The sequence below is a fragment of the Bacillus sp. GW823-FHT06A11 genome (assembly GCF_058795355.1).
Genome location: NZ_JBXAHS010000004.1, coordinates 266381 through 324051, shown reverse-complemented (window position 1 = coordinate 324051; position 57671 = coordinate 266381). Strand labels below are relative to the sequence as shown.

General features: G+C 36.7%; 50 protein-coding genes, 1 pseudogene and 2 riboswitches (2 of these 53 running past the window's edge). Of the genes and pseudogenes, 25 read left to right on the top strand and 26 right to left on the bottom strand.

The features are described from left to right. The 4 genes from comFA to AC1Q8L_RS20810 form a co-directional block, all read right to left on the bottom strand. On the bottom strand, window positions 1-551 hold the 5' end (the start) of the coding sequence (comFA, locus tag AC1Q8L_RS20825; protein ID WP_098311964.1) for an ATP-dependent helicase ComFA. It extends 799 nt beyond the left edge of the window; only the first 551 of its 1350 coding nucleotides appear in the window; the start codon lies at window positions 549-551; its stop codon lies beyond the left edge, outside the window. 127 nt (window positions 552-678) lie between these two features. Then, window positions 679-2106: a C40 family peptidase gene (locus AC1Q8L_RS20820; RefSeq protein ID WP_000499491.1), complete on the bottom strand. Its 1428-nt coding sequence runs from the start codon at window positions 2104-2106 to the stop codon at window positions 679-681. Between the two features lie 148 nt (window positions 2107-2254). Beyond that, a complete protein-coding gene (locus tag AC1Q8L_RS20815; protein ID WP_000400857.1) occupies window positions 2255-2569 on the bottom strand; it encodes a winged helix-turn-helix transcriptional regulator in 315 nt (104 codons plus the stop codon). 172 nt (window positions 2570-2741) lie between these two features. After that, complete coding sequence (locus AC1Q8L_RS20810; RefSeq protein ID WP_000684727.1) at window positions 2742-3584, bottom strand: DegV family protein; 843 nt, start codon at window positions 3582-3584, stop codon at window positions 2742-2744. 236 nt (window positions 3585-3820) lie between these two features. On the opposite strand from AC1Q8L_RS20810, the gene AC1Q8L_RS20805 reads away from it, so the two are divergent. Beyond that, window positions 3821-4456 carry a YigZ family protein gene (locus AC1Q8L_RS20805; protein WP_000926671.1) on the top strand — a complete coding sequence of 212 codons (636 nt, stop codon included), beginning with the start codon at window positions 3821-3823 and terminating at the stop codon, window positions 4454-4456. A gap of 74 nt (window positions 4457-4530) precedes the next feature. After that, window positions 4531-5661 (top strand): LCP family protein, encoded by a 1131-nt coding sequence (locus tag AC1Q8L_RS20800; RefSeq protein WP_000392782.1) that lies wholly within the window; start codon window positions 4531-4533, stop codon window positions 5659-5661. Between the two features lie 37 nt (window positions 5662-5698). Here AC1Q8L_RS20800 and wecB read toward each other — a convergent pair whose 3' ends face one another. Both wecB and AC1Q8L_RS20790 read right to left on the bottom strand, forming a co-directional pair. After that, window positions 5699-6814 carry a non-hydrolyzing UDP-N-acetylglucosamine 2-epimerase gene (gene wecB, locus AC1Q8L_RS20795; protein ID WP_000140121.1) on the bottom strand — a complete coding sequence of 372 codons (1116 nt, stop codon included), beginning with the start codon at window positions 6812-6814 and terminating at the stop codon, window positions 5699-5701. A gap of 74 nt (window positions 6815-6888) precedes the next feature. Next, a complete protein-coding gene (locus AC1Q8L_RS20790; protein WP_000704754.1) occupies window positions 6889-8214 on the bottom strand; it encodes a UDP-glucose dehydrogenase family protein in 1326 nt (441 codons plus the stop codon). A 647-nt stretch (window positions 8215-8861) separates the two neighbouring features. Here AC1Q8L_RS20790 and tagO point away from each other — a divergent pair. From tagO to AC1Q8L_RS20775, 3 genes are all read left to right on the top strand, one after another. Beyond that, window positions 8862-9935 (top strand): UDP-N-acetylglucosamine--undecaprenyl-phosphate N-acetylglucosaminephosphotransferase TagO, encoded by a 1074-nt coding sequence (gene tagO, locus AC1Q8L_RS20785; protein WP_000378306.1) that lies wholly within the window; start codon window positions 8862-8864, stop codon window positions 9933-9935. A gap of 186 nt (window positions 9936-10121) precedes the next feature. Continuing rightward, on the top strand, window positions 10122-10859 hold the full coding sequence (locus AC1Q8L_RS20780; protein WP_000595799.1) for a polysaccharide deacetylase family protein: 738 nt from the start codon (window positions 10122-10124) through the stop codon (window positions 10857-10859). Window positions 10860-10963: 104 nt separating this feature from the next. Then, window positions 10964-13639 (top strand): sigma-54-dependent transcriptional regulator, encoded by a 2676-nt coding sequence (locus AC1Q8L_RS20775; RefSeq protein ID WP_000820950.1) that lies wholly within the window; start codon window positions 10964-10966, stop codon window positions 13637-13639. A 304-nt stretch (window positions 13640-13943) separates the two neighbouring features. Here the strand turns inward: AC1Q8L_RS20775 and exsM are convergent, their stop codons facing one another. Beyond that, window positions 13944-14357, bottom strand: coding sequence for an exosporium regulatory protein ExsM (exsM, locus tag AC1Q8L_RS20770; protein WP_000207046.1), 414 nt, complete (start codon window positions 14355-14357; stop codon window positions 13944-13946). 187 nt (window positions 14358-14544) lie between these two features. Between exsM and AC1Q8L_RS20765 the strand changes: the two genes are divergently transcribed. Beyond that, window positions 14545-15726, top strand: coding sequence for a chromate transporter (locus AC1Q8L_RS20765; protein ID WP_000739649.1), 1182 nt, complete (start codon window positions 14545-14547; stop codon window positions 15724-15726). Between the two features lie 38 nt (window positions 15727-15764). Here the strand turns inward: AC1Q8L_RS20765 and chbG are convergent, their stop codons facing one another. The 8 genes from chbG to AC1Q8L_RS20725 all read right to left on the bottom strand — a co-directional run bounded on the left by chbG (window position 15765) and on the right by AC1Q8L_RS20725 (window position 22271). Further along, window positions 15765-16469 (bottom strand): chitin disaccharide deacetylase, encoded by a 705-nt coding sequence (gene chbG, locus AC1Q8L_RS20760; protein WP_000593488.1) that lies wholly within the window; start codon window positions 16467-16469, stop codon window positions 15765-15767. A 49-nt stretch (window positions 16470-16518) separates the two neighbouring features. After that, on the bottom strand, window positions 16519-17844 hold the full coding sequence (gene celF / locus AC1Q8L_RS20755; RefSeq protein ID WP_000145762.1) for a 6-phospho-beta-glucosidase: 1326 nt from the start codon (window positions 17842-17844) through the stop codon (window positions 16519-16521). 3 nt (window positions 17845-17847) lie between these two features. Continuing rightward, window positions 17848-18171 carry a PTS lactose/cellobiose transporter subunit IIA gene (locus AC1Q8L_RS20750; protein WP_000989059.1) on the bottom strand — a complete coding sequence of 108 codons (324 nt, stop codon included), beginning with the start codon at window positions 18169-18171 and terminating at the stop codon, window positions 17848-17850. Window positions 18172-18352: 181 nt separating this feature from the next. Continuing rightward, window positions 18353-19660, bottom strand: a complete 1308-nt coding sequence (celB, locus tag AC1Q8L_RS20745) for a PTS cellobiose transporter subunit IIC (protein ID WP_001168846.1) — start codon at window positions 19658-19660, stop codon at window positions 18353-18355. Between the two features lie 16 nt (window positions 19661-19676). Next, entirely contained in the window at window positions 19677-19979 is a 303-nt protein-coding gene (locus AC1Q8L_RS20740) for a PTS sugar transporter subunit IIB (protein WP_001023563.1), read from the bottom strand. Between the two features lie 346 nt (window positions 19980-20325). Beyond that, window positions 20326-20643, bottom strand: a complete 318-nt coding sequence (locus AC1Q8L_RS20735) for a PTS sugar transporter subunit IIA (protein ID WP_000379645.1) — start codon at window positions 20641-20643, stop codon at window positions 20326-20328. 9 nt (window positions 20644-20652) lie between these two features. Continuing rightward, on the bottom strand, window positions 20653-21954 hold the full coding sequence (gene celB / locus AC1Q8L_RS20730; RefSeq protein ID WP_000617789.1) for a PTS cellobiose transporter subunit IIC: 1302 nt from the start codon (window positions 21952-21954) through the stop codon (window positions 20653-20655). Window positions 21955-21968: 14 nt separating this feature from the next. After that, window positions 21969-22271 (bottom strand): PTS sugar transporter subunit IIB, encoded by a 303-nt coding sequence (locus AC1Q8L_RS20725; RefSeq protein ID WP_001023543.1) that lies wholly within the window; start codon window positions 22269-22271, stop codon window positions 21969-21971. A 223-nt stretch (window positions 22272-22494) separates the two neighbouring features. Between AC1Q8L_RS20725 and AC1Q8L_RS20720 the strand changes: the two genes are divergently transcribed. From AC1Q8L_RS20720 to AC1Q8L_RS20710, 3 genes are all read left to right on the top strand, one after another. Continuing rightward, window positions 22495-23712, top strand: a complete 1218-nt coding sequence (locus AC1Q8L_RS20720) for a dicarboxylate/amino acid:cation symporter (RefSeq protein ID WP_000649376.1) — start codon at window positions 22495-22497, stop codon at window positions 23710-23712. A gap of 164 nt (window positions 23713-23876) precedes the next feature. After that, a complete protein-coding gene (locus AC1Q8L_RS20715) occupies window positions 23877-25034 on the top strand; it encodes an acyltransferase (RefSeq protein WP_000194330.1) in 1158 nt (385 codons plus the stop codon). 39 nt (window positions 25035-25073) lie between these two features. Next, window positions 25074-25454, top strand: a complete 381-nt coding sequence (locus tag AC1Q8L_RS20710; protein WP_000610162.1) for a VOC family protein — start codon at window positions 25074-25076, stop codon at window positions 25452-25454. Between the two features lie 40 nt (window positions 25455-25494). Here the strand turns inward: AC1Q8L_RS20710 and AC1Q8L_RS20705 are convergent, their stop codons facing one another. After that, window positions 25495-27495, bottom strand: coding sequence for a YhgE/Pip domain-containing protein (locus AC1Q8L_RS20705; protein WP_000676210.1), 2001 nt, complete (start codon window positions 27493-27495; stop codon window positions 25495-25497). A gap of 134 nt (window positions 27496-27629) precedes the next feature. Here AC1Q8L_RS20705 and AC1Q8L_RS20700 point away from each other — a divergent pair, with 134 nt between their 5' ends. Then, entirely contained in the window at window positions 27630-28514 is an 885-nt protein-coding gene (locus AC1Q8L_RS20700) for a LysR family transcriptional regulator (RefSeq protein WP_000421929.1), read from the top strand. A gap of 47 nt (window positions 28515-28561) precedes the next feature. On the opposite strand, the gene AC1Q8L_RS20695 is transcribed toward AC1Q8L_RS20700, so the two are convergent. Further along, window positions 28562-29647 (bottom strand): hypothetical protein, encoded by a 1086-nt coding sequence (locus AC1Q8L_RS20695; protein ID WP_001231669.1) that lies wholly within the window; start codon window positions 29645-29647, stop codon window positions 28562-28564. Between the two features lie 91 nt (window positions 29648-29738). Further along, window positions 29739-29888, bottom strand: coding sequence for a hypothetical protein (locus tag AC1Q8L_RS20690; protein ID WP_000283179.1), 150 nt, complete (start codon window positions 29886-29888; stop codon window positions 29739-29741). Window positions 29889-30145: 257 nt separating this feature from the next. On the opposite strand from AC1Q8L_RS20690, the gene cydA reads away from it, so the two are divergent. The 3 genes from cydA to AC1Q8L_RS20675 all read left to right on the top strand — a co-directional run bounded on the left by cydA (window position 30146) and on the right by AC1Q8L_RS20675 (window position 34209). Then, entirely contained in the window at window positions 30146-31501 is a 1356-nt protein-coding gene (gene cydA / locus AC1Q8L_RS20685; protein WP_000381975.1) for a cytochrome ubiquinol oxidase subunit I, read from the top strand. Beyond that, on the top strand, window positions 31494-32519 hold the full coding sequence (locus tag AC1Q8L_RS20680; protein WP_000544183.1) for a cytochrome d ubiquinol oxidase subunit II: 1026 nt from the start codon (window positions 31494-31496) through the stop codon (window positions 32517-32519). The genes cydA and AC1Q8L_RS20680 overlap by 8 nt, the downstream gene beginning before the upstream one ends. Before the next feature lie 331 nt (window positions 32520-32850). After that, a complete protein-coding gene (locus AC1Q8L_RS20675; protein ID WP_000021123.1) occupies window positions 32851-34209 on the top strand; it encodes an arsenic transporter in 1359 nt (452 codons plus the stop codon). Window positions 34210-34310: 101 nt separating this feature from the next. Here the strand turns inward: AC1Q8L_RS20675 and thiC are convergent, their stop codons facing one another. Further along, window positions 34311-36071 (bottom strand): phosphomethylpyrimidine synthase ThiC, encoded by a 1761-nt coding sequence (gene thiC / locus AC1Q8L_RS20670; protein WP_000814452.1) that lies wholly within the window; start codon window positions 36069-36071, stop codon window positions 34311-34313. A gap of 114 nt (window positions 36072-36185) precedes the next feature. After that, window positions 36186-36301, bottom strand: a riboswitch (TPP riboswitch). A gap of 71 nt (window positions 36302-36372) precedes the next feature. Further along, window positions 36373-36444 (bottom strand): annotated as a pseudogene (locus AC1Q8L_RS20665) (L-lactate permease); the annotation flags it as partial. A 3-nt stretch (window positions 36445-36447) separates the two neighbouring features. Between AC1Q8L_RS20665 and AC1Q8L_RS20660 the strand changes: the two are divergent. Then, on the top strand, window positions 36448-36759 hold the full coding sequence (locus AC1Q8L_RS20660; protein ID WP_098949064.1) for a transposase: 312 nt from the start codon (window positions 36448-36450) through the stop codon (window positions 36757-36759). A 481-nt stretch (window positions 36760-37240) separates the two neighbouring features. Here AC1Q8L_RS20660 and AC1Q8L_RS20655 read toward each other — a convergent pair whose 3' ends face one another. Then, complete coding sequence (locus AC1Q8L_RS20655) at window positions 37241-37543, bottom strand: hypothetical protein (RefSeq protein ID WP_000717619.1); 303 nt, start codon at window positions 37541-37543, stop codon at window positions 37241-37243. A gap of 413 nt (window positions 37544-37956) precedes the next feature. On the opposite strand from AC1Q8L_RS20655, the gene AC1Q8L_RS20650 reads away from it, so the two are divergent. Both AC1Q8L_RS20650 and AC1Q8L_RS20645 read left to right on the top strand, forming a co-directional pair. Continuing rightward, window positions 37957-38778, top strand: a complete 822-nt coding sequence (locus tag AC1Q8L_RS20650; protein ID WP_001236333.1) for an IS110 family transposase — start codon at window positions 37957-37959, stop codon at window positions 38776-38778. 3 nt (window positions 38779-38781) lie between these two features. Then, entirely contained in the window at window positions 38782-39105 is a 324-nt protein-coding gene (locus AC1Q8L_RS20645) for a transposase (RefSeq protein ID WP_372587752.1), read from the top strand. Window positions 39106-39274: 169 nt separating this feature from the next. Further along, window positions 39275-39390, bottom strand: a riboswitch (TPP riboswitch). Window positions 39391-39461: 71 nt separating this feature from the next. Here AC1Q8L_RS20645 and lldP read toward each other — a convergent pair. Continuing rightward, window positions 39462-41123, bottom strand: coding sequence for an L-lactate permease (gene lldP, locus AC1Q8L_RS20640; protein WP_001099307.1), 1662 nt, complete (start codon window positions 41121-41123; stop codon window positions 39462-39464). A 297-nt stretch (window positions 41124-41420) separates the two neighbouring features. On the opposite strand from lldP, the gene AC1Q8L_RS20635 reads away from it, so the two are divergent. After that, the gene (locus AC1Q8L_RS20635; RefSeq protein WP_001014092.1) at window positions 41421-41738 is read left to right on the top strand and encodes a magnetosome magnetite crystal formation protein family; all 318 of its coding nucleotides are present in this window, start codon (window positions 41421-41423) and stop codon (window positions 41736-41738) included. A gap of 64 nt (window positions 41739-41802) precedes the next feature. Here the strand turns inward: AC1Q8L_RS20635 and AC1Q8L_RS20630 are convergent, their stop codons facing one another. Next, window positions 41803-42294 carry a metal-binding protein gene (locus AC1Q8L_RS20630; protein ID WP_001139059.1) on the bottom strand — a complete coding sequence of 164 codons (492 nt, stop codon included), beginning with the start codon at window positions 42292-42294 and terminating at the stop codon, window positions 41803-41805. Between the two features lie 50 nt (window positions 42295-42344). Next, window positions 42345-42710, bottom strand: coding sequence for a YkvA family protein (locus tag AC1Q8L_RS20625; RefSeq protein WP_098311965.1), 366 nt, complete (start codon window positions 42708-42710; stop codon window positions 42345-42347). 545 nt (window positions 42711-43255) lie between these two features. On the opposite strand from AC1Q8L_RS20625, the gene AC1Q8L_RS20620 reads away from it, so the two are divergent. The 6 genes from AC1Q8L_RS20620 (at window position 43256) to AC1Q8L_RS20595 (ending at window position 52418) form a co-directional block, all read left to right on the top strand. After that, a complete protein-coding gene (locus AC1Q8L_RS20620; RefSeq protein ID WP_000665343.1) occupies window positions 43256-45184 on the top strand; it encodes an LTA synthase family protein in 1929 nt (642 codons plus the stop codon). A gap of 511 nt (window positions 45185-45695) precedes the next feature. Next, on the top strand, window positions 45696-46580 hold the full coding sequence (locus AC1Q8L_RS20615) for a D-amino-acid transaminase (RefSeq protein WP_075717958.1): 885 nt from the start codon (window positions 45696-45698) through the stop codon (window positions 46578-46580). A 209-nt stretch (window positions 46581-46789) separates the two neighbouring features. Next, the gene (locus AC1Q8L_RS20610; RefSeq protein WP_025118412.1) at window positions 46790-48526 is read left to right on the top strand and encodes a C40 family peptidase; all 1737 of its coding nucleotides are present in this window, start codon (window positions 46790-46792) and stop codon (window positions 48524-48526) included. A gap of 365 nt (window positions 48527-48891) precedes the next feature. Then, complete coding sequence (locus AC1Q8L_RS20605; RefSeq protein ID WP_001051020.1) at window positions 48892-50103, top strand: NupC/NupG family nucleoside CNT transporter; 1212 nt, start codon at window positions 48892-48894, stop codon at window positions 50101-50103. Window positions 50104-50364: 261 nt separating this feature from the next. After that, entirely contained in the window at window positions 50365-51120 is a 756-nt protein-coding gene (locus tag AC1Q8L_RS20600; RefSeq protein WP_492339486.1) for a dGTP triphosphohydrolase, read from the top strand. Beyond that, on the top strand, window positions 51117-52418 hold the full coding sequence (locus AC1Q8L_RS20595) for a glycosyltransferase family 2 protein (RefSeq protein WP_000988748.1): 1302 nt from the start codon (window positions 51117-51119) through the stop codon (window positions 52416-52418). The genes AC1Q8L_RS20600 and AC1Q8L_RS20595 overlap by 4 nt, the downstream gene beginning before the upstream one ends. A gap of 674 nt (window positions 52419-53092) precedes the next feature. Here the strand turns inward: AC1Q8L_RS20595 and opuD are convergent. Continuing rightward, the gene (gene opuD / locus AC1Q8L_RS20590) at window positions 53093-54607 is read right to left on the bottom strand and encodes a glycine betaine transporter OpuD (RefSeq protein WP_001229103.1); all 1515 of its coding nucleotides are present in this window, start codon (window positions 54605-54607) and stop codon (window positions 53093-53095) included. Between the two features lie 664 nt (window positions 54608-55271). Here opuD and AC1Q8L_RS20585 point away from each other — a divergent pair. Together AC1Q8L_RS20585 and AC1Q8L_RS20580 are read left to right on the top strand one after the other, a co-directional pair. Continuing rightward, window positions 55272-56159 (top strand): cell wall-binding protein EntA, encoded by an 888-nt coding sequence (locus AC1Q8L_RS20585; RefSeq protein ID WP_000733342.1) that lies wholly within the window; start codon window positions 55272-55274, stop codon window positions 56157-56159. An 85-nt stretch (window positions 56160-56244) separates the two neighbouring features. Further along, the gene (locus AC1Q8L_RS20580; protein ID WP_001102539.1) at window positions 56245-56547 is read left to right on the top strand and encodes a DUF3910 family protein; all 303 of its coding nucleotides are present in this window, start codon (window positions 56245-56247) and stop codon (window positions 56545-56547) included. 245 nt (window positions 56548-56792) lie between these two features. On the opposite strand, the gene AC1Q8L_RS20575 is transcribed toward AC1Q8L_RS20580, so the two are convergent. Beyond that, window positions 56793-57671 carry the 3' portion of a zinc ribbon domain-containing protein gene (locus AC1Q8L_RS20575; protein ID WP_098311966.1) on the bottom strand. 501 nt of this gene lie beyond the right edge of the window, so the window shows 879 of its 1380 coding nt (coding positions 502-1380); the start codon falls outside the window, past its right edge; its stop codon occupies window positions 56793-56795.

The window sequence follows — 57671 nt, the reverse complement described above, 5'->3', positions numbered from 1 at the left end:
GCCGCTACCTTTATATATGGAAATACTTCTTGTAATCTCGGTGCTAATTCCAGAACAACATCCGTTCTCGGCGTTGCGATACAAACTCTTTCTCCTTTTTGAAGCGCTTCGTTAATACCGTAAAACAACATCTCTGTTTTCCCAGCCCCGCATACAGCCCAAATAAAAAATGATTCTTTTCGCTTAATAGCCTCTATAACTCCTTGCGCCGCCAAATTCTGACCAGTAGACAACGTTCCGCTCCACTGTAACAAATTTAAATTCTTTTCTCTCTTTCTTTCAGCAATCCCGCGAACAAGTACAACACATTCACTTACCTTCCCCATCGTTATACACTTCCGGCAATATGTGCACACTTTACTGCACCTTTTACATAAAAACGACGCAAATAGCCGCTGTTCTATATTTCCACAGCGCTGACATACATATTTAGAAGCCTTCTTTTTTACACCTTGTACACACACGACCTCTCCCTTCTTTTTCAAATCATTTAATTCCCTCTGTAAATCTGAAGAAAGTTCGTCTAATAGCAACTGTTTCCCCGATAGCATCGACAATCACCTCCAGCACTACTATAAACCCTTCTTCAAATCCCGTAAAAACTCAAAAAAGCCGATAACCTACTTATAAAATAGTAAGCTATCGACTTTATACACGTTTTTTATTCTTTTATAAATCCTAGAATCGACCATAACCTAAGAAATGTTTTTGGTTATATGAGCTGTTGATATCACCGTACGCAATTCCTTTATCACTAGCATGAATCATTTGGCCATTACCAACGTAAATACCGATGTGAGATGGACCTGCTTTATAAGTACCTTGGAAGAATACTAAGTCTCCTGGTTGTGGGCTACCTACTTTAGAAACTGAGTTCCAGTAACCTGCAACGTCTTGACGACCTACACCAAAAATGTAAGAAATGAATCCACTACAATCAAAACCACCGTTTGATGGAGATGCACTTCCCCAAACATATGGTAAACCTAAGTAGCTTTGCGCTTTACCAATTACGCCACCCACATTTGGAGCTGGCTTTTTCTCTTCTTGTTTAGGTGCTTCTTTCTTAGGCTCTTCTTTTTTCGGTTCCTCTTTTTTCGGTTCTTCTTTTTTAGGCTCTTCTTTTTGAGCTTGTCCACCATTGTTTGCTGGTGCAGCTTGCTCTGCAGGTGCTTGTGCTGGCTGAGCTTGCGCAGCTTTAGCAGCTTGCTCTGCTTGTTTTTGAGCAGCAGCTTCTTGTGCAGCTTTTGCTTGTGCTTCTTCTTCTGCAATACGTTGTAATTGTAACGCTTGTTTTTCAAGCTCTTTCAATTGACCTTCTGTACTTGTCATTGTAGTTACAACTGTATCCATTTTACCGCTTAAATCGTTTACCGCTGTTGCTTTTTTCTCTTTTTCAGCGTCAAGTTCTTTCTTAGCAGTTTCAATTTGAGTTTGTGCTTCTTTTAATTCTTTTTGTTTCTCTTTTACCGTTGCAACATCTTTTTTCACACTAGCTTGGTCTTCTTGCTGTGTTTTCATGATATCTTCATCAGACTCAAGAATTTTAGAAACAGAAGTTAAACGATCAACTAAATCTGCAACGTTTTTAGAGTTTACAAGAACTTCTGTTACAACGTTCGTATTTGGTTGTTCTTGAAGTGCAACTAAACGCTTTCTTAATAACTCTTCACGTTTTGCAATCTTCGTTTGTAATTCTGCAATATCTTTATTTTTCTTTTCAATTAATTGCTCAGTATCAGAAACTTTTTTCGTTGTTTCATCAAGCTTTGCAGCATTCTCTTGAACAGACTTATCTAAACCTTGAATTGTTTTGTTTAATTCATTCATTTGTTTTTGTAATTCATCACGTTCTTGTTGTTGTTTATGTAAAGTGTCATTTTGTGTATTAATTTGTGATTTCACGTCAGAAATTTTATCTTCTGCAAATACATTTGGTGTTAGCCCTGAAAACATTAACCCTGCAACTAATGCGCAAGATGCCATTTTTAGCTTTTTCATTTTATTTTTTACACCGCTTTCTTTTTTCTTTTTCCGTATATAACCTATAAAATTTATACCATAATTCGGGATTTTTTTTGCTAATGTTACGTTTTTGTAAAACAAATGTAATATTATATGTAGCTCTAGCGCAAAATTCGTATATTTTTGTATGTGTGTGTAGAAATTTGCATACTTTTCTTACTTCTATAAACAAAGAAAAAACGTAAGGAATCCCTTACGTTTTATTAAATATACGAATACAAATGAAATGCTACTTCATCCATTTCTCAGCCCAATTTTGGACCTCATCCATAACACTTTCTAACGCTTTTCCCTTGTCAGTTAAGCCATACTCGATTCGAACTGGTACTTCTGGATAGACATTACGAACTACAATGCCCTCGCTTTCCAATTCCTTCAAACGCTCTGACAACATACGATCGCTCATATTTGGGATAATATCTGCGATTTCTCTAAAACGTTTCGACTCTTCAAGCAAAGATTTAATAATTAAGCCAGTCCACTTCTTACTAAGCAGAGTAAAAGCTGACTCAAACTTTGGACATAAACAAGAATTATGCTCCATATGTTTCACCTCTCTTCTATTATAATATAGTTTCTTGTAAAAAGTAAGTTATAAAACTTTCCTCATTATTTTATTTTACGTACATTTTACCATTTCCAAATATTAACTTGTCAACTAAACGTAACATACCCGTAAAAAAACCCTCTTAAAAAGAGAGCTTTTTATATCTTTATTACTTCGTATACCATCCAAGACCTAATGCACCTTCACCTAAGTGCGTACCAATTACAGCTCCAAAATAACCTGTACGAATTGTGACGTGAGGATATTTTGCTTCTAATTCTTTCTTCCATTCATTCGCTTCCTCTTCACGTTGCGCATGAATGATAACTGCTTCCATAGGTACACCTTTACTTGCTTGCTCATCAAAAATTTCAATGATACGTTTTAATGCTTTTTTACGTGTACGAATCTTTTCAAACGGAATAATGATTTTATCTCTAAAATATAAAACTGGCTTCACTTGTAACAGACTGCCGATGAAAGCTTGCGCGCTATTTAATCGACCACCACGTTGTAAATGATGTAAATCATCAACTACAAAATAGGCGTCCATCGTTTTCTTCATTTCATCAAAACGAGCAATAATCTCTTTTGGACTCTTTCCTTCACTTGCTAACCTTGCACCTTCACGCACATAAAATCCTTGTACTTCACAACTAATTTCAGAGTCATACGTGTATACATCAATACCCTCTACCATCTGTCCAGCTGTCGTTGAAGTTTGATATGTACCACTAATTCCACTTGATAGGTGAATACTAATAACTGCATCATAATCTTTAGCTAGTTCTTCATATAGCTCAACAAACTTTCCGATTGCTGGTTGAGAAGTTTTTGGAAGTTCCTCTTGTTCACGTACTTTCACATAAAAATCATCTGCTGAAATTTCAGCTTCTTCTTGATAAGATTCTGTTCCAAACACAACGTTTAATGGAATCATATATATATTGAGTTCATCACGGATTTGCTTCGGTATATATGCTGTACTATCAGTAACAATAGCTATTTTCATTTTCGTACCTGCCTTATAAAAAGTTTTATTTCCTAATTTTACACGAAAACTACAAATGGTGCATCCATACAGGGAAATGCCGGTTGAAATTATACTCACCATCTCGACAAATTACAACAAAAAGATAAAATACTCACCAAAAACTTCAGCCTATTTAGAAAAAATGTTTGAATATAAAAAGGCTCGCTTTTAAAATGGAAAGTACTAGTCATTTTGATAGATAGGGGCGTATACAAGTGCTATTACAATATTTAACAATCAAAGACTACGGCGAACACGAAATCGTCATTCAAAAATCAAGATTTATTTGTTATATTAGCCGAGCAACGACTGAGGAAGAGGCTCAAGAATTTATACAAAAAATAAAAAAACAGCATTGGAACGCAACACATAATTGTTCCGCTTATTTAATTGGCGAACAAGATCATATTCAAAAAGCAAATGATGACGGCGAGCCTAGCGGTACAGCTGGCGTACCAATGCTAGAAGTACTAAAAAAACGTGGGCTAAAAGATACCGTCGTTGTCGTAACACGCTATTTTGGTGGCATTAAACTTGGCGCAGGTGGATTAATTCGTGCATATGGAAAGTGTACAAGCGAAGGCATTAATCATGTCGGTGTTGTCCAGCGAAAACTAATGCGTGTGATGCAAACCGAGATTGATTACACATTACTTGGCAAAGTAGAAAATGAATTACGTAATTCAAAATATGCCATTAAAGATATACATTATCTAGAAAATGTCACATTTGATACTTATGTAGAAGAAGACGGCAAACAATCATTTACAAATTGGATGATTGAATTAACAAACGGGAAATGTACAATTACAGAAGGAGATATGTTGTACTTAGAACAAGATGTTATCTAAGCATAACTCTTTTATCACCTTCAAAGATTAATGTAGTGAATTACTTCCCTACAAATGAACTAAGGAGATTATATATGGAAGAACGTTATTATCATCTCCAAAATAGCAGAATAAAAAAGAAGCGAAGAAGGAAACTTTTCTTCTTCCTTATTTTCGCATTTTTATTTGGCAGTATAGGAGTTTATGTGTTTAATTCTTACTCTTCTCTTATGGGGATGTATAGTGGTTTTACTCGTGAAAAATCGGATTTAAGAAACCAAGATGTAGAAATTACAAAGGAACCTTTTACAATTCTCATTATGGGTATAGAAGATTATGCGACAGACGGTCAAAATGGTCGTACAGACTCATTAATGTTTGCAACAGTCAATCCGAAAACTCAAAAGATTTCACTTATGAGTATTCCTCGTGATTCTCGAGTTAAAATTGTTGGTAAAAATAAGGAAGACAAAATTAACGCTGCCCATGCTTACGGCGGTGAAGAAATGGCAATCAAAACTGTCGAAGGCTTTCTAAAAGTTCCTGTAGACCATTATCTTAAAATTGATTTCCAAGGCTTTAAAGGTATCGTTGATGCTGTCGGCGGCGTTACGGTTGACGTACCCTTCGATTTCTGGGAGCGCTCTGACGTAGATTACTACAAAAAAATTCAATTTAAGCAAGGACAGCAAAACTTAAACGGTGAAGAAGCACTTGCTTACGTCCGTATGCGCAAGCAAGATCCAAATGGCGATTATGGTCGAGCTGCTAGACAAAGACAATTACTGGCCGCTGTTGCTCATAAACTAAACTCCACCTCTACTGTATTTAAAATTAAAGATTTAACAGCTGTCGTTGGAAAATATATAAAAACCGACATTCCTATTTCAGACGGACTTGCTCTTTACAATAAACTTTCTGGATTTGATCCTTCTACAATGCAAACGTTAAAGCTTGAAGGCGAAGACAAAAAGATAGGCGGTATTTATTACTTCCTTCCAGATCCAATCAGTGTAGAAACGGTGCGTAACGAAATTGAAAAAGAATTAGGGGAAAAAGCAAAAAATCCAACTACAAAAAACAACTCAAATCCTGATTCAAATTCAAGTTCTAATTCTAATTCTAACGAACAAGCAAAAAAAGAAACAAACCAAAATAAAACACCAACTGATCCGCCACCTTCTACAAATGCTCATGCAGAGTGGATTATGCGCAATCAGCCGTAACAAAAAGGCCCAATCTATCCGATTGGGCCTTTTTTATTTACTTATTAAAGTGTTGTAAAATCGCTTCTACAATGCGCTCTGATGCACGACCATCACCGTAAGGGTTAGATGCTTTCGCCATCTTATCATGAGCTTCTTTATCTGATAACAACTCATCTGCAAGACCAAAGATTGTCTCTTCGTCTGTTCCTGCTAATTTCAGCGTACCCGCTTCAATACCTTCAGGGCGCTCTGTTGTATCACGAAGAACAAGAACTGGTACCCCAAGTGATGGAGCTTCTTCTTGTACACCGCCAGAATCCGTTAACATTAAGTATGAACGAGCTGCAACATTGTGGAAATCAATTACATCTAGCGGCTCAATTAAATGAATACGATTATGTTCACCTAAAATTTCATTTGCTATTTCACGAACAACAGGGTTCATATGAACAGGGTACACAACTTGTACATCTTCATGCTTATCAACAAGACGCTTAATTGCACGGAACATATTACGCATAGGTTCACCTAAGTTTTCACGACGGTGAGCTGTCATAAGTACAAGACGATCATTTCCAAGTTTCTCTAGTACAGGATGACTATATGTTTCTTTAACAGTCGTTTGCAACGCGTCAATCGCTGTATTTCCTGTGATGAAAATACGTGACTCATCTTTATTTTCCTTCTGTAAGTTCGTTGCTGATTTTGCTGTTGGTGAGAAATGAAGATCCGCCATTACGCCTGTTAATTGACGATTCATCTCTTCTGGGTATGGAGAATACTTATCCCACGTACGAAGGCCCGCCTCAACATGACCTACTGGAATTTGATTATAAAAAGCAGCTAAGCTTGCAATAAATGTTGTTGTTGTATCACCATGTACAAGTACAATATCCGGCTTCGCTTCTTTCATTACTTTATCCAAACCTTCTAAACCGCGTGTTGTAACATCAATTAAAGTTTGGCGGTCTTTCATGATATTTAAATCGAAATCTGGCGTAATTCCAAAGATATTTAATACTTGATCTAACATTTGGCGATGCTGTGCTGTTACAGTCACAATCGATTCAATTTTTTCTGGGTGTTTTTGCAACTCTAATACAAGAGGTGCCATTTTAATTGCTTCTGGACGTGTCCCGAAAATTGTCATTACTTTTAAACGTTCAGTCATGTGATTGCCTCTTTTCTTTCACTAATTACAGCTTCTATTATGACATATAAAAATATGCATGAGTACATCCCTTTTTAACGCATAACAGAAACTTTTCTATTACAAATACTTTTTCTGCCCACCGAGTAATAATCTATCTTTTGTTTCTTAACATCTTCATCAGTATAACAATTTCTCCCATCGAATAAAATAGGCTCTCTCATAAGTTGTACGTACTTTTCTAATGGGTACACTCGAATAGCTTCCCATTCTGTTACGATAAAAACCGCACTCGCATCTCTAATCGATTCATCTATACATCTACTATATTGTATAGCATCTCCAAATATATTTTTCACATATTGAATTGCTTTTGGATCGTACAGAACAATTTCTGCACCTATATTAAGTAATGCTTCTATTATAATAAGAGATGATGCCTCTCTAATATCATCCGTATTCGGTTTAAATGACGCGCCAAGAACTGCAATCCGCTTTTTATTCATGTTCATAACTTTTTTCGCTTTTTCAATCAATAGCAGCTGTTGCTTATTATTTACTTCAATAACCGCTTTTAACAAACGAAAATCATGAGCAACATTTCCCGCAATTTGCACCAGTGCTTTCGTATCTTTCGGGAAACACGATCCCCCGTATCCAATGCCCGCATTTAAAAAAGATGCACCAATTCTCTTATCCATTCCCATCCCTTTGGCAACATCCAATACATTTGCGCCTACCTTCTCACATATATTTGAAATTTCATTAATGAAACTAATCTTTGTAGCTAAAAAGGCATTCGATGCGTATTTAATCATCTCTGCACTTTTAATATCTGTAACATACGTTTCTAAGCATAATTGGCTATACAAACTCTCTACTCTTCTTGCTACTTCCTCACTATCCGCTCCAATTACAATACGATCTCCATGAAAGAAATCATAAATACCTGAACCTTCACGCAAAAACTCTGGATTCGATACGATATGTACTGTATGCCTCCCTTTTAAATTCCCCTCAATCCATCCCTTCATTACATCATTTGTACCTACTGGAACTGTACTTTTCGTAACAACAATAATATCGTTTGTCGCATATAATCCAATATCTTTACAAGCACTCTGAATATACGTTAAATCCGCCGTCCCATCTAATAAAGATGGTGTTCCAACTGCAATAAATATAAACTCTACATCATCAAATGCCTCTTCTTTATTTGATGTAAAAGTTAAAGCGTTATTCTCATATGCATAATTTATTAATTCATGTAATCTAACCTCATAAATAGGTAAATCCCCTTGTTTTATCCGTTCAATTTTTTCATCATCTATATCAAAACATGTAACTGAATGCCCCAACTTTGCCAATCCTACTCCTGTAATCAATCCAACATATCCAGTACCTATTATCGTAATTTTCATTTCCTTTTCGCACAGGAATTTACAATGGAAAAGATATGAAATACAGAATTCTCCCTGTGCTTCCCCCTCTCACATTAAAAATGAGAAAACCCTTTTCCTTCTTCATTATATGAATTACTTCCCTCATTCTTTTTAAAGTTTTTGTAAAATTAAATGCACTATAATATAAAGTGAAACTTTAATCAGTGGGGCTTTTACGGGCAGTTGGTCCCCACCTAACTTCTTTGCTTCGCTGAATTTTGAGGTGGGGGTCTTACTGTCCATTAATGCGGGATAAAGTAAAACTTTAATTAGTAGGAACGGGGCTACTAGTTGACGCGAGATAAATTCCCACATTTTAACATGAAACTTACTCATTTCTACGTGTAACACTTATAATACTGAACTAAAAGTATTCACTATCGAAGAAAAAAAGGAAATGTCATATTCCAAAGTCCAGTACGATTAACCTTCTCATATGAAGCAACATTCTATATACAATTGTCATATATTCTATCCGCTTCCATTAACCGTAAAGAGAAAAAAAGATTGAATTCTAATCTTTTTGTGATACCATATGTTATGAGCCTGCAAATAAACATCATAATTTTCAGATAAATATATCTTCAAAAAAAAAATTACGTTAGAATATAAAGGGTGGGGTATTAATGGACTCACAAGTGATTTATGCCATTTTGGCATCTTTCATCACTGTACTCGTCGTTACTCCTTTAGTTATTAAATTAGCTTTTAAAATAGGAGCGACAGATAAGCCAAACGCACGTAAAGTGCACCAAAAGATTATGCCACGTCTTGGCGGGTTAGCAATATTTATTGGTGTAGCTGTAGGATTTGTTGTCGGCGGCTTATATGAGCAAAGAATGTTATCGATAACACTAGGTGCGATTATCATTGTAATCATCGGAATTTTAGATGATATGTACGAGTTATCTGCGAAAGTAAAATTCGGTGGACAACTGTTAGTTGCCATTATGATTGTAAAAAGTGGATTATTAGTGCAAGTATTATATATCCCATTCCTTGGGGATACTGAACTTGGATGGCTTGCTTATCCAATTACAGTATTTTGGCTTGTAGGTATTACGAATGCAATCAACTTAATTGACGGCTTAGATGGATTATCTGCTGGTATTTCATCTATCGTACTTGCAACGCTAGCATATATGGCCTTCACTAGCCCATGGGGTACTGGAACAGCTATTATCTTGCCACTCGCATTAATTATATTAGCAAGTACAATTGGATTTTTATTCTTCAACTTCCATCCAGCAAAAATTTTCATGGGAGATACAGGAGCACTATTTTTAGGATACTGTATTTCTGTTATATCGTTACTTGGATTATACAAAAGTGTAACGTTATTCAGTTTTATCGTTCCAATTATCATTTTAGGTGTACCTATATTTGATACGATATTTGCAATCATCCGTCGTATCGTAAATAAAAAACCTATTTCAGCACCAGATAAATCGCATTTACATCACCGCTTACTTGCAATGGGATTCTCTCATCGTAAAACGGTACTAATTATATACGCATTCGGTATTTTCTTTAGTGTAAATGCCATTATTTTCACTAGTGCAACGTTATGGTTATCCATTATTCTTCTTTTCGCTTTGATTTTCTTCACAGAAATCATTGCTGAAATAATCGGTCTTGTACATGAACGTTACAAACCACTTATTTCCTTTTATAAAAAAGTGAAAAAACGCGAAGACTAATTGTAGTATAGCCTTTACCATTATGAAATATTCAAATAGCATCCTTTAGGATGCTATTTTTTATTCCTTATTTTATATTTCCAAAATATAGATTGTTTGAGAGTTCCTCTATTGGAGAAAGATATACATAATAAGAAAAGTATCAAGTTTTTTTACATCTTGATTGTCAAACTGAGGGTGAATGTTATGATCAAGCGAATATTTCAATGTATTATTTTATTCTTAACAATTACTATGTACGCATCATCTAATACTGAAGCAACAACCGTTATTCCTGCTGAACATCATCCAAATACTGAAACGACCTCTCCTACACAAAAAATTGCGTACTTAACATTTGATGACGGGCCAAACAAATACACTACACAAATTTTAAACATCTTAAAAGAAAAGAACGGAAAAGCAACTTTCTTTGTTATTGGCGGAAAAGTGCCGCATTACAGAAAAACGATGCAACGATTAATTAAAGAAGGACATTATATCGGGCTCCATAGCATGTCACATGATGTAAAACGCCTTTACACTGGTGACCCTTCCACTTTAATTGCAGAAATGGAACAAACACAAAGCATTGTCCAGCAAGTTACGAAATTAAATACACATCTCGTTCGCGTTCCATATGGTAGTATGCCTTACTTAAAAAAGAATTACCGTGACGCACTTGTATCAGCCCAGTATAAAATGTGGGATTGGACGATCGATACTTATGACTGGAAAAGCTATGATAATCCTTCTGCCATACTCGAAAGAGTGCGTAATCAAAGTGATGAACAAGTCGAAGTTATTTTAATGCATGATTCGAGTGTGACCGTACAAATACTGCCAAAAGTAATTGATTATTTACAGTCACAAGGATACAAACTTCTTCCCTATAATCCATCTTCTCATCTCGAGGTAAATTTTTGGAAAGACACAAGATTGTAACAGCTTTAGTACTTCTAGACTAAAGCTGTTTTATTTTTCTCTTCCCACCCTTCCCATTTTTGTGTAAACTTTTAAATAGTGATGAAGTTTCGAGGTGAATGGAAATGAAACGAATAGATCTCATTTTTAATGCAATACAAGAAGGAAATTATACAGAAGGTGTAACCGCATCAGAACTCGCTACATTTCTACAACTAGATCGCGCCAATGTAAGTAGCGACTTAAACAAACTTGTAAAAGATAAACGGTTATTAAAAACAAATACGCGACCTGTTCGTTTTTACATAGAAACGAACACTTCGTTGGAAACGCATTCAAAAGACATAACTTCATTAGATACATTTGCAATTGAAAATACGAGCCTTAAAATCGCAATTGAAAAAGCGAAAGCTTCTATTCTCTACCCTCCAAACGGTATGCATACTTTACTACTGGGAGAAACAGGGGTCGGAAAGTCTATGTTTGCTTCTTTAATGCACGAATATGCAATTGAAGTTGAACAGCTTCCCAAAAATGCACCATTTATCGTCTTTAACTGTGCTGATTACGCAAACAATCCACAACTACTACTTGGACAGTTATTTGGGATTAAAAAAGGAGCTTACACAGGAGCAAGTGATCAAAAAGGGTTAATTGAAAAAGCACATGAAGGAATTCTTTTCTTAGATGAAGTACATCGCCTACCTCCAGAGGGACAAGAAATGCTTTTCACCTTTATTGACCGCGGAGTGTACCGCCGCCTTGGAGAAACAGAGAACGAACGTAAAGCACAAGTATTAATCATTACTGCAACAACAGAAGAACCAAATTCCTTTTTATTAAAAACATTTACAAGACGTATACCGATGACTGTTACGCTGCCACCACTTCGTGAGCGTACACATAAAGAGCGCTTTGCTTTACTACAGCTATTTTTCACAAATGAAGCAATTCGTCTGCGAAAAGACATTCACGTTAGCCCAAATGCAATGCGTGCTTTCGTCTTTTACAATTGTCCCAATAACATTGGTCAATTAAAAACAGATGTTCAAATTGCCTGTGCGAAAGCCTATTCTGATTTGGTCACAAAGAAACGTGATTCTGTCTATGTTTCAAGTACAGATTTACCTTGGTATATGAAAGAAGGGTTGTTCATTGAAAGGAAGAGCCGTCACTTATACCAAATACCAAATGAAACATTTGTATTTACAGGTGAGGAAGGTTGGAGTAATCATAAAACAGAAGATGAAAAACGCTCTTCTATTTACGATTATATTGACTATAAATACGAAGAACTTCAAGCACGTGGTATTGAAGAGGAAGAATTAGAATTACTAATAGAAAATGATGTTCAAAGCTTTTTCGTACAATATTTTAACCAAATATCAAAAAAAACAAGCCATGAAAATGTTTTTAAAATTGTGGATCGTAATATCGTTTCCGTATGTGAAAAAATAGCGGAACTTGCTGAAAAGCATTTATCTAAGACGTTTGATGAAAAAGTATTTCTCGCTTTAAGTTTACATGTACAGACAACTCTACAACGTTTACAAAGCGGAAAACAAATACATCACCCACAATTAAATCAAATTCGTACGAAATATAAAGAAGCTTTTTCCGTAGCTATGCAATGCATTCAACTACTGGAGGAAGAATTACAAATAACAATGCCTATTGATGAAGCTGGCTTTTTAACAATGTTCTTCGTTGTTGATCCAATTCCTGCCTCACAAACAGAAGTAAAAGTATTAATATTAGCACACGGTAATGGCATCGCAACTGAAATGGCAAACGTCGCAAACGAACTTCTCGGCATTGAGGAAGTAACCGGTATTGATATGCCGTTACACGAATCACCGAAAGATTTCTTGGAACGTGTGAAAGTGTATATGAAAACACTACAAAATGTAAATGGGCTTCTCTTACTTGTCGATATGGGGTCACTTGCTTATATCGGTGACATATTAGAAACGGAGTTCAAAATCCCTGTACGTGTTCTCTCGATGACGAGCACACCACACGCACTAGAAGCAGCTCGAAAAGCTCAGCTCGGTTATTCATTAGATGCGCTGTATGAAACAGTAAAAAATTTAACACCATTTTACTTAAACGTACAAGAAGAAAAGAAAAAACCTCTCTCCCCAATGAAATCTGTTATTTTAACAGCTTGCTTAACTGGTGAAGGAAGTGCTTTAGCTATTCAAAAAATGTTAGAGAACTATTTACGATTTGATAAAGACTTAATTGAAATTATACCAATTAGTATCGTCCATGAAAAAGATTTAACGAAAATGATTGAGAACATAAAAAAAGAGCGTAACATCATTTGTATTGTCACGAATTTCGATGTGCAAGTACCATGCTTAACATATCATTTCCAAGACATCGTAAACTACACAGCGATTCAGCCAATTCAAGAATTAATTACGTATGAAGAAACATATGCAAAAATGGCGGATATTCTTGAACAACAAATGCAGCGTAACGATGGAGCATTACTTATCAAAACAATTCGTTACGCATTAAATACAATTCAGGAATTAATTTCCTTACAGCTAACTCCTGATAGCTTAATGGGTGTTATTCTGCATATGAGCTGTATGGTTGACCGTCTTCAAAAAGGAGAAAGCCTTCTTCCTCACCCTGATAAAGAGAAAAGAAGACAAGATGAGTACTGGATGTATATGAAAGTAAAAAAAGCGTTGCAACCAATTGAAAATACATTTGAAATACAAATACCTGATGACGAAGTATTTTATGTTATGGACTTCTTTATTAAAAATCAGCCTGTGAAAAATTAATCGAGGCCGTTTTTAAAAATATCGACCGTAACGTGAGTTATATCAGCGATTTTCAAAATATATCGGCGCAACTCAGATTATATCAGCGATTTTCAAAATATATCGGCGTAACTCAGATTATATCAGCGATTTTCAAAATATATCGGCGCAACCCAGATTATATCAGCGATTTTCAAAATATATCGGCGCAACCCAGATTATATCAGCGATTTTCAAAATATATCGATTTACCGACAATAATTGCTAAAACTAGCACCTTATATAATGAGAAAAGGCTGTTCCAACATATGGACAGCCTTTTCCTCTATTTCTTTACTTTTCTAACTCGCCCTCTTATTTCTCCTCTTTTTTGTGATTTCGTATGGACATTAACATATACATTTGCCTGAATAATTTCTTGAAGTAAATGTACAAATGATTTCCCTTGTAAAGGTCCCTCAAAATCCTCTACATTCACTACACCAGTAATACTTCCCTCGTTCAAGCTAATCCCTTGCTCCAGTGGACCATACAAATATAAAACAACAGGACCAATTTGAGTAGACTTCCCTAAATGAATTTGACACGATGTAACCTTTTCTATATTTTTTAGTATTACTCTGTAATGCAATTTCGTTAAATCATCACTAAAAATAAACTCTGCTACCCCAAAAGCTTCTGTATTTACAGGAGGCACTTCCCTCTTACCTGTTAACCTGGCAAAGAAATGTGTTGTCATAAGGCATTCTCCTTATATAAATTTCCCAGCACTACTTCTACTACTTTATGGTTTAGACATAATCATTTATGACTTTTTCAATTTTAATTACAAAGAAAAGATTCACAAAATCTTTACATTAAAATCGTTCCTGTAGATTGAAAGTCTCTTGTATAATGCACATAGAAAAACATTATAGGAGGTTATTTTGAAAAAAAACAAACACATCTTTCACACATTATTAGAGATTTTTCTCGTCTCATTTAAATTAGGACTTACTTCATTCGGCGGTCCTGTCGCTCATCTCGGCTATTTCCACCACGAATACGTGCAAAAAAGAAAATGGATGGATGAACGAAGCTATGGAGATTTAGTAGCACTATGTCAATTCCTTCCCGGTCCTGCCAGCAGTCAAGTCGGTATGGGGGTTGGATTATTACGGGGCGGTCTATTAGGAGCTATTATTTCATGGATTGGATTCACTTTACCGTCTGTGCTTGTTTTGGTTTTCTTCGCCTCATTCCTTAATCAGTTCGATCTTGGAAGTGCTGGCTGGATTCATGGACTAAAACTTGTAGCAGTCGCTATTGTCGCTCATGCCATATGGGGAATGGCGCGAAAGTTAACTCCAGATCGAAATCGTGCAACGATTGCGATTGTAACTGCCGCAATCGCCTTATTATGGCCAAGTAGTTGGACACAAGTCATCCTTATTATAATATGTGGCTTTATCGGTTGGTTTTTATATCGCAACCAACCAATTAGCCAATCTCAAAATATAAGAGTACCTATTTCAAAAAAGATAGCAGTTTCTTGCCTCGTCTTATTCTTTGGACTATTACTACTGCTACCAATATTAAGACCGTTCTCTTATTACATCGCTTTATTTGACAGTTTCTATCGCTCTGGCGCACTTGTATTTGGAGGAGGACACGTCGTGCTGCCCCTTCTTGAAGGTGAGTTCGTACAAAACGGAATGATGACGAAAGAACAGTTCCTAGCTGGATACGGATTAACACAAGCAGTACCAGGACCACTATTTACATTCGCCTCTTATATAGGAGCAGTGTTAAACGGGACGCTTGGGGCAATAATCGCAACAATTGCGATTTTCCTCCCTGCTTTCTTACTCGTTATTGGTGTTTTACCATTTTGGAACAATGTGAGAAAAATATCATTCATACAAGGCGCACTACTTGGTGTTAACGCCGCAGTTGTTGGTATTTTAATTGCCGCTTTTTACGATCCCATTTGGACGAGTACAATTATAAATGCTTCAGATTTCGTTTTCGCTTCGCTTCTTTTTTGCTTACTAGCTTTTTGGAAAGCACCGCCTTGGGTTATCGTTATACTTGGAGCTTTTGGCGGATATATTCTATCCATTTTGTAAATAAAAAACGACGGCATGATGTAGCCGTCGTTTTTCTATTAAAACTTCACAAGTTCTATCCCTTCAGGCAACTCACTCTCTGTTAAAATACGCAATTCCTTCACACGATCCATTACGTAAGAAGAACGCTTCACAAGCTCTGGATCAATATAAGCTGGATGAACCATAATTTCTACCGTTTGTTCACCTTGTACTCTTTCTTTTAACTTCACAAAGTAATCTTCCGTCACACCATCCGCATAAAAGTCACTGTAAAATACATCAGAAAATGGATGCACCGCTCTATCTTCCCCACAACGACGAATTGGAACATTATATTTAGCTGCTAATCTCTCAAGAACATCGTGTAAGATCGGTAATCCGTGTACATGATGATGACTATCTAAATGAGTTGGTGTTAATCCGTAAGATAGGAATTTCTCAATTTGAGCAGTCCACTCTCTCTCAACTTCTTCTGGATTTATATTCCCTTCCCTTACAACACTTTGTTTATGAAACGATCCGTCGCTACCTACAAGTGATGGTACGTCTCCAAGAAGTGGCTCCCCTGCTGTTAATACGAGATGTACGCCTACTCCGAGTAGGTTATACTCTTTCGCTAAGCGTACCGCATGCTCTGTTCCTGGCATATTCATCATCATCGTCGTTGAATTTACAAGTCCATTTATATGCCCATCAATAATGCCGTAATTTGTACCTTCTGTAAGACCGAAATCATCTGCATTTACAATTAACTTAATCATCATAATACCTCCTAATAGAATAAAAAAAGCGGGCTAAATAGCGCCGCTTTTACTTCTCTACCTTTTTAAAGAACTGTGGAAGATACTCTTTATGTGCTTCCAACATTTCATCTAAAATTTGTTTTGCAACTTTATCTGATGGTACAAGTGGATTGATTGTCATAGCAAGCAGCGCCTTATGATAATCCCCTGTAACAGCAGCTTCAATTGTTGTGCGCTCGAATGATTTAATTTGTTGTACTAAACCGCGAACTGGTACTGGAAGATCTCCAACTGCAATTGGTTTTGGGCCTTCTTTCGTAATAATACAGTTCACTTCAACAGCTGAATCATGTGGTAAGCTTGCAATTGTTCCGTTGTTTCGTGTATTAACAGGCTGGATATCACCTTTATTATTGTAAATAGACGTAATTAAGCTACATGCTGCATCACTATAATAAGCTCCGCCACGTTTTTCTAATTGTGGTGGTTTAATATCTAAGTTCGGGTCTTTATATAACTCAAATAAATCATTTTCTAATTGTTTTACTACTTCTGCACGTGTACCTTTTTCAACAGAAGCTTCTTTTTCTTCTTCTAACATTTCACGTGTTTTGTAGTAGTAACGATGGTATGGACATGGAATCGCACGAAGTCCTCGAATAAAGTCTGGCTCCCAGTTAAGCGCTGCGATATTTTCCATCGTAATTTGTTTTTCTGGATCTGTCACAAGCTCTAACACACGGTCCATTACACTTACGCCATCTAAGTATACATCTAGTCCGTATACCATATGATTTAAACCTGCGAAATCAACGTGAACACGACTCGCATCTACTTCAAGTAATCTTGCAAGACCCATACGAATTCCGATTGGAACGTTACATAGACCAACTACTCTTTGAATATTTGTATAACGAAGAACTGCCTCTGTTACCATACCAGCTGGATTTGCAAAGTTAATTAACCATGCATTCGGACAGAGCTCCTCCATATCTTTACAAATATCTAAAATAACAGGAATCGTTCTCAACGCTTTAAATAAACCACCAGGACCATTTGTTTCCTGACCGATTACATCATATTTTAATGGGATTGCTTCATCTTTTGCACGTGCTTCTAATAAACCAACGCGAAGTTGTGTTGTTACGAAGTCTGCATCTTTTAATGCCTCACGGCGATCAAGTGTTAAATGTACCTCGATTGGTAAACCTGATTTTTTCACCATACGTTTCGCTAAGTTACCAACTATTTCCAACTTTTCTTTTCCTGCCTCAATATCTACTAACCAAATTTCACGAACAGGAAGCTCATCATAACGCTTAATAAATCCTTCAATTAACTCTGGTGTATAACTAGATCCACCGCCGATTGTAGCAATTTTAATTCCAGTCATGCTTTATTCCCCTTTCGCTTCAAGCTTTTTATAAAGATCGATAAACTCTGCTGCTAATTCTTTCACTGTAATCGCATTCATTAAATGATCTTGTGCGTGAATTAAAAGAACACTAACCTCTGTTTTTTCTCCTCTTGCTTCTGATTGTATGAGCTCTGTTTGGAAATGATGCGCTTCATTAATCGCTTCTTTCGCCTTTACCATCGCTTCATCTGCTTCTACCATTTTCCCCTGTTTGGCAAATTGAAGTGCCTCCATCGCAAAGCTTCGTGCGTTACCACTATTTAAAATCAATTGGAATGGAATTTGTTCTGCTGTAGTCATCATAATTACCGCCCTTTCTATAAGGTTCAACCGATTTAAATACCCCTTCAGTTTGAACATGTCTATTAAATTATTATTTTATGAATGATAGTTTGGTGTTCTTGTAGATGAGTATCATCTTTTTGAACATGATATAAAGGTAATTATTCTGACGAGCTATAGGAACTCGCCAGAATAATATTTTTTAAAGTGATACTGAATTGTCGCTTCCTTTTGTTTCAGCTTTTGCAGCCTGTACATAAGTACGGTCACACATTAATACGAATGGATAGTAAATTACTACCGCAATAGCAAAGTTCACCACTTGTAGTGCTGCACCAGCGATGCTTCCGCCCGATACAAGATAACCACTAAAGATTGGTGGCATTGTCCATGGAACTAACGCAACTGTTTTTGGTACCCATCCTAAAGTGATTGCTGTATAAGAAGTAATAACTAATACAACTGGTGTAAGTACGAACGGGATAATTAACGCTGGGTTTAATACAATTGGTGTACCGAAAATAACTGGTTCGTTAATATTAAAGAAACCAGGACCGATAGATACACGGCCTACACCGCGAAGCTGCGCACTTTTCGCTACAAGCATTACTGCCACTAAGAATGCTAACGTTGCACCCGATCCCCCGATATATACGTATACATCAAAGAATGGTTTTGTGAAGATATGCGGTACGTCATATGCAGACATACCATCATTAAATAATTTCATATTTTTCTCTAATGCTGGTAAATAGATTGGGTCAATAATCCCCCCAATAATATTTGGACCATGTAATCCGAAGAACCATAATACGTGAATAAGTAGAGCAATAATAATTGCACTTGGTAATGTACCCGCTAAACCTTGTAATGGTAATTGAATTGTTTCAAATACCATTTTATGAATGCTTGTTCCCGCAAGTTTCACAGCTAATTGAATACCTGCTGTTACAATCAAAATAACGAATGCTGGAACTAACGCTGCGAATGATTTCATTACTGCCGGTGGAACACCATCTGGCATTTTAATTGTAATATCCCTTTGAACAAAGAATCTAAACACTTCTGTTACAAGAAGAGCCACTATAATGGAAACGAATAGACCTTGTGCCCCTGTCCACGCTAAATCAATACCGCCTTCTTTTGGCGTTGTCGGAGAAATAATAATTAATGCACCGAATGTAATGATTGCTGCTGACAACGCATCGACGCCGTAAGATTTCGCTAAATTGTAACTTATCCCAACTGCGACTATGAGGGCGAGTATAGCAAAGGAACCAGTCCACATACCGCCACCGACATCTTTCCAAGCGTCACCAAATGTGCCCTTCATAAAGTTTTGGAAAGCATCAATTGGTAAGTTATTTATAAGTACTGCAAATGATCCAACTAAAATAAGAGGCATAACTGCGATAAATCCGTCACGGATTGCAACTAAGTGGCGCTGCGATCCAATTCTACCTGCGACTGGAACTAAATATTTCTCCATAAATGCAATAAACTTTTGCATTTCGCTTCCCCCCTAATTATTTTTTAAGTGTTAATGCGTGATCTAAAACTGCTTCTCCATTCATCATGCCGTAGTGCATTGGATTGATAACGTCGATTCCAACATTTTTCTCGTCAGCAAGCGTTTTCATTGAAGAGAGCATGTAACGAACTTGTGGTCCTAGTAATAACACATCTGCTTGGTCGATATTGTTTTTTACTGCATCCCCAGATACAGCCCAAATCTTTCCTTCTAGACCGCGAGCTTTTGCAGCCGCTTCCATTTTTGTAACTAGTAAACTTGTAGACATCCCTGCTGAACAACATAATAAAATATTCATTTGAAAATCCCCCTTGTGTAGTATAAAAAATTTATGTTTATTTATTTTTCTTTACGCTATTTATTAATGCAATTAGCGTGCCAACTTTTTAAAACCACTAAAATCAGTGCTTTTTCGAGCATTTTCTTTGTGTGTTAACGCTTTCAATTAGTGTGTCGTCCAAAAAATACACAGTGTGTTATAAAACAACACGCTTTTAACACATAACTGTATGAAAATAGATTAGTGTTTAGTCGTCTAGTTGTGTTTAATATGAAAAAACACTAAAAAAACTTTTTCAATGAAAAATAATTCATTATTTTAACCCACTATTTAGTGAAATAAAAAAACCTTGCATAAGCAAGGTTCATTCATCCACCGACATCTTCCTATATAACTCTACAAACTCACTCGCTAATTCTTTCACCGTAATTGCATTCATTAAATGGTCTTGCGCGTGTACCATTAAAAGAGTAACTTCGGTCTTTTCGCCACCAGCCTCTTTCTGGATAAGCTCCGTTTGTACGCGGTGCGCCTCCTTTAATTCCTCTAGTGCTTCTTGTAATTTAGCTTCAGCTTCTGTAAACTCCCCACGCTTCGCACAATCAATTGCTTCCATTGAACAACTTCTCGCGTTTCCCCCATGCAAGATTAAATGAAAAGCTTTCGTCTCTATCGTATCCATTGTAGTTCTTTACTCCCCCTTTTCTTCCGCCAGTTTTTGTTTATCCCATATTTTTAAGAACGGTAAATAAATGAAGAATGCTAGCGCAAAGTTAACAAGTTGCAAAATAACACCTGAAATTTTCCCGCCCGATCCTAAATATCCACTAAAAAGAATAGGTGTCGTCCAAGGTACAGCGGCCCCACTCGGACGTGCAACCCATCCCCATTCCATTGCAAAGTAAGAAACAATTGTTAGCACGACTGGAACTAATATAAATGGAATTAGTAAAAGTGGGTTCATCACAATCGGCATACCAAAAGTTACCATCTCATTAATATTAAATATACCAGGTGCAATTGACAATCTCCCTAAACTTTTTAATTGTTGACTTCGTGCAAATAGTAACATTCCGACAACTAGAGCAAGCGTTGCACCAGAACCGCCCATATAAATCCATAAGTCAAAAAACTGTGCCGTAATCGTATTTGGTACATCTTGCCCAGCTTGAAAAGCAACTCGGTTTTGATCCATTAACGACAACCAAACGGGGCTCATTACACCACCAACAATAGTAGCACCATGAATTCCACACGACCAAAGAACATGAACGAGAATAACTGCTATTATTGCGCCCCAAAGACTAGCACCAAGTACACTAAGTGGTTCCTGTAAAATTTGTCCTACAATATTATGGATACTGCCAAAAGAAGTATTTTCTATAATTAAGCGTAAAATCCAAATAACTGTTACAACAATAAATCCTGGAACAAGTGCTGCAAATGAACGCGTGACAGCTGGTGGAACTGTCTCTGGCATCTTTATAATTATCTTTTTTTGTACAATAAATCGATACAGTTCAGTAGATATAAGTGCAATAATCATTGCTACAAATAACCCTTGGCTTCCCATTAATGCAGCTGGAATAGCGCCTTCTACAAGTACACTTTCTTTTGTACTTGGTATAATATATGCAACTTGAAATGGCGTCGCAAGTAAAAACGTCACAAGCGACAATGCCCCGGATGCTAAAGCATCCACTTTATAATACTCTCCAAGCCTGTAAGCGATTCCAAAAACAGCTATTAAAGCCATTATATTAAAAGTTGCACTAACTGGATACCCTAAAGCTCTCTGCCAATTCTCACCAAACAAACCTGCCATAAACTCGTTATATCCGGGTATCGGCAGTGCACTAATAATGAGGAAAAACGATCCAATAATTAAGAAAGGCATCGTTAAAATAATTCCATCTCGAATTGCTTGTAAATGCCTCTGCTCTGCAACCTTCCCTGCTACTGGCATCACGTACTTCTCTAAAAACCGTATCATCTATCCCACTCTCCTCATGGTTTCATTGACAAAGCTGCTTGCAAGATAGCTTCCCCATTACAAAGTCCGTAATGGACGGATTGAATAACATCAACAGGTATCCCTTTATCCTTACATAATTCTTTCATTTTCGGTAATAAATAACGTACTTGCGGTCCAAGTAAAAGTACATCAGCTTTATCAATATGACTATTCACTTCAGAACCTGATACTGCCCAGATTTTCACTTCTATCCCTCTTGCCTCTGCTGCTTTCTCCATCTTTGTAACAATCAAACTGGAAGACATTCCCGCTGCACAGCAAAGTAAAATATTCATTCCGCTTCCCTCCCCCTTTTTCTAAACCTAAGTTATGGTGCATCCCTTGCCACCACTAGGTTACAAATATATATGTCTAGATTTCCTGCTGTATGCCGAGCTTAAAAACAAAAATTTCTTCGTTTTCACGCTATTCCATTTATCCGTATTCTCCTAGTAAAGAGGACTCTAACTCGCTATAATGATTCAGTATGATTTTTTTAATTGATAGGAGGATATATTTATGAAGGCATATCGCTTTCCACTTATTTTATTATCTTCTATCCTAATTGGTGGTTTCATTGGTTATTTCATGGGTGCCGATGCAGTTGCTTTAAAGCCGCTTGGTGATATTTTCTTAAACTTAATGTTTACGATTGTTGTACCTCTAGTGTTCTTTAGCATCGCATCGTCTATTGCTAATATGGATGGATTAAAACGTTTCGGTAAAATTATGTCTAGTATGGCTGGGACTTTCTTATTTACAAGTATTTTAGCTGCTATTTTTATGATTATTGTCGTGAAAGTATTCCCGCCAGCACAAGGTGTTGTACTAGAACTAACACAACCTGACAAAGCCGGCAAAGCTGTTAGTGTTGCAGATCAAATCGTCGGTATTTTAACAGTATCTGACTTCTCGAAGTTACTATCTCGTGAAAATATGTTAGCTCTTATTTTCTTCTCTATCTTAATGGGGATTGCAACTTCAGCAGTTGGCGAAAAAGGAAAACCATTCGCTACATTCCTACAAGCTGGTGCAGAGATTTCAATGAAGGTTGTATCTTTCATTATGTACTACGCTCCAATCGGACTTGCTGCTTACTTCGCAGCATTAGTTGGTGAATTCGGACCACAACTTCTTGGAACTTACTTCCGAGCAGCAATGGTATACTATCCAGCTTCTCTTATCTACTTCTTTGTATTCTTCACGTTCTATGCATACCTTGCAGGTCGCAAACAAGGTGTACAAGTATTTTGGAAGAACATGGTCTCTCCTACAGTTACATCACTTGCAACTTGTAGTAGTGCCGCAAGTATTCCAGCGAACTTAGAAGCAACGAAGAAAATGGGTATTTCTTCAGACGTTCGTGAAACAGTTGTCCTTCTTGGTTCTACACTTCATAAAGACGGCTCTGTTTTAGGTGGCGTATTAAAAATTGCTTTCTTATTCGGTATTTTCAACATGGAATTCGAAGGACCGAAAACATTAGCAATCGCACTTGTTGTTTCTCTATTAGTAGGAACAGTAATGGGTGCTATTCCAGGCGGTGGTATGATCGGTGAAATGTTAATCGTATCTCTATACGGTTTCCCGCCAGAAGCACTGCCAATTATCGCAGCAATTAGTACAATCATTGATCCACCTGCAACGATGTTAAACGTAACAGCAGATAACGCTTGTGCGGTAATGACAGCTCGCCTTGTAGAAGGTAAGAATTGGATCAAAAACAAATTTGCTTAATAGCTAAAAAGAGGATGCTCTAAACGAGCATCCTCTTTTTGTCGTTATTTGTTGATAAGTTGATATTTCCTCTCGCCACAAATTTGTTAAAATCTTCACAAATATTCCACATCCATTATCCATTCTCCGTACTATAATCATGTATGGAAAAGGAGATGGAAATAATGACACAAAGCGCACCTGAATTTAAAGTTTTGCAAAGCATTGCATTTCTCGCTGTCGTTTTGCAAAGTTCTTTATTATATACAATGAATCAAGGAAATGTCTTACTTGAGCAATCCCTCATTATGGGCATGCTATTTAATCTTGCAAAATTCTCAGCACCGGCATTCATATTTATCGTTGGATTTCACTTAATTCGTCACTATACGAAGCAATTAGTATATAAAGAATATATTTCTGAAAAAGCGACACACTTACTCATTCCTTATTTCTTTTGGTCTATTCTTTACTTATTAACAACAAATGATCTTATTACATTACAAGGCGGAATAAAAAGTTTATTACTCGGAACAGCCGCGCCCCATCTTTGGTACGTTATTATGATGTTCCAAATTCACTTATTGTTCCCTTTACTATGCACACTTTTTTATTGGTTTCAAAAACGAACAGAAAATAAAAAAGACATATATAAATATATGACCTTTTTCGCTTGCCTATATTTTCTATTAATGTGGTTCTCTTCTCACTATATTTTTAATGGAGAAAAATTAACAAGTTCAACAATTTTACATTATACAGATCGATCATTTCTATTCTACTCATTCTATTTCGTTATGGGTGGCATTGCCGCTGTAGCACTAAAAACTTGGCGTCTATTCGTCATGAAACATATCCCGCTTATAACAATATTATTTTTCATCTTATTTTTATTCATCAATTATGAGTTGTTTAGTTTTCACGGAGCAAACTCTATTCATTTAACTGTTTCTACCTATTTAAAACCATCTATGTTTTTATATATCGTATGCGAAATTATCATACTGTATGTGTTATCTATTATGATAGTACAGCGGCGTGGTTTCTTATATAAAACGTTACGTTTCATTGGAAATTACACGTATGGTGCTTATTTAGCTCACTTATTCTTCTTACAACTATGCACAAAGTTTCTTTCTTTATTCACACTGCAAGAAAATACTATATTATATAGCCTATTACTATTTGTGTTAACGGCTATTATCTCTATTTCAACAATGTTCATTTGTAGCACAATACCATTTCATACTTGGATTACAGGTCCTTCTCCTACAACAAAGATGAAATGGACGAAAGTTGTATTACGAAAAAATCATAAAAAACTATTCAAACCATATATTTGATATAATAATACGCATATAAAAAGAAAGCGAGAGACACCTATGATCAATCAAGTTGGACAAATTATGCTATATGTAAATAACCAAGACGAAACAGTACAATTTTGGACAGAAAAAGTAGGGTTCCAAATCATTGCGGAAGAAAATAACGGAAACGGATTCCGCTGGATTGAAATTGCACCGGCGAAAGAAGCAGGAACAAGCATCGTCCTTCACGATAAAGCGTTAATCGCGAAGATGCAACCTGAACTAAACCTAAATACACCTTCACTTATGTTCTTCTCAAATGACTTAGACCGTCTATATAAAGATCTTTCTGAGAAAAATGTCACAGTTGGACAGGTTGTAGATTTACCTACTGGTAGAGCATTCAACTTTGCTGATAATGAAAATAATTACTTTGCAGTAATGGAACGTAAATAAAAAATAAGCTATCCGAAAAAATCGGATAGCTTATTTCATTTTAAGAAACTTGTTCTGCATTCGTTTCTCTATGCTGTATATGACTCGTGATCCAAGCAATTCCACCGGCAACAACGAGGTAACATAACAATATTAAAATTTGCATTTGTAATTGCGACCAATCTCCTAAAGAGATAACATCTTGTAATCCTCTAAGAGAATGAGACATTGGGAGAAATTGTCCAATTTTACTAAGAACAGCTATGTTTAATTCTCCTGGGAAAGTCCCCCCGCTCGTCGCTAATTGCAAGACAAGAAGCGTTACTGCTAAGAACTTTCCAATAAGACCAAATACTGTTACTAACATAAGAATAAATGTCATGAACGTAAAGGAAATCACAATACTTGATAAAACAAAGAGTGGCACACTGGCAACTTCTAATTTCATAACACCTAGCACAACTACATCTACGAGTAGCGCTTGAATAAGTCCAATTAAATATACCAATCCTAGTTTATTAATAAAATGTACCGTTCCACTTACCTTCATATTTTGTCTACGACCAAGCGGTAAAATATTCGATGCCATAATTCCGCCAACATAAAATGCAAGCGATAAGAAATATGGTGCAATGCCTGAACCGTAGTTAGGAACGTCAGAAACTGTTGACTTCACTAACTGAACTGGCTCTGAGAACATCGTATTACGTGCATCATCATTACGAACATTCGCTATCTTCTCTGCACCCTCTCCCAATTTCGCAGAAAGTTCTTTCGCACCATCATCCAGTTTAACAAGTCCATTTGTTAATTTACTAGCACCGTTATTCAGCTCCGTTCCACCACTCGCAAGCTGGTTTACACCTTCTTGCAATGATGTAAATCCATTTCCCCACTTCGTAAATCCATCAGCCAAATTCGATGCACCATCTGCTATCTTTTGCGTTCCAGCAGTAGCTTCATTTAACTTAACTCCGAATGTATTTATGCCTTCTTCAATCTTATGTTGACCGTCAGTAAGCTTCTTCGCACCTTGTGTCAATTGTTGTTGGCTATTATTTAAAGTACTTGTTGCTTTAGCTAGTCCATTAGACGTAGCAACAATTTTTTGAAAAGCGGGATCTTGCTGCACTTCTGGATGATTTTTCACGTACTCTTCTAATTGTTGTTTTACACTATTTGCCGCTTTGTCCGCTTTCGCTTGCCCTTCAGCAAGTTTTTCATTTCCATTCACCCATTCATTTGTACCAGCACTTAATTCACTAATTCCTGATTGTAACGTTTTTTCACCTTGTGCTAGTAATTCCATACCACTATGAAGTGATGTCGCTCCTTGACTCAGCTCATTTGCTCCCCCGGTTAAAGCAGATTGACTGGATGCAAGCTTTTCACTTCCTTCTTTCAATTTCGATGTCCCATCACTTAAACGATCAATACCATCCGCAAGCTGATTCGCTCCATTTTTTGCATCGGTCGTTCCTTCATGTAACTTCTCAGCACCATTACTTGCATCACTCAATCCTTGTGCCAAATCTTGAAACTTTGAAAAGACACCTTCTGTATAAGATTTCGTAATACTATTTGAGATTTTTGTTTTCATATTTTCAACAGCTGTCGTTCCAATTTGAGCTGCTACAAAGTTTTTACCTGGATTTACTTTGTACTGCAACTTTGCCGGCTCTGGTTTCTCATCCATAAGTGTACTTACCTTTTTAGAGAAATTCTCTGGAATCGTAACAACCATATAATATTTATCTTCTTTTAACCCTTCATCAGCATTTTTTTCTGATACGAAATGAAAAGCCAGTTCTTTATTCTCCTTTAAATTTTTTACAAAGTCGTCTCCTGCATGAATTGTTTTCTCATCCATCGCAGCCCCCTTATCTAAGTTCACAACTGCAACAGGTAATTTATCTAATTTTCCGTACGGATCCCAATACCCAGCTAAAAAGAATCCTGAATAAATTAATGGAACGATTAATAAAAAAATTAAAGCGATACGTCCATGTTTATGGTGCCACATCGCTTTCCAATCTTTAAATATAAGTTTAATTCCCTTCATGAAACATACTCCTCTTCTAATTTAACACCCTTCGAATGGTTTAACAGATTTACTATACACGTCACTTTCCATACTGTATAATACATCTTTAATTATCAATTCATTCCTTTTAGTCTATAGAAAGGAGATTCGAAATGGAACTGCTCCAGTTAAAATACTTTCAGACAGTCGCACGACTAGAACATATGACAAAGGCAGCTGAAGAATTGCATATCGCGCAACCTTCACTCAGCAAAACAATAGCGAGACTCGAAAAGGATTTAGGCGTCCCTTTATTTGATCGCCAAGGCCGACAGATTACTTTAAATTCTTTCGGAAAAGTATTTTTAAAACGAGTAGAACGTATTTTTCATGAATTAAGTGAAGGGGAACGAGAAATTAAAGATTTAGCCGAATTACAACAAAGCTCTATTACACTGGCCGTTTCTATTCCAAGAATATTACCAGAACTACTTGGCTCTTTTTTACTAGAACATCCTAACGTTCGGTTCCAACAATTTCTTGCATCCACTCCTTCTATGAAACGACAACTAGATAATATAGAAATTGACTTTTGTATCTCCTCTGTGCCAATTGAAGGTGAGGAGGTTGTTTGGGAACCACTTATTACAGAAGAAATTTTCTTAGTTGTCCCTTCAGGCCATCGCTTATCAGGCCGAGAAAATATCCACCTGCATGAAGTAAAAGACGAACCGTTTATTAGTATGAACACTGGCTATGGATTTCGGCACTTAACGGATGAATTTTGTAAAGAAGCTGGTTTCACTCCGCATATTGCTTTTGAAGTAGATGAACCGACCGTGATTAGCGACCTCATTAAGCAAGGTCTTGGCATCGCTTTTGTTCCAAGTTTAACTTTATTAAAAAACTCTACTTTAGCATCAAGCAAGTTGCGTATTATTGAACCCACTTGTCAGCGAACCATCGGATTAAGTTGGTCCAAAAAACGCTACTTATCAAAAACAGCTCAGCAATTCCGTGAATTTGTGATTGACTACTTCTCTAATATTAGAACGTAAAATTATATGAACAAATAAAAGGTGCCACCCTCATATGGTGGCACCTTTTATTGTTCACTCTTTTTTAATTCCATTTCAGCTAAAAGTGGTAGCACGTTATCAAAAATATGCGTATTATTATTTTCACCTGTTACATATCCACCGTAATATCTACTAAATACGTTGTCATTTCGGAATGTGGACATATGATCATACAATTCCTTCGCAAACTTTGTATCACCTGTTTGTAGTACGTACAAAATCGTTAGTCCGTAAGCGGCTGGCGATTCATAATTCACAGTTTGTTTTCCCGTTTCTAAATTGTAACGACCGTATAGCTTTCCATTCTCCTGGAATTTCTTCTTTATAAATTCCAAATAAGCAGTTGATGAAAGACCACCTAAACTTCGATGATATGCAACGTATGATTGGTCAATAAGATTCACTTCTTTATCGTACGTAAATGTACCATCTTCTTTATACTCTTTCGGGAATGCCCAGCCATGCCTTGGATAATCCGCTAAAAATTGAACAACTTCCTGATATTGCTGAGCAGAAACTTTTCCGTACTTCTTCATATAGGAGAATGCACGCGGATTTATGTATGATGTTGTTACAAAATTATTTTGTTTCCCTGCATCTGCATCATAATAATCAACATAATAATTATCTTTTTTATTATAACGAAGTACAGCATCACTTAATTGATCGGCAAGGTTTTTATAACGCTCTTCCTTATACATTTCATAAGCACGATATAATTGTTCTATAATACGAAGATCATCTATAAGTGCATTTGTGGCTGACTGCCTCTCTCCCTTTTCAGAGAGTTTCCATAAAACGATATGATTCTTATATACGAAATTATCTTGAATAACCTTTACTTGCTCATCAAATAACGCCTGATCATCTTTATCAAGTGTATATTGTAACCATAATCCCGCTGATTCTGATAAAGCTTCACGTCCCTTTGCTTCACCCGTACCTGCCTTAGTATCTACTAAACGGTACGTGGCAAGCGTTCCATTGTCATTCACCATATGTCTTAAAATAAAATTTTCTGTACGGTTTCCTTGTAAAGCTGACCAAAATACAATTCCACCTAAAGCGATTAAGAAGATAACTCCAATCCCTATATATAAACGTTTCCGCAATCTTTTCACCTCCCTAGTAAGGCTAACCTTAATTTTATCAGAACATACATAAATTTAAAAAAGACAATCCACTAGATTGTCTCCCCCATTTCTATCCCTCACAAACCTCTTTAGAAGGTTTATATAGCGATTGTACAAGTCGATCATATTCACGACGCGTAATTTCTTTATTATATAGCTTCAATAATAAATCTCTATGCTCTTTTGAAAATGCCATCTTTTTAATGACTTCAGGATACATAAAACACCCTCTCCATTTCACATAAACTTCTTGATTCCGAAAAAAACAGAACTTATGTTCGCATAAAAGATTATAAAAGATTCCTGAGCAAAAAACAAACAAAACATGACCAACTATTTATTTCTTTCTATTCAAAATATTACAACATCATATTATCATATTCACTTTTTAAATACATATATATTTTTGGTAGTTTTTTTGAATAAATCTTCCAATTCAATCAGAAAATAATGGCAAAAAAGAAGAGGAGTTTACATATGGATACGGTAACATTAGCAAGAGCATTTTTTGGTTCTTCATTAGCATTCCACATTATCTTTGCAACACTTGGCGTCGGACTTTCATTGATGATTTTTATAAGCGAAATACTCTATCACTGGAAGAAAGACTCCGACTATGCCATTATGGCGAAAAGATGGACAAAGGCTTTTGCTATTCTTCTCGGTGTAGCAATTCCAACTGGAACAATTGTTGGTGTGCAAATCTCACTTCTTTGGCCTGGTTTCGCCAAAATTGTTGGGCAAGTTATCTCTGTTCCCTTCCAAATTGAGATTTTCGCCTTCTTTTTGGAAGCTTTATTCATGTCGATTTACGTATATGCAGCCGATAAACTTCCTCCATTTATGAGATTAATCTCGCTATTTTTCGTCATGCTTGGTGCCACAGCATCCGCCGTGCTTATTACATCAGCAAATACATGGATGAATACACCAGCAGGATTTTCAATGAATCCAGATGGATCTGTTTTTAACGTTGATCCGTGGAAAGCTTTCTTTAATCCGAGTTTTGGCACAAGTGCATTCCATGTTGTTATTACGGCTTATGCAACTGGTGCGGCTGTCATTGCTTCTATCGCTGGATTTAAATTATTGAAGAAAAATTTAAGTACACGTGAAATTGCTTATCATAAAAAAGGGCTACTATTAGGGCTTGTCGTTACATTTATTACAGGCGCTACGATGTGGCTTTCAGGACATGAATCAGCGATTGCCTTACATAAACACTCACCTGAAAAACTTGCATCTGCTGAAGCTTTATTTGAAACGACATCACACGCACCGCTATCCATTGGCGGAGTTGTGGATCCTAATACACTTGAACTAAACTACGCACTTGAAATTCCAAACATGCTTAGCTTATTAGTGGGACTAGACCCTAGCACTGTCGTAAAAGGTTTAAAGGAATTCCCACAAGAAACATGGCCACCATTTTATACACATACACTATTCAACTTAATGGTCGGCACTGCTGCGTTCACCTTTGCAGTTGCAGCAATTGCACTCTTATATTGGTATTTCGTGTACCGAAAAAAGGGAACAGAACTACCGAAGTGGCTACTTTGGGGGGCTGCCGCATGCGGACCAATTATGATGCTCGGTATTGAATTCGGATGGATTTTCAGTTGTAGCGGTCGTCAACCATGGACAATTTATGGTATGCAACGTACCGTCGATGCAGCTACACGCGCTGATTTCGTCGGTCCTTTATTTATTTTGTTCATCATTTTATATATTGGACTCGCTATTTTAACAGTCTTTGTTCTACGGACATTCTTTAGAAGACATCCATTAAAGAATGATTTACAACACCAAGGAGGCGATTCTCATGCATGAGGAAAGTATTGCAATCATCATCTTATGGGCCCTTATTTTCGTATACAGTATACTAGGGTCCATCGATTTTGGAGCTGGTTTTTGGGGCATGGTATACGCAAAACATCCAACGCTCGCTGCTAAACTTGCGAATCGGTACTTATCACCCACTTGGGAAGTAACAAATACGTTCCTCGTCTTCGTCGTTGTCGCATTTCTCGGCTTCTTTCCGAAAGCAGCCTTTACTCTTGCGACAGTAATGTTCGTACCAGTTATGTTAATTTTAGTGCTCGTTGCAGTACGTAGTACATTTATGGTATTTGCTTACTCCTTGCCGAAATATCAGTACCTTCTTCGGGTTATTTCAGGTATTACTGGTCTCTTAATTCCAGCACTATTAATTACCGTTTTACCCGTTACAGAGGGAGCCTATATTACAATGTCTGAAGGGAAAGAAGTACTCCTGTATGGAAAACTTCTTTCTAGCCCGGTTATCTATTGCTATATGCTCTTCGGAATAACGTCTGAACTATTTCTCTCCTCTCTCTTTCTTGCTGATTTTGCGAGAGAACAAAGTTCAGAAGATACGTATAGAATTTATAGAAGAAATGCCATCATCCTTGGTCCTGCAACGCTCGTTACAGCGATCATCGCCCTCGTTGTAATGGATCCTGAAACACATTGGCTTATGCAAGGATTAATAAAGCAATTCCCGTGGTTTACAGTTTCTATTGTTTTATTCGTTATCGGATACTCGTCCCTTTGGTGGACAAACAAAAAGTACAATACACTAGGATATCCTCGTATTGCCGTTTTAGCTGTCGTCGCTCAATATGCATTTGCAAGCTACGCTTACGGCGTCGCGCATTTACCTTATATTATTTATCCTGACGTAACTGTATTTACAAGCTTTACAACGACAGAAACGTTCTATGCACTGCTCATTCTATACGCAATTGGGATTGCAATTTTATTACCAGGATTTATTTTCTTCTGGAATTTATTCTTGAAGGATCGTACTTTTTTGAAGGAAAAATAATATAGTCTTGGGGTCTGTTCCAAAAGGCATTTTGGGATGGGCTCCTTTTGTCATGTTTTGTCGATAAGTCGATATATTTTAAAAATCGCTGATATATTTTGAGTTGCGCCGATATAAATCTCATTTACTACCTTACTACCCAATCAATTTATAGACTCCTATCACAATAGTTATTTCACTACTAATGACACTTGTCCTTTAGCATGAAAAACACATATTCGCTTCATCTCGTTATACGTCTAGTTCTTCTTATTTTTTGCTGAATATACTAAAAATATAACCTTGAGACAAGCTACATCTATTCAAGGGAAAATAGAAAGGTAGGCAAAATATGAGCATTGAAATATGGATTACTATTATTGTATTCTTCTTAACGATGATTGTTATCTTTTGGCGGCCTCGAGGTTTAAATGAGGCGTGGCCAGCAGCAATCGGAGCTGGTATCATCATAATTACTGGACTTGTATCAAAACCAGACGTCATGGATATTATAAGTAAAATTGGCGGTGCTTCCATAACAATATTAGCGACCATCGTCATGGCAGTTATATTAGAAAGCTTCGGCTTTTTCCATTGGTCCGCAGCGAAACTAGCAAATCTAGCAAAGGGTTCTGGACGCCGCTTATACTGGTATATTCAATTATTATGTTTTCTCATGACTCTCTTATTCAATAACGACGGTAGTATTTTAATTACAACTCCAATTTTAATTCTTCTTCTAAAAAATCTTCAATTAAAACCTCATCAGCAAATTCCTTATTTATTAAGTGGTGCTTTAATCGCTACGGCATCTAGTGCACCAATTGGTGTAAGTAATATCGTAAATTTAATCGCATTAAATATCGTTAATATGACTCTTTATATGCATACTGCTATGATGTTTGTACCTGCAACATTAGGCTTATTATTTATGTCATGGCTCATGTATACAGTTTTGAAGAAAAAACTTCCGAAAAAATTGCCTGTTTCTTCATATGATATTGAAGAAATTTTCTTCACGAAAAACTTCCATCCACTAAAAGGAAATAATTCTGTTGATACGAAACAAAAACGGACAAGATTCATGTTAAAAGTATTAGGTTTCGTCTTCCTTATGCGCTGTCTTCTATTCGTTGCATCCTTCTTATCCATCCCAATTGAAATCGTTGCAGTACTTGGTTCACTCGTTCTTCTCATTTGGAGATGGTACTACTTACGAACAAATCCTGTCGACATTTTGAAAAAGACACCATGGCACATTTTAATTTTCGCCTTCTCTATGTACGTCATTATTTACGGACTCCACAACGCAGGATTAACAGCTGCACTTGTACAATGGCTCGAGCCAATTGTGAATCAGCATCTACTCTATGCTAGCTTTGCAATGGGTGGACTTGTATCCATCCTCTCTAACGTCTTCAATAACCATCCTGCCCTTATGATTGGTACAATTACATTAACAGAAATGGGACTAGATCCAGTCACATTAAAAACAATCTATCTTGCAAACATCATTGGTAGTGACATCGGCTCACTATTACTACCAATTGGTACACTAGCTTCACTCATTTGGATGTATATTCTGAAACAAAACAAAATTAAAGTAAAATGGAAAGACTATTTAAGTGTATCCCTTATCGTTATCCCGCTCACAACAGTCGTCACACTATTCCTCTTATTCTACTGGGTACATCTCTTCTTCGCCTTATAAACAACAGAAGCCCCATTTGCTACCGTCTTAGCAAATGGGGCTTCTTCTATAATAAAGTTAGGTACTACAGTGTGATCAATCAAGTAAAGAGGTGTAACATGTTATTGATATAAATGACTACCAGCTTCTTTAAATTCTTCTGCTTTCTCTTTCATTCCTTTTTCAATTGCTTCTGTCGTTTCTAAATCATTTTCTTTTGCATACTCACGAATATCATGTGAAATTCTCATACTACAAAACTTCGGTCCACACATTGAACAGAAGTGAGCTGTCTTTGCCCCTTCTGCAGGCAACGTTTCATCGTGATATTCCATCGCACGTTCAGGATCTAAAGATAAATTAAATTGATCGCGCCAACGGAATTCGAAGCGTGCTTTTGAAAGTGCATCATCACGCTGATGAGCCGTTTTATGTCCTTTCGCAAGATCAGCCGCATGCGCTGCAATTTTGTACGTAATAACACCCGTGCGTACATCATCTTTATTCGGTAAACCTAAATGTTCTTTCGGCGTTACATAACAAAGCATCGCCGTTCCAAACCAACCGATCATCGCAGCTCCAATTGCCGATGTAATATGGTCATAACCTGGTGCAATATCTGTCGTTAGTGGCCCAAGTGTATAAAACGGCGCGCCCTGACAAATATCAAGCTCTTTCTCCATATTCTCTTTAATTAAGTGCATCGGTACGTGTCCAGGTCCTTCGATCATAACTTGCACATCATGTTTCCAAGCAATTTTCGTTAATTCACCAAGTGTTTCAAGCTCAGAGAATTGTGCTTCGTCATTTGCATCTGAAATCGATCCTGGACGTAATCCATCTCCAAGAGAGAACGAAACATCGTACTGCTTCATAATTTCACAAATCTCTTCAAAATGAGTATATAGGAAGTTTTCTTTATGATGGAATAAACACCACTGCGCCATAATCGAACCACCACGCGAAACGATACCTGTCGTACGCTTTGCAGTAATTGGAATGTAACGAAGTAATACACCAGCATGAATCGTAAAGTAATCCACGCCTTGCTCCGCTTGCTCAATTAACGTATCACGGTACACTTCCCACGTTAAATCTTCTGCAATTCCATTTACCTTTTCAAGCGCTTGATAAATCGGCACAGTTCCAACTGGTACAGGCGCATTACGAATAATCCACTCACGCGTCGTATGAATGTTTTTACCTGTAGATAAATCCATAATCGTATCTGCACCCCAGCGAGTAGCCCACGTCATCTTTTCTACTTCTTCTGCAATAGAAGAAGATACAGCAGAGTTTCCGATATTCGCGTTTACCTTCACATGGAAGTTACGCCCGATAATCATCGGTTCAGCTTCTGGATGATTAATATTCGCTGGTAAAATAGCGCGGCCTTCTGCGATTTCCTTACGAACAAACTCCGGCTCTACTCCTTCACGAATTGCAACGTATTCCATCTCAGACGTAATAATGCCATTACGCGCATAATGCATTTGCGTAACATTTGCACCTTGCTTCGCTCTAAGCGGCTGGCGATCCATTTGCGGGAAAACAGGTGTATGTTTCGAAGCCACTTTCACACCGTCATCCTCTGGTTTCACCTCGCGCCCTTCATATGCCTCTACATCCCTGCGCTCCATGATCCAAGAATGACGCGGCGTTGGAATTCCCTTTTCCAGCTCCACTTTATACGCCGGATCCGTATAAGGACCGCTCGTATCATACACACGGACTGGAGGATTTGGGATGCCGTTCGTTTCGCTTTGTTCAATCTCACGCATCGGCACTTTCATGCCTGCGCGTGGTCCATCCACATATACTTTCTTACTCCCTGGTAAACTCGATTTCAATTCAATTTGCTCAGCTGAAACAGACTGTTTCATAACCTTTGTTGCCTCCCCTGTTCGTGACAAGGACGAGATATGGCCAGCGCATGCCAAAATAAAAAGAGCCAGGTCCATAAAAAAATAAGGACCTGGCTCATAAAAGACATCATTATGTAAAGCCGTTAACTTCCCTACGCTGGTACGAGCCAGATCAGGTCCAAAGGGTTAAGAAGATCACGCGCTTCTCTCTCAGCCTACGCATACGTTAGGCACCCCTAGTTTATCACTGATTTAATTTTCAATACTTTCCCATCATACACGATAATCTGAAAAATGCAAAGGTTATTTCTTTTTCTCTTTATGGAATCATCCACGTTAAATAATATACTTGAACATACGTCATAATACCAACAATAATTACGAAGAACACCCTATTGTAAAAATAGTTTATGACTTAACATGGGAGTTTAAAAACATCTTCACCACAAAGAGTGTTGAGAATCTCGACCATTGTATTGAGAAAATTAAAAATACTAATATACAAGAGTTTAAGAGCTTTACGAATGGATTAGCCCGGGATATTGAAGCTGTCAGAAATGCGGTAACTTATGAGAATAATAATGGTCTTGCCGAAGGGAGCATAAACAAGTTAAAGCTTATTAAAAGAATCATGTATGGTCGATGCAAATTCTCCACATTGCGGACAAAGATTCTACTTTTGGAAAGAATGAGACTTTTCAACTAACTCCGGGAAGAACCATTTTTTACTTGCCAAATACATTCATCAGTCCCGTTTGAAAAAGAGCCTTTGTCTCTGCTGCATTTCGCTACAACTGCTACTGTTACCTGCCATACAACCTGCAATAGAGATAGGTAACAATTTACTATACAAGGAACAAAATTGACCTGCTCCTCCATTTAGTGATTTAACTATCTTTATTATTCAGAGCTAAAATTCAAAGAAAAAGCCCTTACATTAATTGTAACGTTATTTCCTTTATATGTTAATTTTTTTGTTGTCTTGTTAGTTAAAGGGGGACTTAGTACAAAAAATAAACGTAGATAGTAGCACGAACACTGTTCTTGTTATAATTAATTTTTTTCAGAACGTCTATAATCCTCTTTTAAAAAATATATGTAAATATAATAAAAAACGAATGATTAATAGAAATATTCTACACCACTCGTTTTTTATCGGACTTCTTTTTACTGTACTTTTATTTTCTTTATGAGTTATTAGAAAAATAATTGTCTATATAAGTCTTTATTTTTTCAAAATTCTTTTCCATAAATAAGATTGCTGGTACTTCAATTATTGGAAGATTATTTTCATTATCAAAAGCTGGACACGGTTTGGGAACTACCAAATAGTCAACTGAGTTTTTATCCCTAATATAATTAATTGAAACATCATAATACTTAGAAAAATATCCCTTCAAATCATCCTGATTCCTTAAAAATGGTAGAGAAAATATTGAACCATAATTTATACCAGCGTCGACAATTAATACAAAGCATATTTTTTTCATGATACACCCTCCTCGTATAATAAGTTTTAAGTTAATAACTGTTCCTTGAAAATTAAATAGTTTTTATCTTCAAGAGCTACATCAAAAAAATGATGTATGGGTAAAATTTAGTCTTGGATACTGGGGGTTTTCTCCAGATAATGGAAGTACGGAAATGGATCCATCGGGAATATACTTACTCCTCCTGTAGTTCGACCACGTTAAAAGACTGTGACCCAGACCAAAATGCACTGCATACGCACAAGCTGTATCGGTTTCCTTCACTTACCTCTCATAGTGGTGGGAGGGTAGCTTAGATGAAGGCAATCATTGAATACTCATACGCGAGGTTGTGGCTATGTTTTGGACTCTAGGGAGATCCCACAGTATCCAAGCTCATTCCAAATACTATTCAAAGAAAGGAGGTCCTTTCTTTGAGATTATTCGTAGCTATTGATGTAAGCTCTGAAAAACTTGATGTATGTTTTCTTGACAGTCATGACACTGTTTTGAAAGAAATTTGTCTTTCAAACGATGTGAATGGTGCCAACGCCATTAAGGAGGATGTTCTCCATTTTCACCAGTTGTACAACTATAAAAAAATTGTCATTGGCATGGAATCTACTTCCGTCTATAGTTTCCATCCTTCCATGTTCCTAACGGAAGATAAGAATTTGAGGGCTTTAGACGTGGAAGTGGTCGTACAAAATCCAAAAGCCATCCATCGGTATAAAAAACTCTTTGAAGAAGATAAGACCGATAAAATAGATGCTTTCCGTATTGCCGATTTTTTACGAATCGGGCGGTATAATAAGTTTCTTATCAAGGAGGAAAAATACGTTGCCCTTCAACGTTTAACACGATCTAGATATCAACTCGTTCACCAGCAAACAGAATGTAAGCAACACTTTCTGAAGAACCTTTACTACAAATGTAATACGTTATCGAAAGAGTTAAATACCTCTGTTTTTGGTGCGACGATGATGGAAATACTCTCAGATTCCCTTTCGTTGGATGAAATCGCAGAAATGGATCTAGAAGCACTCGCTACTCTTCTTCAGAAAAAGGGGAAAGGACCCTTTAGCGACCCGGAAGATTTAGCGAAAACCATCAAGAAAGCCATACGTGACTCCTACCGACTAGGTAAGGTCGTTCAAGACTCTGTGGACGTTGTATTAGCCACTTATGCACGATTGATTCAAACATTGAAAAAACAAATCAAAGAGATAGAAAAAAGCATTACTGCTTTATTCTAAGCCATTCCAGAAGCGAGATATTTAACAAGTGTTCCAGGCATTGGAGTCGTATACGCCGCGGGAATCATTGCGGAAGTTGGACAAATTGAACGCTTTGAGAACGAAGCACAATTGGCCAAATACACCGGTCTTTACTGGAAAAAATCGCAATCTGGAAACTTTGAATCGGAACGAACACCCATGACACGAACGGGAAACCAGTATCTTCGTTATTACATGGTTGAAGCTGCCAACTCTGTACAACTTCGTGAAGCTACTTACCGTGCTTATTATTTAAAGAAATATGATGAAGTTCCGAAATACAAACATAAAAGAGCCCTTGTCTAAAGCCGTAACTAGATTCGCTAAATTGTTTTTCAAATATTGAACCAAGCACTTGACTGATTGCTTGTTGAACAACCCTATCCACTACTGTCGGTATTCCCAATTTGCGCATCTTCCATAAAAAGAGCCAGGTCCATAAAAAAATAAGGACCTAGCTCATAAAGACATCATTATGTAAAGCCGTTAACTTCCCTACGCTGGTACGAGCCAGATTAGGTCCAAAGGGTTAAGAAGTTCACGCGCTTCTCTCTCAGCCTACGCATACGTTAGGCACCCCTAGTTTATCACTGATTTAATTTTCAATACTTTTCCATCATACACTATAATTTGGAAAATTCAAAGTTTATTTCTTTTGTTACTTACGGAATCATCCACGTTAAATAATAAGCCTGAACATAAGTCATAATACCAACAATAATTACGAAGAACAAACTATGCTTCACTGTAAAACGGAACAAATCCGATTCTTTTCCAGCAAGACCAACTGCTGCACAAGCAATCGCAATCGACTGCGGGGAAATCATTTTCCCTGTTACACCGCCTGTTGTATTTGCTGCAACGAGAAGCACTTCAGATACGCCGACTTGCTGCGCTGTAATGGCTTGTAAATTCGAGAACAGTGCATTCGCAGACGTATCAGACCCTGTTAAGAATACGCCAATCCAGCCTAAGAAAGGTGAGAAGAACGGGAATAGTCCGCCAGTTCCGGCTAATGCTAACGCTAACGTAGAAGATAGACCAGAATAGTTTGCGATAAATGCAAACCCTAGTACGAATCCGATAGATAGAATTGGCATTTTTAATTCACTTAACGTTTCTTTAAATGTCACTACTGCATCTTTTACATTCATTTTCAAAATAAACATGGAAATGATACAAGCAATTAAAATCGCCGTTCCGGTTGCTGATAATACATCAAACTTCAGAATTGCCTCGTAAGGCGTTGGTTTATTTACAATTGGTTCTGCTTTCATTACTAGATTATGCAGACCTGGAATTTCAAACTTAAATACAAGACTTGCTAAAGCCCCTCCTGGAGCGAATAATGCCTTAAAGAAACTTTGGCTCCAAATGACTACCATAACCGTTAATACGATAAATGGAGACCATGCTTTTACTACTTTTCCAAACGTTAATTTCGGCATCGATGCTGCTGTCGTTGTTGCTGCTACTTCACTATTTGCTTGCCCGGATTGATAGATTTCTTTCGGCTGCCAAACTTTTAAGAACAGCGCTAAACTAATTAAACTTACAAGTGCCGATGTAATATCCGGAAGTTCCGGCCCTAAAAATGTCGCTGTAATGAACTGCGTAATCGCAAATGAACTACCCGCTACAAGTAACGCAGGCCACGTTTGTCTTATCCCTTTAAATCCATCCATTAAAAATACGATAAAGAATGGAACAAATAATGATAGGAATGGTAATTGATGTCCAGCCATTTGTCCAATTTTATGTGGATCAATACCTGTTACTTGTCCAGCAACTGTAATCGGAATTCCCATCGCTCCGAACGCCACTGGTGCAGTATTTGCAATCAAACAAAGACCTGCTGCGTATAAAGGATTTAACCCAAGACCCGCAAGAAGCGCTGCTGTAATCGCTACTGGCGCTCCAAATCCTGCCGCTCCTTCTAAAAATGCTCCAAATGAAAATCCAATTAAAATAACGAGTAGACGATGATCATTCGTAATCGATAATACCGATGCACGAATCACATCGAATTGGCCTGTTTTTACAGAAATTTTATATAAAAATACCGACATAATAATAATCCAAGCAATTGGCCATAACCCGTACAAAAAACCGTACCCGGTTGCTGCCATTGCCATCATGAACGGCATTTTATAAGCGAATAACGCTACTAAAACTGTAAGTACAACTGTAATAAATCCTGCCACATACCCCTTCATGCGAAAAATCGCTAAAGCTAAGAAAAAAAAGATAATCGGAATAAGTGCTACTGCTGCTGAAATCCAAATATTACCGAACGGATCATAAACTTGTGTCCATGTGTTCATTGTCCTCTCCCCCTAAAGAATCCCCTTTTAAATAAATACAACCTTATCAATAGACTATCAGGTCATCATACCTTTAAGTCTAAAAATAAAAAAACGTTTAAGAAAACGTTTTCAAAAACTTTCATTTATACTGTACCATAACAATTTCTATTAAAAAAGATTTTTTTGAAAATTTTATTATTTAACAGGAAATCTTACAAAATCGTCACGTTCTTGTAATGTTCATCGATAGGAAGTTTGCCAAAATTATTGCATAATAATAGTATAACAACAGAAATTATTCATGAGGTGATATATATGAACGGAAATAAAATATTAGCTGCGTTATCATACTTTAGTGTACTATTTGCCCCTATCTTATTCCCTATTATCGTTTGGATTGTAGGAGACGCTGAAACAAAACCACATGCAAAACGTGCTCTATGGACACACATCATTCCAAGTATCGCTACATTCATTGGCTTAACTATTTTAGGAATTATGGGTCTTGGATCTGATCAACCAGATGTAACACTTGGAATTGGATCAATGATTGTCTTAGCTATTTGCGGAATCATCAGCTTATACTACTTCATCTGGAACATTGTAAAAGGAATTAAAGTACTGAAAGCTTAATTTGAAACAAACGTTTGTTTAAAAAAGGACCCTTGCAAATTGCAAGGGTCCTTTTCCGTTCACTTTATCTTCTGCGTTTCTTCTTTTTTCTCATCATTTTCTTTCGGCGCGTATTCACTTTATCCGCTATAATGTGGAGCGTACTTGCCACAACAATTCCCATTAAGAACGTTACAATTTCAACCTCATGTTTCTTCGCAATTTCTATTAAATTACCATCCAGTGCGATTACATTTAATAGGAATAAAAATGGAGAAAAGACGATTAACATGTACGCGATACGAATCACATCACCAAGTATAATCGTATGCGTAAAGAAAGATCGATGCGGCATTACTTTTTTATAAGGATACCAAAATATACGTAAGAAACCCCATTTGTTATAAGCATTACTGTACGTATCTAAATCTGGTGTTAAAAATGAAGTACCTACTAAAAAACCAATTGCAAAAGTTAATAAAAAATCAAAATTTGTTAATCCATACGAAAAAAGCAAAAACAAAACAACCGGAAGGGATATTAAGTTTATTTTCGTATGCGTTCTTCCTGATGGCATAATGCACTTCCTCGCTTACGTTCGTCCTGTCACCTTATGACAGGTTTCACCTATTGACCTAATTTCTGATCGATAAATGTTGTGTCTATATCCGAACCAAACCATTCTGCCAACTTCACTCGTGCCTTATCTTTCACATCTTCATTGACGTATAACGACACCTGTATTAGTGGGGCCGTTAACGCCCCTAAATCATCCGTATAGCCAATTCCAGCAATGAAATCTGGAATCGCATCAATCGGTGCAATAAAATAAGCAAGTGCTCCAATTACAATAATTTTCACTCGCTTTGGAACATCGGGTCTTTGCAAAACGTAAAACAGTAATAAACTTGTATAAATGACCGACTGCCCTGCTTGCTTTGCAACATGTTTTACTTTCTTCCAAAACGCTTCAACTGAAAATTTTTGTTTCATGTAAAAGCCTCCCTATTTTTAAAAAGAAATAAGCTACAATATGTTATCAGTAAAAGTTCATAGAAATTACACAAAACCTATCAATGAACTTTCATTGTAACAAACAAACTAAAAAAGAACAAGTGTTCGTTAATTTTTACACAATTTCCTTCATATAATAGATTTCTAGATAACCCTTACCCATCTTCGTTTCTTATTTCTCAACAAAGAAAATTTTCACTTCCACTTAACATTCTGCTCTATCTTTGTTATATTTTCTAGTTGACGGACATATAAACGAATGTTAAAGTTTTCTCTGGTAGTGACAAATCTTATACAAAAAATGTAAAATGTTATAGTGTTTCTCAGAAATGAATTTTGTTGTATAATACAGAAATGACGTTATGCTTATGAGCAACAAAAGAAACCAAAAGGGTATGCATAGTTATAGTCGTATATGGGTGAATATAGAACCTTTAATTATGGCCAAGAAAACTATGTATTTTTTATTTTAGCATTTTTCGCTCCAAAATCGACCAAGCCTGATAGAGAAAGGGTGGAAATGAATGAAAGAAACCTTGAAATCACAATTTCAAAATGTGCGTTTCACTGTATTCGTAGCATTAGCCTTATGGCTGAAAACTTACATTATTACACGCACAAGCTTTGATTTAAAACTTGAATCTTTCATGCAAGAATTCATTTTATTCCTTAGCCCATTAGCAGCATCATTACTGCTTGTTGGTCTTGCATTATTTGCAAAAGGGAAAAAACGTAACTATATAGCACTTGGAATTAATTTTATCTTAACAATCGTTCTTGTTGGTAACGTAATGTTCTACGGATTCTACAATGACTTCGTTACTTTACCAGTACTCGGACAAACATCTAACTTCGGAAGTTTAGGTTCTAGTGTGAAAGAATTATTTAACTACAAAATTATTCTTGCATTTGCAGACATTATCATATTCTTCGTTCTATTGAAGAAAATGAAAAACTTTGCACCTACAGAGCGTGTAGCACGCCCGATGCGTTCTCTATACTTCGTATCAACAGTTGCTATTTTCTTCGCAAACTTAGGACTTGCAGAAGCTGAACGCCCAGAACTATTAACACGTTCATTCGACCGCGTTATGCTTGTTAAAAACTTAGGATTATATGTACACCAAGTATACGATCTTGGCTTACAAGCGAAATCAAGTTCACAAAAAGCATTCGCTGACGGTAGTAAATTACAAGAAACAGAAAACTACGTGAAAACTACACAAAGTAAACCAGATCCAAATATGTTCGGTACTGCAAAAGGGAAAAACGTAATTGTTGTCTCTCTTGAGTCATTACAAACATTCTTAATTGGCGCAACAGTTAACGGACAAGAAGTTACACCATTCTTAAACCAATTTACGAAAGAAAGTTATTACTTTGATAACTTCTTCCATCAAACTGGGCAAGGTAAAACATCTGATGCTGAATTCCTAGTAGATACTTCTTTATATCCACTAGACCGCGGTGCTGTATTCTTCACACACGGTAACAATGAATATACAGCAACTCCAGAAATTTTACGTCAGCAAGGGTATCACACGTCGGTATTCCACGCAAACAACGCAACATTCTGGAACCGTAACATTATGTATCCAGCACTTGGTTATGATCGTTACTACAACGAGCTTGATTACAAGATTACGCCGGAAACAAAATTAAACTGGGGATTAAAAGATATCGAATACTTCGATCAATCTATTGATATGTTGAAAGAAGTGAAGCAACCATTTTATACTCGCTTCCTTACTTTAACGAATCATTACCCATTCACTTACGATGACAGTACAAAATTAATCGACGAATATAATTCTGGTGATGGAGTATTTGACCGTTACATGGTAACTGCTCGTTACTTAGACGAAGCAATGAAACACTTTATTGAGCGTCTAAAAGCAGAAGGTATTTACGACAACTCAGTAATCGTATTCTACGGTGACCACTACGGTATTTCTGAAAACCATAACCGTGCAATGGCACAGTTCTTAGGAAAAGAAGAAATCACTGCATTTGACCATATGAACTTACAAAAAACACCGATGTTTATTCACGTTCCAGGTCAAAAAGAAGGTAAAACAATTTCGAAACCAACTGGTGAAATTGACATTAAACCAACTATTCTAAACTTACTTGGTGTAGATTCTACAAATGACGTTCGATTCGGTCATGATGTATTCTCACCTGATAATAAAGGATTTGTTGTTCTTCGTGACGGTAGCTTCGTTACAGATAAATACATGTACACAAACAGTACATTCTACGACCGTGCTACTGGCGAAGTTGTACAATTACCGAAAGAAGAATCTCAACCACTAATTGATCGTGCCCAAAATGAATTGAACATGTCTGATAAAATCATTGAAGGTGACTTACTTCGCTTCTCTGAAAGTAATAAGATCAAAACTGGTGAAGTAAAAACAGCTATTAAAGAAGAAAAGAAGAGCGCTGAGTAATCTCAGCCTCTTTTTTTATTTTCTTCCATACAACTACTTATATTCATTAACTTTAAAATTACATAACCTTTACCAAATATTCACATAGTGTTAATGAAGAATCTCTATAATAAAATATGTAAACAAGGTTCTACATATTTCTTATCTCTCATCTTTCGTAAGATCCCTTAAAGAAATGTGTAAATCTTTTGTTTCTACTTTCTTATAATTGTCTTTCAACATGTTTTGTTTCCATACACAAAGCATTCAACGAGACAATGTCCCTATGAAAGATAGCTACCCTCCTTGTGCAGCATTCCATAAGAATGTTGCTTTTTTTTATCTAAAAGCAGGATTCTCATTCTTATTTTCGAATTTGTATATACAAAATGCTGTAAAGTGAAACTTTAATCAGCCCTCACCAATCGGGCATTTACGGGCATATGTAGAGAATTACTTACATAAAAATTACTATAGTGATTCTTATCTCGCATGAATGAAAGTTTCACGTTACTTACGTACTTACGAAAGGATGGGACGGAAATTGGCATACGAAAAATTTGTACTTTGGAATGATGAAGTTATTGATACAACAAAACAACAAACGTACATAGAACTTGAAGAAAGAGGTTTGCAGTTCGGAGATGGTGTCTACGAGGTTATTCGCCTATATAAAGGGAACTTTCACTTATTAGATCCGCACATAACGAGATTATATCGATCCATGGAAGAAATAGAATTATCGCTCCCTTTCTCAAAAGCTGAACTCATCACTTTACTTTACAAATTAATTGAAAGAAACCATTTCCACGAAGATGGCACAATTTATTTGCAAGTATCTCGCGGTGTACAAGCTCGCACACATATATTTTCATATGACAACCCTCCGACCATTTATGCCTATATTACAAAAAAAGAAAGGCCAGCGTTATGGATCGAATATGGTATACGCGCTATATCAGAACCCGATACACGATGGCTACGCTGTGACATTAAATCATTAAATTTATTACCAAACGTACTAGCTGCTACGAAAGCTGAACGGAAAGGCTGTAAAGAGGCACTTCTCGTAAGGAATGGTATTGTAACGGAAGGAAGTCATTCCAACTTCTTTTTAATTAAAAACGGAACCCTTTACACACATCCAGCCAATCACCTTATTTTAAATGGCATTATTCGTCAATATGTCCTTTCTTTAGCGAATACTCTTCACATACCTGTACAGGAAGAACTTTTCAGCGTTCGTGACGTTTATCAAGCAGATGAATGCTTTTTCACAGGCACAACGATTGAAATTTTACCAATGACCCACCTTGATGGAACCGCGATTCAAGATGGGCAAGTTGGACCTATCACCAAAAAACTGCAAAAATCTTTTAATAAAATCTTGTTACAATCCAATATGTCATCTTCTTAAACACGAATAATTTCTGTCCTTTCATATTCAATATATGCATTTAAATGGAAATCAAGGTGTAAATTTATGCCTTGATTTTTTCTTGTAATCTTTTTGTCATATTCAGATTCCTATATAAGTCTTGACAGTAATCGACATGCTCTTTAGAATTTTTAACAGTTGGTAAATATTTCTTCACTACATTACAGACAGAAAGGAATCGACAAATTATGAAAAAGTATCTTGCCGGTCTTGCGGCAGTGTCTGTAGCAGGAGGAGCAGCACCTACACTTGATAGTGTTCAAGCTGCACCTGAACAAAATACACAAAAAGCTGCTACAACTGTCCAAGCTTCTGCGTCAAACAGCTCATCTTATAAGGTAAACGCGAGCGTCTTACATGTTCGTGCGGGATCAAGCACTTCTCACGACATCATCTCACGCGTTTATAACGGTCAATCATTAAACGTGATTGGCGAAGAAAATGGTTGGTTCAAAATTAACATTAACGGACAAACAGGCTTTGTTAGTGGCGAATTTGTATCAAAAAGTGGAGCAGCAAACAACAATGTAAGCACAGGTGGAAACAATAAAGTTACTGCTGATGTATTACGTGTACGTACAGCTCCTAACACATCTAGTTCTGTTTCTGGACGTGTATATGAAGGACAAACATTAAACGTAATTGGACAAGAAAATGGTTGGGTGAAAATTAACCATAATGGACAAGTAGGTTATGTAAGTGGCGAATTCGTATCTGGCGTTTCTTCTAATGGGGGTTCTTCAAACAACAATACGAATAATAACAACCAAGAAGTAAAACCAGCAAGCGGAAACTATACAGTAAATGTATCTTCCCTTCGCGTTCGTACAGGTCCTAGCACTTCTCACACAACTGTAGGTTCTGTTACAAAAGGACAAGTAGTACAAGTTGTTGGCGAAGTTCAAGATTGGTTCAAAATCAATTACGCAGGACAAACTGCTTATATAAGCAAAGACTACGTAACAAAAGGCGGTTCTAACGAAAACGTTACAGAAGGCAACAAACAAGAGCAAAACAATAATAATGGAACTATTCAAACTGGTGGTTCTTACGTAGTTAACGCTACATCTTTACGTGTTCGTACAGGCCCTGCCGCTTACCATAGTGTAATTGGTGGCGTTTTAAACGGTACAACATTAAACGTAGTTGGATCTGAAAACGGTTGGTTTAAAGTAAATTACCAAGGAAAAACAGGCTTTGTTAGTAGCGAATTTGTAAAATTCGTTAAAGGTGGCACTACTACTCCTGAGCAACCAAAACAACCTGAAAAACCTAACCAAGGTGCAATTGGCGACTATTACATTAATGCTTCTGCACTAAATGTACGTAGCGGCGAAGGTACAAATTATAGAATCATAGGCGCACTTCCACAAGGTCAGAAGGTTCAAGTAATCTCTGAAAACTCTGGATGGAGCAAAATTAACTACAACGGTCAAAATGGTTATATCGGAACACGTTACCTATCTAAAACACCAGTTGGAGGCACAGTAGATAATAAGCCTAACAATAACCAAAATAACAATCAAAACAATAACAACAATAATAATACAGGCAATAATAGTGGCGACAGTTCTTCCGTACTTGCATATGCAAAATCAATGCAAGGTGTACCATACGTTTGGGGCGGAACTTCTGCTAACGGCGTAGACTGCAGTGGCTACATCTACCACGTATTTAAGAAATTTGGTCATAACATTAGCCGTCAAAGTGTTGCGGGATATTGGAGTAGCCTACCACAAACTTCAAATCCACAACCAGGTGACTTAATTTATTTCCAAAACACTTATAAATCAGGTCCTTCTCACATGGGTATTTACCTTGGGGGCGGATCATTTATCCAAGCTGGAGATAAAGGTGTAGCAATCGCTTCATTAAGTAACTCTTATTGGAAGAGCCACTTCTTAGGATACACGAAAGCACCTTAATTAATAGTTTCCAAGCCTTCTAGTTTACTAGAAGGCTTTTTGCTATGAGTTCAACATATTACTCCCTTTCTCCTACCTTCTCTCTATAAAAATAATGTATCTATTCTTCCATTTCATACACTTTATTCTGCAAAAATAATCCATAACGTTATCATAATGTATATATTCTCATAAAAAACATAACCTATTTCATGTCCATTCATTTCATATGTGTTTTTTTGAAGAATTTTCTTTTTATTTAAACTTTTCGTTAGACGTTTGACCTCCGATGTCCATTATGATAAGTTACTTAAGATGTATATTCGCAAAAGTATAGACAACTGGTTTATACACTTTTTTTACTATGAGGAAGGAGCATACACTGCATGAATCTTTTATGGGGAATTGGCGGCGTGATTGGAGTATTAGCAATTGCTTTCTTACTATCTTCTAACCGCAAAGCTATTAATTGGCGCACAATTTTAATTGCGCTAGCATTACAAATGTCATTTTCATTTATCGTATTACGATGGGATGCTGGTAAAGCAGGTTTAAAACACGCTGCTGACGGTGTTCAAGGATTAATTAATTTTTCTTACGAGGGAATTAAGTTCGTTGCTGGGGATTTAGTCAACGCAAAAGGACCTTGGGGATTTGTATTCTTTATTCAAGCACTACTTCCAATTGTATTTATTAGTTCATTAGTAGCAATCTTATATCATTTCGGTATTATGCAGAAATTTGTTAGCGTCGTTGGTGGTGCATTAAGTAAACTTCTTGGAACTTCTAAAGCAGAAAGCTTAAACTCAGTAACGACTGTATTTTTAGGACAAACTGAAGCTCCAATTTTAATTAAACCTTACTTAGCACGCTTAACAAATAGTGAATTCTTCACTATTATGGTAAGCGGTATGACAGCTGTTGCTGGATCCGTTCTTGTCGGCTATGCAGCAATGGGTATTCCGTTAGAGCACTTATTAGCAGCTGCAATTATGGCAGCTCCATCAAGCTTATTAATTGCAAAACTAATCATGCCAGAGACAGAAAAAGTAGATAATAACGTTGAACTTTCTACAGAACGTGAAGATGCAAACGTTATCGATGCAGCTGCACGCGGTGCATCTGAAGGTATGCAACTTGTTATTAACGTAGCAGCAATGTTAATGGCTTTCATCGCATTAATCGCTTTATTAAATGGATTATTAGGATGGGTTGGTTCTTGGTTCGATATTAAACTTAGCCTTGATTTAATCTTCGGTTACTTATTATCACCATTTGCAATCTTAATCGGTGTTTCTCCAGGTGAAGCTGTACAAGCAGCAAGCTTTATCGGTCAAAAACTTGCAATTAACGAATTCGTTGCATACGCAAACTTAGGGCCACACATGGCAGAGTTCTCTGACAAAACAAATCTAATTTTAACATTTGCAATCTGTGGATTCGCAAACTTCTCTTCTATCGCAATTCAATTAGGTGTAACAGGAACTTTAGCTCCTACTCGCCGTAAACAAATTGCACAATTAGGGATTAAAGCAGTTATCGCTGGTACATTAGCGAACTTCTTAAACGCAGCAGTTGCAGGTATGATGTTCCTATAAACTTATATAGAGTCTTCTCTTTCTCCAAGAGAAGACTTTTTTCATGCAATCCAAACGTATTATATATATCTATCAACCACCTTATCCCAAATATAAGAACATTATGATACAATAATGTTTAGATCTTTTTATTTTTCTGATGAAAATAGAAATACTACTTGTTGTTGCCCTTCAAAAGAATTTAACGACATAGTCAATTTCTTAATAATTGCGCATACTACAAGTATCTATGGATGAAATAGCTTTAAGGAGGAAAGTTTTGTGAAAGATAAGTTCTATAAAATCCTCTCTATGTGGATTCTACAAATTGTATTTTATTTTACTACTGTACATGTGACGAATTATGAGCATGCGCTCATTTTTACAATAATATACGTAATCATAAATGTACTATTCTTATTTTTAGCTGACAAAACAGCATTTATTTTCTTCATACTAGGAACCATCATTTCCGTATTTTATTTATTTTATGAAGCATGGCTTCATTTATGGAGTACATCAGTTCAATGGCAATATATGATTACCCACTTCCTGATGGCAGCTAACTTCTTCATTGTATACATAACAACTCACCTATTGAAAAAAGTGATTCATGAAAATAAAACTTTGACTGAGCGTGTGAGAACGTTGGAACAATATATTGGAGAATCAAAATTACTAACGAGACAAGAATTCGAGAGACGCCAAGCGTTATTAACGACTGCAATGAATCGTCGTAACGAAACAGGCATTATTGTTTACTTTGATTTCACTTCCTTTAGTAAATATACGAAGGAAAGTGTTATGGACCGTGTAGCTTCCTTATTAGTTGAAACCGTAAGGAATGATTTTGACCTTGCTGCTGAATATGATAATAATACGCTAGTTATTTTATTACAAAACACAAATGAAGCTGGTGCTGATATTGTAATGAACCGCCTAAAGCCAAAAATGGAGCAATGGCTTGCAGCTGAAGCAATCCGAGATATAAAAATTTCACGTGAGCAAATTGGAAACAAAGGACAGACATTGTTATGATGACTCTCGTTATACTTCTTTTATTTCTTCTGTTTTGCGTACTCGTTTTTTGGATCAGTATCACATTTTCAATTAAATATGTTCTTATTTTTACGGCCTTTCTATTCTCTGGCTTACTCGTTTACTACTCTTTCTTAACAATCGCGGGCTTAATTCACCGAAATAGTAAACGAAAAGATCGTACGCTAGAACATTATCCGAGCGTTGATATTTTCATCCCTGCTCATAATGAAGGGGTCGTTATTAAAGATACTTTAGAGGCAATGGCGAAGATTGAATATCCAGGAAAGATAACCATTTATCTATTAAATGATAACTCTCAAGATGAAACACCTGAAATCGGCGATGATTTCGACAAAGCTTATGCCCACATTCGTCACATTCGTGTTCCGTCCGGTGAACCGAAGGGTAAATCACGCGTATTAAACTACGGCCTTAGTATTTCAGATGGTGAATACTTCTGTGTGTACGATGCAGATAACCAACCTGAACCACACGCACTGCGAATGCTTGTAGAGCACGCTGAAACAACTGAAGATGCTGTTGGGGCTGTTGGACATGTTCGTACAGTAAACGAAAAAAGAAACTGGCTGACGCGAATGATTTCGCTAGAATTTCAAATCTTCCAGCTCCTTATGCAATCTGGACGCTGGTTACTATTCCAAACAGGCTCACTGACAGGAACAAACATGCTTCTTCGTCGCTCTGCACTAGAAGAGCTTGGTGGCTATGACCCTTATGCAATTGCAGAAGATGCCGAATTAACATTACGAATTACACAAAAAGGTTATCTCTTACCAATCGTCCCAGAATCAGTTACTTGGGAACAAGAACCAGAGCATTTAAAAATCCTTATTAAACAACGTACACGTTGGCTCCAAGGGAATTTATACATTTTAGAAAAAATGTTCTCATCATTAAGTTTCTTTAAAGGAAAACTTCTCGTCCATTCCTTACAACAAGTTCTAGTGTATGTTGTATTTTGGCTATTCCTAATCATTTCGAACGTTTGGTTTGTAATTGGGCTACTCGGGATATTCCAAATTCAATATAGCATTCCGCTACTATTTATGTGGTATGTCGCATATATTACATATGTTTCTCAATTATTTAGTGCCCAGAGTGTCGAACGAACCTTTACACCGACTAATATTTTTATTAGCGTTATTATGTACTTTACGTACGCACAGCTCTTTACGTACTTATTTATTCGCAGCTTAATCTTATACTTACGTGCGAAGAGCAAGAAACAGGTCATTGGCTGGGATAAGACAGTTCGATTTAAAAAAGATAAATAAAAATAAGCACAGAGCGCCGTATGCTCTGTGCTTATTTATTGCCGTATAAATTATATATCAGACAATACCCCTTAGCTGAAAGTAATTTCACGTCCATCCCCCAACGAACGATCGACCTTCATTTATATACGAAAAAGTGATTGCTATTTTTGTAGAACCAATTGCTTCTCTTGCTGTTCTTTGCGCGTTTCAGTCTTAGGTTCCGTGCTTTCTTGGACACTACGATGTGCCACACGTTTCAAACAAATATGCTTCCACTTTCTTTCGTAACGTTTCATTATTCTAGATGTCCCCCTTGAATGCGCTTTAAAACTATTTGAAATCGCTTACAGGAAATAATATAGCACATATATATAAACGTGACAACACATTTCCGACATATTTTTGACAAAAATACGAATAGAATTCGTAAGGTATCGAATATTGTCGAAACCTATCGTTTTTTCTTCGTATAAAAGGCATACTACTTATATGGTAAAGTATTTTATTTCCCCTACCTGCATTTCAAATTCCTTCTATATAAAGTGAAACTTTCATTAGCCATCACCAATCGGGCTTTTACAAGCAGCTCGACTTATTTGCTTTTGTTGAATTTTGAGGTGGGGTTCTTACTGCTCAGCAAATAGAGGGATAAAAAAAGAGCTGATATGAAATCAGCTCTTTTCCTTCTATTATTAATGACGCTTCATACGTCCTTCTTTTTGTAACTCTTTAAATAATGCTGCCATCATAAAGAAAATAACAAAGACGAACGGGAATGCTGCAATGATAGCTGCCGTTTGTAAGGCTTCTAATCCGCCAATATATAATAGCGTAGAAGCTATCGCGGCTAGAACGATACCCCAAATCATTTTAATACGATTTGGTGGGTTTAAACTACCATGTGTCGTTAACATCCCTAAAACGAATGTTGCAGAGTCTGCAGATGTAATAAAGAATGTTGCAATAAGTAAAATACCTAAAACCGATAAAGCTGATCCAAAGCTGCCCATCTGATCGAACATAGCGAATAATCCTACTTCTGTTCCCATTTCTTTCACTTTGTCGAAGATATGTGCATCACCAAACAGCTCCATATGAATACCAGTACCGCCGAACACAGAGAACCAAAGTGCACCAATTACGGTCGGCACAAGTAACACACCGATAACAAACTCACGAATCGTACGACCTCGTGAAACACGAGCAATAAACGTACCTACGAATGGTGACCATGCAATCCACCATGCCCAATAGAAAATTGTCCACGATTGAATCCATTGGTTTCCACCTTCGTCTAATGGACTTAAACGGAAGCTCATGCTTGGTAATTCCTGAATATAAGAACCTATTGTTGAAGTGAAGTAATTCATAATAAAGTTTGTTGGACCCGCAAATAATACAATAATCATAAGTGCAAACGCAAAAATAATATTCGTATTACTTAAATATTTAATTCCTTTATCAAGACCTGTTTGCGCAGATAACATAAATAATACTGTTACGATTGCAATAATAACTAACTGAGTCGTTAATGAGTTCGGGATAGATGTTAAATAACTAACACCACCTGCAATTTGTTTTGCACCGAGACCTAATGATGTTGCAACACCAAACACAGTTGCGAAAACAGCTAACACATCAAATGAATGAGCAATACGCCCGTGTTCCCCGCCCTTAAATAACGGGCCTACTGTCGCACTAATCGTACTTGCTTTTCCTTTTCTAAAGGTAAAGTAAGCAATACATAACGCTACAAACGCATATAGTCCCCAAGGATGTAATCCCCAATGGAAAAATGAAAAACGCAGTGCAAGGCGCGCACTTTCCTCAGTTGCACTATCCCCAAACGGAGGTGCGTATAAATGGTTTAATGGTTCGGCAACGCCCCAGAAAACTAAGCCAATACCCATACCAGCACTAAATAACATAGCAAACCATGTCATATAACTATAATCAGGTTCGTCATCATCTTTACCTAAACGAATAGAACCGTATTTCGAAACAATTAAAAAGATAGATACACCTAAAATAATAGAAACGGAAATAATATAAAACCATCCAAACTTACTAACTAATGCAGTTTGAATTGCGGTTGTTACATTTCCTAAGCTACCTTTTCCAATAATAGATTCGGGAATAATCCCCCAAATTGTAAATGCAATACATAATGTTAATGAAACGATGAATGTTTTTGTCAGTTTCCTCATCAAATCCCCCTTCGTAGGTTTCGTTTTTGTAAATAACATAAATTCCGATATGTAAAATCGGATAGAAAACTATAATTTTGCGGTGATTTTCTTACTTTCACCTTCACCAATTCGAATTCTTATGGACAGCCTTACCTTTCGTATAACCTTTTCACTCTGCAAGAGCTACAAGTTAGAAATACTGCTGTCAAATTGTGTGAGAAAAACGCGGATAGGAATGTATTTTCCTAAAAAAGGATGTGTTACATATGTAAAAAAGGGCAAAGTTCTTCCTTGCAACCCTTTCGTTTTGTAACAATTATGCGGTTTTTTTGCTAGTATATAGCACGTGTTTATAGCTTCACAAACAAAATGTTTATGTTTATATAACTATATTACCCATAAAACGGTAAAATACTCAAGGAATGTAATCATTTAGTAAACATCATGTAACATCCCTGTAATATTCTTATTTACGTCGAAAAAAACATGTTGTATTAAATATTTTGAATATAACTAGAAACCTATGAGTCATATAGAATGAAAAACGCTTTCCTATATTTTTTGTTATATTACAGGATGTTAACGACTTATTACGAATGGTTTGTAATTGTGTGTTTTCCCCAAATCCGAAAAAATCTGTTGCTATAATGAGGACACGAAAACAAACGCAATGGAGGCTATCATGAAAAAATTAATTGGTATAGCAACAGCAGCAGTTTTTGGTCTTGGGATTTTCACATCATCTGCTAATGCAGAAACTGTTGTAACAACAGACGTACTAAACGTACGCGAAAACCCTACTACGGAATCAAAAGTTGTCGGTAAATTACTAAACGGTAATAAGATAGATGTTCAAAATACAGAGAACGGATGGTCAAAAGTTACTTTAGACGGTAAAGACGCATTCGTAAGTGCAGAGTTCACAAAAAGCATCTACTACGTAACAGCTAACGTATTAAACGTACGTGCTGAAGCGAACACAAACTCAGAAATTCTTGGAAAGTTGAAGAAAGACGATGTAATCGAAACAACGAACCAAGTACAAAATGAGTGGTTACAATTTGAATATAACGGGAAAACAGCTTATGTTCATGTTCCTTTCTTAACAGGTACAGCACCTGTAATTGAGAAACAAGAAACGACTGTTCCTGCTAAAGCTGAAGCACCAGCTAAGGCTCAAGCACCTGCAGCACCTGCAGCACAAGCAAAACCAGCTGCTAAGCCTGCTGTGAAAGCTGCTGAAACTAGCACACCATCTGGTGGTCGTGAGTTAACAGTTGTAGCTACAGCATATACAGCTCACCCGAGCGAAAACGGTGGCACATATGGCGGCCGTGTATTAACTGCAATGGGTCATGATTTAACTGCGAATCCAAACATGAAAATGATCGCTGTTGACCCGAAAGTAATCCCATTAGGATCTAAAGTATGGGTAGAAGGTTACGGAGAAGCTATCGCTGGAGATACTGGTGGTGCAATTAAAGGTAACCGTATCGACATCTTACTTGGATCAGATAGCGCTGCTCAAAAATGGGGACGCAAAACTGTTAAAGTGAAAATTTTAAAATAACCAATGACTGCTAAATTACAAGCCGGTTCTCTTTATTGAGAGCTGGCTTTTATTTATTTATAATACATATAAGGAGGCTATGCCCATGAATGTACAAGCAAAAGTAGACTGGATTGGTACGCCAAAGCCGTACATATATAAAGATGAAGTAACATATAACGCTACTTCTATTGATTTCTCACTCGCTGGCGATGATAATCGCTATAAGTTAATTGTGCTCAAGTCTGAAAACAATACACATTACAAAATTGTGCAATATGGAATAAAACCAGGCTCTCAAAAACCATTTCCTATCGACATTCCATTTGAACAAAATATGTTGCCAATTATAGAGCAAATATTACATGATCCGTATGTACAAGCGATATTAAAGGAAACGCACTCATAATCGTAAAAAAAGATATCACCTCGCCGGATTTTTCGGCTAAGTGATATCCTTTTTATTTTCCCTTCGTGAACACAATTTAAGAAAAATATATCAACGATTTTTCGAATATATCTATCATAAATCGCAATATATCAACGATTTTTCAATTATATCTATCATAACTTACGATATATCAACGGTTTGACACGAAATATCGATTTAGCTACAAAAAGGGGCTGTTCAAATATTGAACAGCCTCTTTCATATTAACGAGTTGGACCAGATACATCTTCTGATTTCAACGTATTATTTGCACCAAGAGAATGATACAACATCTTTCCATTTCCATTCACAGTTACAATATGTTCGTTATTAAAACTTTTGAACTTCACAGATCCATCACCGTAACGAATATGGTACTCTTCATATGTCGTTACTTTATATTTCGTATCACTTTGACGCTCTACATTACGAACTTCCATCGTTAATAAGTCTTCTGTAATTCCTTTTTTGTGTAAATACTGTATATAATCACGGTCTTCCTTATACGATTTCCCGCTCTTATCATAATTATTTTCAATTAAACTAAAATCATTTAATGAAATTGCACGTACGTTATCATAAATATGATTTTTTACAAAGTCGCCCACTGCTGAATTTGATGTTTCTTTCGGGAATTTTAAGTAATACGTGCTTTGGTCTCCAATTTTAACACTTTCAGATTTCATCACACCAAAATCAGTAGTTTTCTCTAAATGTACTTCTACTGTTTCATCTGTGGATACAGGGCCAAGCTTATAACTTCCATAATTTAATTTTCCACGTTTTTTCCCATTCACAAATACAGTTGCATCACTTTCATCAGAAGAAATGCTTACATACTTGCCTTCAAGCGATAAATCAATTTTCACTTTCTCGCTCTGCTCATCCGCTAAATCTACTTCTTTCTCTGTTTCTAATTCAGTAAGTTCTGTCTTCGCCGTTGCCTTTACAACATATGTACCTGGGAAGTATGGCCCCAACTCTTTCGAATTTTTATCACTAGAAAGCTCTGTTTCTTTTTTGTCATTCACATATATTTCTGCATTCTTTGCAGTTTTACTTACATTCATATAATAAGATTTAATGCTGAACTTATACTTTGG

Bases quoted from the DNA above. Each gene is read 5' to 3' on its own strand.
- AC1Q8L_RS20815 (WP_000400857.1), bottom strand. From the start codon at position 2,569: ATGGAGCATAATTCTTGTTTATGTCCAAAGTTTGAGTCAGCTTTTACT.
- AC1Q8L_RS20810 (WP_000684727.1), bottom strand. From the start codon at position 3,584: ATGAAAATAGCTATTGTTACTGATAGTACAGCATATATACCGAAGCAA.
- AC1Q8L_RS20800 (WP_000392782.1), top strand. From the start codon at position 4,531: ATGGAAGAACGTTATTATCATCTCCAAAATAGCAGAATAAAAAAGAAG.
- wecB (WP_000140121.1), bottom strand. From the start codon at position 6,814: ATGACTGAACGTTTAAAAGTAATGACAATTTTCGGGACACGTCCAGAA.
- AC1Q8L_RS20790 (WP_000704754.1), bottom strand. From the start codon at position 8,214: ATGAAAATTACGATAATAGGTACTGGATATGTTGGATTGATTACAGGA.
- tagO (WP_000378306.1), top strand. From the start codon at position 8,862: ATGGACTCACAAGTGATTTATGCCATTTTGGCATCTTTCATCACTGTA.
- AC1Q8L_RS20780 (WP_000595799.1), top strand. From the start codon at position 10,122: ATGATCAAGCGAATATTTCAATGTATTATTTTATTCTTAACAATTACT.
- AC1Q8L_RS20775 (WP_000820950.1), top strand. From the start codon at position 10,964: ATGAAACGAATAGATCTCATTTTTAATGCAATACAAGAAGGAAATTAT.
- exsM (WP_000207046.1), bottom strand. From the start codon at position 14,357: ATGACAACACATTTCTTTGCCAGGTTAACAGGTAAGAGGGAAGTGCCT.
- chbG (WP_000593488.1), bottom strand. From the start codon at position 16,469: ATGATTAAGTTAATTGTAAATGCAGATGATTTCGGTCTTACAGAAGGT.
- celF (WP_000145762.1), bottom strand. From the start codon at position 17,844: ATGACTGGAATTAAAATTGCTACAATCGGCGGTGGATCTAGTTATACA.
- AC1Q8L_RS20750 (WP_000989059.1), bottom strand. From the start codon at position 18,171: ATGATGACTACAGCAGAACAAATTCCATTCCAATTGATTTTAAATAGT.
- celB (WP_001168846.1), bottom strand. From the start codon at position 19,660: ATGCAAAAGTTTATTGCATTTATGGAGAAATATTTAGTTCCAGTCGCA.
- AC1Q8L_RS20740 (WP_001023563.1), bottom strand. From the start codon at position 19,979: ATGAATATTTTATTATGTTGTTCAGCAGGGATGTCTACAAGTTTACTA.
- AC1Q8L_RS20735 (WP_000379645.1), bottom strand. From the start codon at position 20,643: ATGGATACGATAGAGACGAAAGCTTTTCATTTAATCTTGCATGGGGGA.
- celB (WP_000617789.1), bottom strand. From the start codon at position 21,954: ATGATACGGTTTTTAGAGAAGTACGTGATGCCAGTAGCAGGGAAGGTT.
- AC1Q8L_RS20725 (WP_001023543.1), bottom strand. From the start codon at position 22,271: ATGAATATTTTACTTTGCTGTGCAGCGGGAATGTCTTCCAGTTTGATT.
- AC1Q8L_RS20720 (WP_000649376.1), top strand. From the start codon at position 22,495: ATGAAGGCATATCGCTTTCCACTTATTTTATTATCTTCTATCCTAATT.
- AC1Q8L_RS20715 (WP_000194330.1), top strand. From the start codon at position 23,877: ATGACACAAAGCGCACCTGAATTTAAAGTTTTGCAAAGCATTGCATTT.
- AC1Q8L_RS20710 (WP_000610162.1), top strand. From the start codon at position 25,074: ATGATCAATCAAGTTGGACAAATTATGCTATATGTAAATAACCAAGAC.
- AC1Q8L_RS20705 (WP_000676210.1), bottom strand. From the start codon at position 27,495: ATGAAGGGAATTAAACTTATATTTAAAGATTGGAAAGCGATGTGGCAC.
- AC1Q8L_RS20700 (WP_000421929.1), top strand. From the start codon at position 27,630: ATGGAACTGCTCCAGTTAAAATACTTTCAGACAGTCGCACGACTAGAA.
- AC1Q8L_RS20690 (WP_000283179.1), bottom strand. From the start codon at position 29,888: ATGTATCCTGAAGTCATTAAAAAGATGGCATTTTCAAAAGAGCATAGA.
- cydA (WP_000381975.1), top strand. From the start codon at position 30,146: ATGGATACGGTAACATTAGCAAGAGCATTTTTTGGTTCTTCATTAGCA.
- AC1Q8L_RS20680 (WP_000544183.1), top strand. From the start codon at position 31,494: ATGCATGAGGAAAGTATTGCAATCATCATCTTATGGGCCCTTATTTTC.
- AC1Q8L_RS20675 (WP_000021123.1), top strand. From the start codon at position 32,851: ATGAGCATTGAAATATGGATTACTATTATTGTATTCTTCTTAACGATG.
- thiC (WP_000814452.1), bottom strand. From the start codon at position 36,071: ATGAAACAGTCTGTTTCAGCTGAGCAAATTGAATTGAAATCGAGTTTA.
- AC1Q8L_RS20655 (WP_000717619.1), bottom strand. From the start codon at position 37,543: ATGAAAAAAATATGCTTTGTATTAATTGTCGACGCTGGTATAAATTAT.
- lldP (WP_001099307.1), bottom strand. From the start codon at position 41,123: ATGAACACATGGACACAAGTTTATGATCCGTTCGGTAATATTTGGATT.
- AC1Q8L_RS20635 (WP_001014092.1), top strand. From the start codon at position 41,421: ATGAACGGAAATAAAATATTAGCTGCGTTATCATACTTTAGTGTACTA.
- AC1Q8L_RS20630 (WP_001139059.1), bottom strand. From the start codon at position 42,294: ATGCCATCAGGAAGAACGCATACGAAAATAAACTTAATATCCCTTCCG.
- AC1Q8L_RS20625 (WP_098311965.1), bottom strand. From the start codon at position 42,710: ATGAAACAAAAATTTTCAGTTGAAGCGTTTTGGAAGAAAGTAAAACAT.
- AC1Q8L_RS20620 (WP_000665343.1), top strand. From the start codon at position 43,256: ATGAAAGAAACCTTGAAATCACAATTTCAAAATGTGCGTTTCACTGTA.
- AC1Q8L_RS20615 (WP_075717958.1), top strand. From the start codon at position 45,696: ATGGGACGGAAATTGGCATACGAAAAATTTGTACTTTGGAATGATGAA.
- AC1Q8L_RS20610 (WP_025118412.1), top strand. From the start codon at position 46,790: ATGAAAAAGTATCTTGCCGGTCTTGCGGCAGTGTCTGTAGCAGGAGGA.
- AC1Q8L_RS20605 (WP_001051020.1), top strand. From the start codon at position 48,892: ATGAATCTTTTATGGGGAATTGGCGGCGTGATTGGAGTATTAGCAATT.
- AC1Q8L_RS20595 (WP_000988748.1), top strand. From the start codon at position 51,117: ATGATGACTCTCGTTATACTTCTTTTATTTCTTCTGTTTTGCGTACTC.
- opuD (WP_001229103.1), bottom strand. From the start codon at position 54,607: ATGAGGAAACTGACAAAAACATTCATCGTTTCATTAACATTATGTATT.
- AC1Q8L_RS20585 (WP_000733342.1), top strand. From the start codon at position 55,272: ATGAAAAAATTAATTGGTATAGCAACAGCAGCAGTTTTTGGTCTTGGG.
- AC1Q8L_RS20580 (WP_001102539.1), top strand. From the start codon at position 56,245: ATGAATGTACAAGCAAAAGTAGACTGGATTGGTACGCCAAAGCCGTAC.